At 68.6% G+C, this 56927-nt stretch carries 53 protein-coding genes and 1 other RNA gene (2 of these 54 cut by a window edge); 22 read left to right on the top strand and 32 right to left on the bottom strand.

Annotated features, from left to right (window positions below; translation table 11 throughout):
- Positions 1 to 160 carry the final stretch of a TonB-dependent receptor gene (locus WCE37_RS09540; RefSeq protein ID WP_343279132.1) on the top strand. 2228 nt of this gene lie to the left of the window's left edge, so only the last 160 of its 2388 coding nucleotides appear in the window; its start codon lies beyond the left edge, outside the window; the stop codon is at positions 158 to 160.
- 136 nt (positions 161 to 296) lie between these two features.
- The gene (gene ybaL / locus WCE37_RS09535; RefSeq protein WP_343279131.1) at positions 297 to 2003 is read left to right on the top strand and encodes a YbaL family putative K(+) efflux transporter; all 1707 of its coding nucleotides are present in this window, start codon (positions 297 to 299) and stop codon (positions 2001 to 2003) included.
- 49 nt (positions 2004 to 2052) lie between these two features.
- Here ybaL and clpB read toward each other — a convergent pair whose 3' ends face one another.
- Positions 2053 to 4632: an ATP-dependent chaperone ClpB gene (gene clpB, locus WCE37_RS09530; RefSeq protein WP_343279130.1), complete on the bottom strand. Its 2580-nt coding sequence runs from the start codon at positions 4630 to 4632 to the stop codon at positions 2053 to 2055.
- A gap of 236 nt (positions 4633 to 4868) precedes the next feature.
- On the opposite strand from clpB, the gene otsB reads away from it, so the two are divergent.
- Positions 4869 to 5660 carry a trehalose-phosphatase gene (gene otsB, locus WCE37_RS09525; RefSeq protein WP_343279190.1) on the top strand — a complete coding sequence of 264 codons (792 nt, stop codon included), beginning with the start codon at positions 4869 to 4871 and terminating at the stop codon, positions 5658 to 5660.
- Positions 5661 to 5714: 54 nt separating this feature from the next.
- On the top strand, positions 5715 to 7514 hold the full coding sequence (locus WCE37_RS09520; protein ID WP_343279189.1) for a glycoside hydrolase family 15 protein: 1800 nt from the start codon (positions 5715 to 5717) through the stop codon (positions 7512 to 7514).
- Positions 7515 to 7533: 19 nt separating this feature from the next.
- On the opposite strand, the gene gloA is transcribed toward WCE37_RS09520, so the two are convergent.
- The 3 genes from gloA to rluD all read right to left on the bottom strand — a co-directional run bounded on the left by gloA (position 7534) and on the right by rluD (position 10003).
- Positions 7534 to 8058 carry a lactoylglutathione lyase gene (gloA, locus tag WCE37_RS09515; protein WP_343279129.1) on the bottom strand — a complete coding sequence of 175 codons (525 nt, stop codon included), beginning with the start codon at positions 8056 to 8058 and terminating at the stop codon, positions 7534 to 7536.
- Positions 8059 to 8150: 92 nt separating this feature from the next.
- On the bottom strand, positions 8151 to 8924 hold the full coding sequence (gene pgeF / locus WCE37_RS09510; protein WP_343279188.1) for a peptidoglycan editing factor PgeF: 774 nt from the start codon (positions 8922 to 8924) through the stop codon (positions 8151 to 8153).
- A 62-nt stretch (positions 8925 to 8986) separates the two neighbouring features.
- Complete coding sequence (gene rluD, locus WCE37_RS09505) at positions 8987 to 10003, bottom strand: 23S rRNA pseudouridine(1911/1915/1917) synthase RluD (RefSeq protein ID WP_343279128.1); 1017 nt, start codon at positions 10001 to 10003, stop codon at positions 8987 to 8989.
- A gap of 91 nt (positions 10004 to 10094) precedes the next feature.
- Between rluD and WCE37_RS09500 the strand changes: the two genes are divergently transcribed.
- The gene (locus tag WCE37_RS09500; protein ID WP_343279127.1) at positions 10095 to 10949 is read left to right on the top strand and encodes an outer membrane protein assembly factor BamD; all 855 of its coding nucleotides are present in this window, start codon (positions 10095 to 10097) and stop codon (positions 10947 to 10949) included.
- 38 nt (positions 10950 to 10987) lie between these two features.
- On the opposite strand, the gene WCE37_RS09495 is transcribed toward WCE37_RS09500, so the two are convergent.
- Complete coding sequence (locus WCE37_RS09495; RefSeq protein WP_343279126.1) at positions 10988 to 12625, bottom strand: NAD+ synthase; 1638 nt, start codon at positions 12623 to 12625, stop codon at positions 10988 to 10990.
- Positions 12622 to 13296, bottom strand: coding sequence for a hypothetical protein (locus tag WCE37_RS09490; protein WP_343279125.1), 675 nt, complete (start codon positions 13294 to 13296; stop codon positions 12622 to 12624). The genes WCE37_RS09495 and WCE37_RS09490 overlap by 4 nt, the downstream gene beginning before the upstream one ends.
- A 150-nt stretch (positions 13297 to 13446) precedes the next feature.
- Between WCE37_RS09490 and WCE37_RS09485 the strand changes: the two genes are divergently transcribed.
- From WCE37_RS09485 to WCE37_RS09475, 3 genes are all read left to right on the top strand, one after another.
- A complete protein-coding gene (locus WCE37_RS09485) occupies positions 13447 to 13734 on the top strand; it encodes a hypothetical protein (protein ID WP_343279124.1) in 288 nt (95 codons plus the stop codon).
- Entirely contained in the window at positions 13731 to 15002 is a 1272-nt protein-coding gene (locus WCE37_RS09480) for an N-acetylmuramoyl-L-alanine amidase (RefSeq protein ID WP_343279123.1), read from the top strand. The genes WCE37_RS09485 and WCE37_RS09480 overlap by 4 nt, the downstream gene beginning before the upstream one ends.
- Before the next feature lie 164 nt (positions 15003 to 15166).
- Entirely contained in the window at positions 15167 to 15772 is a 606-nt protein-coding gene (locus WCE37_RS09475; protein WP_343279122.1) for a hypothetical protein, read from the top strand.
- 70 nt (positions 15773 to 15842) lie between these two features.
- On the opposite strand, the gene sucD is transcribed toward WCE37_RS09475, so the two are convergent.
- Positions 15843 to 16721, bottom strand: coding sequence for a succinate--CoA ligase subunit alpha (gene sucD, locus WCE37_RS09470; protein WP_343279121.1), 879 nt, complete (start codon positions 16719 to 16721; stop codon positions 15843 to 15845).
- A 25-nt stretch (positions 16722 to 16746) separates the two neighbouring features.
- Positions 16747 to 17913 carry an ADP-forming succinate--CoA ligase subunit beta gene (gene sucC / locus WCE37_RS09465; RefSeq protein ID WP_343279120.1) on the bottom strand — a complete coding sequence of 389 codons (1167 nt, stop codon included), beginning with the start codon at positions 17911 to 17913 and terminating at the stop codon, positions 16747 to 16749.
- A gap of 80 nt (positions 17914 to 17993) precedes the next feature.
- Between sucC and WCE37_RS09460 the strand changes: the two genes are divergently transcribed.
- The 11 genes from WCE37_RS09460 to WCE37_RS09410 all read left to right on the top strand — a co-directional run bounded on the left by WCE37_RS09460 (position 17994) and on the right by WCE37_RS09410 (position 28798).
- On the top strand, positions 17994 to 19592 hold the full coding sequence (locus WCE37_RS09460; protein WP_343279119.1) for an ATP-binding protein: 1599 nt from the start codon (positions 17994 to 17996) through the stop codon (positions 19590 to 19592).
- 80 nt (positions 19593 to 19672) lie between these two features.
- Positions 19673 to 21061: a sigma-54 dependent transcriptional regulator gene (locus WCE37_RS09455; protein WP_343279118.1), complete on the top strand. Its 1389-nt coding sequence runs from the start codon at positions 19673 to 19675 to the stop codon at positions 21059 to 21061.
- A 114-nt stretch (positions 21062 to 21175) separates the two neighbouring features.
- Positions 21176 to 21532 carry a type II toxin-antitoxin system RelE/ParE family toxin gene (locus WCE37_RS09450; RefSeq protein WP_343279117.1) on the top strand — a complete coding sequence of 119 codons (357 nt, stop codon included), beginning with the start codon at positions 21176 to 21178 and terminating at the stop codon, positions 21530 to 21532.
- A 2-nt stretch (positions 21533 to 21534) separates the two neighbouring features.
- On the top strand, positions 21535 to 21873 hold the full coding sequence (locus WCE37_RS09445; protein WP_343279116.1) for a helix-turn-helix transcriptional regulator: 339 nt from the start codon (positions 21535 to 21537) through the stop codon (positions 21871 to 21873).
- Between the two features lie 147 nt (positions 21874 to 22020).
- Complete coding sequence (locus WCE37_RS09440) at positions 22021 to 22689, top strand: hypothetical protein (protein ID WP_343279115.1); 669 nt, start codon at positions 22021 to 22023, stop codon at positions 22687 to 22689.
- A 413-nt stretch (positions 22690 to 23102) separates the two neighbouring features.
- On the top strand, positions 23103 to 23558 hold the full coding sequence (locus WCE37_RS09435; protein ID WP_343279114.1) for a pilin: 456 nt from the start codon (positions 23103 to 23105) through the stop codon (positions 23556 to 23558).
- 152 nt (positions 23559 to 23710) lie between these two features.
- Complete coding sequence (gene pilB / locus WCE37_RS09430; RefSeq protein WP_343279113.1) at positions 23711 to 25435, top strand: type IV-A pilus assembly ATPase PilB; 1725 nt, start codon at positions 23711 to 23713, stop codon at positions 25433 to 25435.
- Between the two features lie 251 nt (positions 25436 to 25686).
- Complete coding sequence (locus tag WCE37_RS09425) at positions 25687 to 26841, top strand: type II secretion system F family protein (RefSeq protein ID WP_343279187.1); 1155 nt, start codon at positions 25687 to 25689, stop codon at positions 26839 to 26841.
- 3 nt (positions 26842 to 26844) lie between these two features.
- Positions 26845 to 27705: an A24 family peptidase gene (locus tag WCE37_RS09420; RefSeq protein ID WP_343279112.1), complete on the top strand. Its 861-nt coding sequence runs from the start codon at positions 26845 to 26847 to the stop codon at positions 27703 to 27705.
- 147 nt (positions 27706 to 27852) lie between these two features.
- The gene (coaE, locus tag WCE37_RS09415) at positions 27853 to 28488 is read left to right on the top strand and encodes a dephospho-CoA kinase (protein ID WP_343279111.1); all 636 of its coding nucleotides are present in this window, start codon (positions 27853 to 27855) and stop codon (positions 28486 to 28488) included.
- Positions 28489 to 28522: 34 nt separating this feature from the next.
- Positions 28523 to 28798 (top strand): hypothetical protein, encoded by a 276-nt coding sequence (locus WCE37_RS09410; RefSeq protein ID WP_343279110.1) that lies wholly within the window; start codon positions 28523 to 28525, stop codon positions 28796 to 28798.
- A gap of 43 nt (positions 28799 to 28841) precedes the next feature.
- Here the strand turns inward: WCE37_RS09410 and WCE37_RS09405 are convergent, their stop codons facing one another.
- The 3 genes from WCE37_RS09405 to WCE37_RS09395 all read right to left on the bottom strand — a co-directional run bounded on the left by WCE37_RS09405 (position 28842) and on the right by WCE37_RS09395 (position 33706).
- Positions 28842 to 29795: a Nudix family hydrolase gene (locus WCE37_RS09405; RefSeq protein WP_343279109.1), complete on the bottom strand. Its 954-nt coding sequence runs from the start codon at positions 29793 to 29795 to the stop codon at positions 28842 to 28844.
- Positions 29796 to 29989: 194 nt separating this feature from the next.
- Positions 29990 to 32719 carry a preprotein translocase subunit SecA gene (gene secA / locus WCE37_RS09400; protein WP_343254275.1) on the bottom strand — a complete coding sequence of 910 codons (2730 nt, stop codon included), beginning with the start codon at positions 32717 to 32719 and terminating at the stop codon, positions 29990 to 29992.
- Positions 32720 to 32830: 111 nt separating this feature from the next.
- Positions 32831 to 33706, bottom strand: a complete 876-nt coding sequence (locus WCE37_RS09395; RefSeq protein ID WP_343279108.1) for a M23 family metallopeptidase — start codon at positions 33704 to 33706, stop codon at positions 32831 to 32833.
- A 46-nt stretch (positions 33707 to 33752) separates the two neighbouring features.
- Between WCE37_RS09395 and WCE37_RS09390 the strand changes: the two genes are divergently transcribed.
- Positions 33753 to 34199 (top strand): DciA family protein, encoded by a 447-nt coding sequence (locus WCE37_RS09390; RefSeq protein WP_343279107.1) that lies wholly within the window; start codon positions 33753 to 33755, stop codon positions 34197 to 34199.
- Between the two features lie 236 nt (positions 34200 to 34435).
- Here WCE37_RS09390 and lpxC read toward each other — a convergent pair whose 3' ends face one another.
- From lpxC to rsmI, 16 genes are all read right to left on the bottom strand, one after another.
- A complete protein-coding gene (gene lpxC, locus WCE37_RS09385; protein ID WP_343279106.1) occupies positions 34436 to 35347 on the bottom strand; it encodes a UDP-3-O-acyl-N-acetylglucosamine deacetylase in 912 nt (303 codons plus the stop codon).
- A gap of 197 nt (positions 35348 to 35544) precedes the next feature.
- On the bottom strand, positions 35545 to 36810 hold the full coding sequence (gene ftsZ / locus WCE37_RS09380) for a cell division protein FtsZ (protein ID WP_343279105.1): 1266 nt from the start codon (positions 36808 to 36810) through the stop codon (positions 35545 to 35547).
- A gap of 161 nt (positions 36811 to 36971) precedes the next feature.
- Entirely contained in the window at positions 36972 to 38207 is a 1236-nt protein-coding gene (gene ftsA / locus WCE37_RS09375) for a cell division protein FtsA (RefSeq protein WP_343254280.1), read from the bottom strand.
- The gene (locus tag WCE37_RS09370; protein ID WP_343279104.1) at positions 38204 to 38911 is read right to left on the bottom strand and encodes a cell division protein FtsQ/DivIB; all 708 of its coding nucleotides are present in this window, start codon (positions 38909 to 38911) and stop codon (positions 38204 to 38206) included. Before WCE37_RS09370 ends, ftsA begins: the two co-directional genes overlap by 4 nt.
- Positions 38908 to 39861, bottom strand: coding sequence for a D-alanine--D-alanine ligase (locus tag WCE37_RS09365; RefSeq protein WP_343279103.1), 954 nt, complete (start codon positions 39859 to 39861; stop codon positions 38908 to 38910). The genes WCE37_RS09370 and WCE37_RS09365 overlap by 4 nt, the downstream gene beginning before the upstream one ends.
- The gene (gene murC, locus WCE37_RS09360) at positions 39858 to 41276 is read right to left on the bottom strand and encodes a UDP-N-acetylmuramate--L-alanine ligase (protein WP_343279186.1); all 1419 of its coding nucleotides are present in this window, start codon (positions 41274 to 41276) and stop codon (positions 39858 to 39860) included. Before murC ends, WCE37_RS09365 begins: the two co-directional genes overlap by 4 nt.
- Positions 41277 to 41308: 32 nt before the next feature.
- On the bottom strand, positions 41309 to 42613 hold the full coding sequence (gene ftsW / locus WCE37_RS09355) for a putative lipid II flippase FtsW (protein WP_343279102.1): 1305 nt from the start codon (positions 42611 to 42613) through the stop codon (positions 41309 to 41311).
- Positions 42613 to 43698 carry a phospho-N-acetylmuramoyl-pentapeptide-transferase gene (gene mraY, locus WCE37_RS09350; RefSeq protein ID WP_343254284.1) on the bottom strand — a complete coding sequence of 362 codons (1086 nt, stop codon included), beginning with the start codon at positions 43696 to 43698 and terminating at the stop codon, positions 42613 to 42615. The genes ftsW and mraY overlap by 1 nt, the downstream gene beginning before the upstream one ends.
- Entirely contained in the window at positions 43688 to 45079 is a 1392-nt protein-coding gene (murF, locus tag WCE37_RS09345) for a UDP-N-acetylmuramoyl-tripeptide--D-alanyl-D-alanine ligase (protein WP_343279101.1), read from the bottom strand. Before murF ends, mraY begins: the two co-directional genes overlap by 11 nt.
- Positions 45076 to 46551, bottom strand: a complete 1476-nt coding sequence (locus tag WCE37_RS09340) for a UDP-N-acetylmuramoyl-L-alanyl-D-glutamate--2,6-diaminopimelate ligase (protein WP_343279100.1) — start codon at positions 46549 to 46551, stop codon at positions 45076 to 45078. The genes murF and WCE37_RS09340 overlap by 4 nt, the downstream gene beginning before the upstream one ends.
- Positions 46548 to 48371 carry a penicillin-binding protein 2 gene (locus WCE37_RS09335; protein WP_343279099.1) on the bottom strand — a complete coding sequence of 608 codons (1824 nt, stop codon included), beginning with the start codon at positions 48369 to 48371 and terminating at the stop codon, positions 46548 to 46550. Before WCE37_RS09335 ends, WCE37_RS09340 begins: the two co-directional genes overlap by 4 nt.
- A complete protein-coding gene (ftsL, locus tag WCE37_RS09330) occupies positions 48368 to 48631 on the bottom strand; it encodes a cell division protein FtsL (protein WP_343276806.1) in 264 nt (87 codons plus the stop codon). The genes WCE37_RS09335 and ftsL overlap by 4 nt, the downstream gene beginning before the upstream one ends.
- Entirely contained in the window at positions 48628 to 49584 is a 957-nt protein-coding gene (rsmH, locus tag WCE37_RS09325) for a 16S rRNA (cytosine(1402)-N(4))-methyltransferase RsmH (RefSeq protein WP_343279098.1), read from the bottom strand. Before rsmH ends, ftsL begins: the two co-directional genes overlap by 4 nt.
- Positions 49581 to 50027, bottom strand: coding sequence for a division/cell wall cluster transcriptional repressor MraZ (locus WCE37_RS09320; protein ID WP_343254290.1), 447 nt, complete (start codon positions 50025 to 50027; stop codon positions 49581 to 49583). The genes rsmH and WCE37_RS09320 overlap by 4 nt, the downstream gene beginning before the upstream one ends.
- Positions 50028 to 50644: 617 nt before the next feature.
- Positions 50645 to 51010, bottom strand: an RNA gene (gene rnpB / locus WCE37_RS09315) — RNase P RNA component class A.
- Between the two features lie 67 nt (positions 51011 to 51077).
- Complete coding sequence (gene rsmI / locus WCE37_RS09310) at positions 51078 to 51902, bottom strand: 16S rRNA (cytidine(1402)-2'-O)-methyltransferase (protein WP_343279185.1); 825 nt, start codon at positions 51900 to 51902, stop codon at positions 51078 to 51080.
- Positions 51903 to 51959: 57 nt separating this feature from the next.
- Between rsmI and WCE37_RS09305 the strand changes: the two genes are divergently transcribed.
- The gene (locus WCE37_RS09305) at positions 51960 to 53141 is read left to right on the top strand and encodes a penicillin-binding protein activator (RefSeq protein WP_343279097.1); all 1182 of its coding nucleotides are present in this window, start codon (positions 51960 to 51962) and stop codon (positions 53139 to 53141) included.
- Positions 53138 to 53509, top strand: coding sequence for a YraN family protein (locus tag WCE37_RS09300; RefSeq protein WP_343254292.1), 372 nt, complete (start codon positions 53138 to 53140; stop codon positions 53507 to 53509). Before WCE37_RS09305 ends, WCE37_RS09300 begins: the two co-directional genes overlap by 4 nt.
- 33 nt (positions 53510 to 53542) lie before the next feature.
- Here the strand turns inward: WCE37_RS09300 and thiL are convergent, their stop codons facing one another.
- The 5 genes from thiL to WCE37_RS09275 form a co-directional block, all read right to left on the bottom strand.
- Complete coding sequence (thiL, locus tag WCE37_RS09295) at positions 53543 to 54523, bottom strand: thiamine-phosphate kinase (RefSeq protein ID WP_343279096.1); 981 nt, start codon at positions 54521 to 54523, stop codon at positions 53543 to 53545.
- 16 nt (positions 54524 to 54539) lie between these two features.
- Positions 54540 to 55019 (bottom strand): transcription antitermination factor NusB, encoded by a 480-nt coding sequence (nusB, locus tag WCE37_RS09290; protein WP_343279095.1) that lies wholly within the window; start codon positions 55017 to 55019, stop codon positions 54540 to 54542.
- Positions 55016 to 55483 carry a 6,7-dimethyl-8-ribityllumazine synthase gene (gene ribH / locus WCE37_RS09285; RefSeq protein ID WP_343279094.1) on the bottom strand — a complete coding sequence of 156 codons (468 nt, stop codon included), beginning with the start codon at positions 55481 to 55483 and terminating at the stop codon, positions 55016 to 55018. The genes nusB and ribH overlap by 4 nt, the downstream gene beginning before the upstream one ends.
- A 117-nt stretch (positions 55484 to 55600) precedes the next feature.
- Positions 55601 to 56791 (bottom strand): 3,4-dihydroxy-2-butanone-4-phosphate synthase, encoded by a 1191-nt coding sequence (gene ribB / locus WCE37_RS09280; protein ID WP_343279093.1) that lies wholly within the window; start codon positions 56789 to 56791, stop codon positions 55601 to 55603.
- A gap of 129 nt (positions 56792 to 56920) precedes the next feature.
- Positions 56921 to 56927 carry the 3' end of a riboflavin synthase gene (locus tag WCE37_RS09275; protein WP_343279092.1) on the bottom strand. Its footprint extends 587 nt past the window's final position, so 7 of the gene's 594 nt are visible here — the last part of the coding sequence; its start codon lies off the right edge, out of view; its stop codon occupies positions 56921 to 56923.

The raw sequence follows: 56927 nt of genomic DNA, 5'->3' as shown, positions 1-56927 counted from the left end.
CGCCTGGACCTTCACCCTCGGCGCCGACAACCTGCTCAACGAGTACCCGGACCAGAACATCTTCGCCAACTCGACCAACGGCCAGTTCCCGTACAGCAACCTGTCGCCGTTCGGGTTCAACGGCGCCTACGTGTACGGCAAGATCGGCTACGCCTGGTAGCCGATGAAGGACCCCCACAAGGACGGTTCCCCGTCCTTGTGGGAGCGGCGACAGCCGCGATTGGATCTGCCGGACAGCGGCTGTAGCCGCTCCCCATATTGGCTCTATCCTGTCGCGACCCCCAGCGGACACGCGAATGCCGCACCACACCGAACTCATCGCGATCCTGACCGTCGGATTCGTGCTGGCCTATGTCCTGGGCATGGCCGCGCATCGGCTGCGCCTGTCGCCGCTGGTGGGCTACCTGGTCGCGGGCATCATCGCCGGGCCGTTCACGCCGGGCTTCGTCGGCGACCAGGAATTGGCGCCGCAGCTGGCCGAGGTCGGCGTGATCCTCTTGATGTTCGGCGTCGGCCTGCACTTCTCCATCCGCGACCTGATGGCGGTGAAGCACATCGCCATCCCCGGCGCGGTGGTGCAGATCAGCGTGGCCACCCTGCTCGGCTGGGGCCTGGCCGCGCTGATGGGCTGGCCGACGCTGCAGGGCATCGTGTTCGGGTTCTCGCTGGCAACCGCGAGCACGGTGGTGCTGCTGCGGGCCATGGAGCAGCGCCGGCTGCTGGAAACCACGCGCGGCCGGATCGCGGTGGGCTGGCTGATCGTCGAGGACCTGGCCTGCGTCATCGCCCTGGTGCTGATGCCGGTGATCGCGAGCGTCTACGGCAGTGCCGGCGGCGAACCGGTGGGCACCACCACCCTGCTGGTCGCCATCGGCAAGACCCTGATGCAGGTGGCGCTGTTCGTGGCGGTAATGCTGGTGGTCGGGCGGCGGGTGATCCCGTGGATGCTCGAGCGCACCGCGGGCACCGGCTCGCGCGAACTGTTCACGCTGGCGGTGCTGTCGATCGCGCTCGGCATCGCGCTGGGCTCGGCGGAGCTGTTCGGAGTGTCGTTCGCGCTCGGTGCGTTCTTCGCCGGCATGCTGCTCAACGAGTCCGAACTCAGCCACAAGGCGGCGCAGGATTCACTGCCGATGCGCGACGCGTTCGCGGTGCTGTTCTTCGTGTCGGTGGGCATGTTGTTCGACCCGATGATCCTGGTGCGCGAACCGCTGCTGGTGCTGGCCGCGACCTTCATCGTGATGTTCGGCAAGTCGGCGGCGGCGTACCTTATCGTGCGCGCCTTCGGGCATCCGAAATCCACCGCGCTGACCATTTCGGCGAGCCTGGCGCAGATCGGCGAGTTCGCCTTCATCATCGCGGCCCTGGGCGTCATCCTCGGAATCCTGCCGGAAGAAGGCCAGGACCTGGTCCTGGCCGCCGCGCTGATCTCGATCATGCTCAACCCGCTGTCGTTCGCCGTGGTCGACCGCTGGCTGGCACGGCACGACGCGACGGCGGACGCCGCGGCTGCGACCGCCACCGCGCGCGCCGTGGCCGCCGACGCCGCCAGCCATCACCTTCCGGAGTCGCTGTCGGGGCACGCCATCGTCGTCGGCTACGGCCGCGTCGGCCGGCAGCTGGCCGCCCTGCTGCACGCCCGCGGGGTGCCGCTGGTGGTGATCGAGGACGATGCCGACCTGGTCGACAAGGCCCGCGAGGAAGGACTGCACGCGGTCCGCGGCAACGTCGCATCGGAGGCGGTGATGCTGGAGTCGGCGCCCGGTCGCGCTGCGCTGGCGGTGTTCGCGATTCCGAACGCGCTGGAGGCCGGCGAGACGATCGCGCGGCTGAAAGCGGTGAACCCGGCGATCACGGTGCTGGCGCGCGCGCACAGCGACGCCGAGGTGAAGCATCTGCTGGCACACGGCGCCGATGGCGCGGTGCTCGCGGAGCGCGAGCTCGCCTATTCGCTGGCGGAGATGGTGATGGCCACGCCGCCATACCGGCCGGTCCGCGCATGATCCCGGCCGTCGCACCGCTTTTGCGGGAGCGGCTCGGCTGAGGGCCGGCTCAGCTGAAGGCGAGCTTCCCGCCTTCGGCATCCACCCGCACCGTATCGCCCTGTCCGAACTCGCCCGCCAGGATCTTCTGCGCCAGCGGGTTCTCCAGCTGCTGCTGGATCGCGCGCTTCAGCGGCCGTGCGCCGTACACCGGGTCGAAGCCGGCCGCACCCAGCAGCTCGAAGGCCGCATCGCTGACCTCGAGCCGGATGCCGCGCTCGCCCAGGCGTTTCTCCAGCCCGCGCATCTGGATGCGCGCGATCGCCTTGATCTGCACCTTGTCCAGCGAGTGGAAAACCACGATGTCGTCCAGCCGGTTGATGAACTCCGGCCGGAAGTGCGACTGCACCACCGCCATCACGCCCGCCTTCATCTGCATGTAGGCCTCGGGCGAATCGTCGCCGTCGAGCTCCTGGATCATCTGGCTGCCGAGGTTGGAGGTCATCACGATCACGGTGTTGCGGAAGTCCACCGTCCGTCCCTGGCCGTCGGTCAGGCGGCCGTCGTCGAGCACCTGCAGCAGGATGTTGAACACGTCCGGATGCGCCTTCTCGACCTCGTCGAGCAGGATCACGCTATACGGCCGCCGGCGCACGGCCTCGGTCAGATAGCCGCCTTCCTCGTAGCCCACGTAGCCCGGGGGTGCACCCACCAGGCGCGACACCGAGTGCTTCTCCATGAACTCGCTCATGTCGATGCGCACCATCGCCTCGCTGGAGTCGAACAGGAACTCGGCCAGCGCCTTGCACAGCTCGGTCTTGCCGACGCCGGTGGGACCCAGGAACAGGAACGACCCGCTGGGCCGGTCGGGATCGCTCAGGCCGGCGCGGGAACGGCGCACGGCGTCGGACACCACCTTCACCGCCTCATGCTGGCCGACCACGCGCGAGTGCAGCACCTCTTCCATGCGCAGCAGCTTGTCGCGCTCGCCTTCCAGCATCTTGCTGACCGGGATCCCGGTCCAGCGTGCGACCACCTCGGCGATCTCCTCCGCGGTCACCCTGTCCTGCAGCAGCGTGAAACCCTTGGTCTCGGCCTCCTGCGCGGCGCGCGCCTGCTTTTCAAGCTCCGGCAGCCGGCCGTACTGGATCTCGCTCATTTTCGCGAAGTCCTGGCGGCGCTGCGCGGCCTCGAGCTCGAGCTTGGCGGCCTCGATCTGCTCCTTGATCTTCGTCGCGCCCTGCAGCGTCGCCTTCTCGGCCTTCCAGACTTCCTCAAGGTCGTTGTAGTCCCGCTCCAGCACGGCGATCTCGCTTTCCAGATCCGCCAGGCGCTGCTTCGACTCGGCGTCCTTCTCCTTCTTCAACGCCTCGCGCTGGATCTTGAGCTGGATCAGGCGGCGCTCCTTGCGGTCCAGCTCCTCCGGCTTGGAATCGATCTCCATGCGGATGCGGCTCGCGGCCTCGTCCATCAGGTCGATGGCCTTGTCCGGCAGTTTGCGGTCGGCGATGTAGCGGTGCGACAGCGTCGCCGCGGCCACGATCGCCGGATCGGTGATCTCCACGCCGTGGTGCACCGCGTACTTCTCCTTCAGCCCGCGCAGGATCGCGATCGTGTCCTCGACCGACGGCTCGCCCACGAACACCTTCTGGAAGCGCCGCTCCAGCGCCGCGTCCTTTTCCACGTACTTGCGGTACTCGTCCAGCGTGGTGGCGCCGATGCAGTGCAGCTCGCCGCGCGCGAGCGCGGGCTTCAGCATGTTGCCCGCGTCCATCGAACCTTCCGCCTTGCCGGCGCCGACCATCGTGTGCAGCTCGTCGATGAACAGGATCACCTGCCCTTCCTGCTTGGACAGGTCGCTCAGCACCGCCTTCAGCCGCTCCTCGAACTCGCCGCGGTACTTGGCGCCGGCAATCAGCGCGCCCATGTCCAGCGACAGCACGCGCTTGCCGCGCAGGCCCTCGGGCACTTCGTTGTTGACGATGCGCTGCGCCAGGCCTTCGACGATGGCGGTCTTGCCGACGCCGGGTTCGCCGATCAGCACCGGGTTGTTCTTGGTGCGCCGCTGCAGCACCTGGATGGTGCGGCGGATCTCCTCGTCGCGCCCGATCACAGGATCGAGCTTGCCAATCTCGCTGCGCGCGGTCAGGTCGATGGTGTACTTCTCCAGCGCCTGCCGCGCCTCTTCGGCGCTGGCATCGTTGACGCTGTCGCCGCCGCGCATGGCGTCGATGGCGGCCTCCAGGCGCGCCTTGTCGGCGCCCGCCGCCTTGAGCGCGCGACCGGCGTCACCGCTGTCATCGAGCGCGGCCAGCAGGAACAGCTCGGAGGCGATGAAACCGTCACCGCGCTGCTGCGCCAGCTTGTCGGTGACGTTCAGCAGCCGCCCCAGATCGTTGCCCAGCGAAACCTGTCCCGCCTGGCCGGACACCCTGGGCAGCTTCTCCAGGATCTCGCCCAGGCGTTCGCGCAGCAGCGGCACGTTCACTCCCGACTGCGCCAGCAGTGGCCCGCTGCCGCCGCCGGACTCGTCAAGCAGCGCCACCAGCACGTGGGCGGGTTCGATCAGGTTGTGGTCGCGGCCCACGGCCAGCGACTGCGCGTCGGCCAGCGCCTGCTGGAAACGCGAGGTGAGTTTGTCCATGCGCATGGTGATGCCTCGGCTGTCGATGGCCGGCCACGCCGGCATTGCCCCGGAAATGCGGGCCCCGCACGAGCAATTCAAGCCGCAACCGACCGCCGCGCACCTGCAGTGGCAGCTACAGCTGCGACCCGACCTGTGCACAGCATGAGCAGCATGGTTGCATGAGCAGCATGGCTGCCCCTGCACACGGGCTGCGGTCCTCCTAGCGAAAATCTCACATGCTCCGGGACACAATGCCCGGCATGGCCGCAGAGACCTCCGCGCTCCCGCCACCGCCCGCCATCGACGACGGCTGCGCGCTGTTCCTCGATGTGGATGGCACCCTGCTCGATTTCGCGCCGCATCCGGACGCGGTCGAGGTGCCCACGCCGCTGCGCGAAGCGCTGGTCGCGCTGCACCGGCGCCTTGAAGGCGCCCTGGCCCTGGTCAGCGGACGCTCCATCGCCACGCTCGACGCGTTGCTGGCGCCGCCGGCCATGCCGGCCGCCGGCCTGCATGGCCTGGAACGCCGCCACGGCCGCCGCGGGCATCGCGCACCCGCCACGCCCGCCGCCCTGGCCCTGGTCCGCACCGAGGCCACCCGGGTCGCCGCCCGCTTCCCCGGTGCCGTGGTGGAAGACAAGGGCGCGGCGCTGGCCCTGCACTGGCGCGCGGCACCCGCGGCCAGCGGCGAACTGCTCGCCTTCGCCAGCGCCGCCCTGCCCCGCCTTCCCGGTTACCGCCTGCAGCCCGGCAACGACGTGGTTGAACTGCGACCCGCCGAACACCGGGGCGGTCGTGCAGACAAGGGCGCGGCCATCCTCGCCTTCCTCGGTGAGCCTCCCTTCGCCGGGCGCCGACCGGTGTTTGCCGGCGACGACATCACCGATGAAGCAGGCTTTGCCGCCGTCAACGCGCGCGACGGCGTCAGCGTGCTGGTGGGCCGACCGCGGGAAAGCGCGGCGCACTTCGGGTTGGCGGGGCCGGCAGAGGTGCATGCCTGGATTGGAGTGCGCACGGATCGGAACGCCGCAGTGAGCGGAGCGCGGCTTTGAGCAGGGCATCGCCATAAACAGGGCATCGCAGTGAACCGGGGGGAGGTCGCGGCTATAGCCGCTCCCACAACAGCAGGACACGCCAGTCTCGATCTCGGCCTGATCGGCAACGGCAGCGTCGCGGCCCTGGTCGATGCCCGTGCGCGCGTGACCTGGGGCTGCATCCCCGCCTTCGACGGCGACCCCGCCTTCTGCGCGCTGCTCTCGCCCAGGGCCGGCGGCGGCGATTACGCCATCGAACTCGAAGACTTCGAAAGCGCCGAACAGGCCTACATCAAGAACACCGCCGTGCTGCGCACCGTGCTGCGCGACCGCCACGGCGGCGCGGTCGAGATCACCGACTTCATGCCGCGCTGGCACCAGCACGACCGTTTCTACCGGCCGGTGATGCTGGTGCGGCGCCTGCGTCCGCTGTCCGGCCGGCCGCGCATCCGCGTCGTGCTGCGTCCACTGGCGGACTACGGCGCCGAGGTGCCGGAACAGACCTGGGGCAGCAACCACATCCGCTACCTGCTGCCCGGCTTCACCCTGCGCCTGACCAGCGACGTGCCGGTGCGGCAGGTGCGCGAATCGCTGCCCTTCGAACTCGACGGCGAACGCCACCTGGTGCTTGGCCCGGACGAAACCCTCACCGAATCGGTGCAGGGCTTTGCGCGCAGGGCCGAGCGCATGACTGTCGATTACTGGCGCGAGTGGGTGCGCTACCTGTCGATCCCGCTGGAGTGGCAGGAGGCGGTGATCCGCAGCGCGATCACGCTGAAACTCTGCCAGTACGAGGAAACCGGCGCGATCGTCGCCGCCATCACCACCTCGATTCCCGAAGCGCCGCACAGCGAGCGCAACTGGGACTACCGCTACTGCTGGCTGCGCGACTCGGCCTTCGTGGTGCGCGCGCTCAACCGCCTTGGCGCCACCCGCACCATGGAAGGTTATTTGCGCTACGTACTCAACCTCGCCACCGGCGACGACGGCACTCTGCAGCCGCTGTACGGCATCGCCTATGAGGACCGCCTGGAAGAGCACGCCATGCCCGCGCTTGCCGGCTACCGCGGCATGGGCCCGGTGCGCCGCGGCAACCTGGCCTGGATCCAGAAGCAGCACGATGTCTACGGCAGCGTGGTGCTGGCCGCCACCCAGCTGTTCTTCGACCAGCGCCTGGAGCGTCCCGGCGACGTCGCCGCCTTCGCCCGGCTCGAGCCACTGGGCGAACACGCCTGGGCGCTGCACGACCAGCCCGACGCCGGCATCTGGGAGTTCCGCGGCCGCGCCGAGGTGCACACCTATTCCAGCGTGATGTGCTGGGCCGCCTGCGACCGCCTGGCGCGCATCGCCGCGCACCTCGGCCTGGCCCAGCGCGCGGTGCACTGGCGCGAACGTGCCGACGCCATGCGCGAAGCCACGCTCGAACGCGCCTGGGACGAGGAACTCGGGCACTTCGTCGAATCCGCCGAGGGCCGGCGCCTGGACGCGAGCCTGCTGCTGCTCGCCGAACTCGGCTTCATCGACCCGCGCGACCCGCGCTTCGTGGCCACGGTCGAGGCCATCGGCACCCAGCTGCGCCGCGGCACCTCGCTGTTCCGCTACATCGCCGCCGACGACTTCGGCGAGCCCGAGACCAGCTTCACCATCTGCAGCTTCTGGTACATCGACGCGCTGGCCGCCATCGGCCGCGTGGACGAGGCGCGGCAGCAGTTCGAAAGCCTGCTCGCCCGCCGCAACCACCTCGGCCTGCTGTCCGAGGACCTCGCCTTCGACGACGGCGAGGCCTGGGGCAATTTCCCGCAGACGTATTCCCACGTCGGCGTGGTGATGACCGCGATGCGACTGTCGCGCCCGTGGTCGGACGCTGCCTGAGAAGCCGCCTTTGTGGACGCTACAGCGGCGTGGGCTGGATGATCTCGACCCAATAGCCGTCCGGATCCTTGATGAAGGCGATGTCCTTCATGCGTCCGTCGGTCAGGCGCTTCTGGAACGGCACGCCCAGGGCTTCGAAGCGTTCGCAGGCCGCGCGCACGTCCGGCACGCTCAGGCAGATGTGCCCGAAGCCGCGCGGCTCGCTGTTGCCGTCGTGGTACACCGCGCCGTCCTGCGCCTCGGTGCCGTGGTTGTGGGTCAGCTCAAGCACGCCCTGCAGGCCGGCGACCCAGGCCTTGCGCTCGCTTTCGTCGCCGGGAATGTCCGCCGGGTCGACGATGGCGAGGAAGTAGAGCGAGAACTCCGCTTCGGGGAAGTCGTTGTGCCGCACCAGGCTGAAGCCCAGCACGCGGGTATAGAAGTCGAGCGACGCCCGCGGATCCTTGATCCGCAGCATGGTGTGGTTGAACACGAAGCCGGTGGTGGCGGCGTCGCGCGCGGCGACGCCGGGAACGTTGGCCAAGGCGGCGATGGGATGGCTCATGGTCGGCATCCTTGTGGGGAGGGCGGCCATTATCGCTGGCGAATCGCGGCTGTAGCCGCTCCCACGAGGGCGAAGCGCAGCGCCGGGAAAACTCAGTCCAGCCAGGCCAGCGTCGCGATGCGCCCGCTGCGGCCGTCGCGCCGGTGGGAGAAGAAGCGCCGATCGGAGATCGTGCACAGGCCTCCGCCGTGGATGTCGGCGCTGGACAGGCCAGCGGCAAGCAAGCGGCGGCGGGCCAGGGCGTACAGATCGACATGCCAGTGCCCGGGCCGCGTGGAAGCGAACGCGGCCGCCGCGCCGGCGTCATCAGCCACGAACGCTTCGCGCACCTCTGCGCCGACTTCATACGCGGCCGGCCCCGCGGCGGGACCCAGCCAGGCCACGAGCTCCCCGGCCGCGGCATGCATCGCGGCCACCGTCTGCTCCAGCACGCCCGCGGCCAGGCCGCGCCAGCCCGCGTGCGCAACCGCGACCTCGCTGCCGTCACGGGCGGCGAACACCACCGGCAGGCAGTCGGCGGTGAGGATGGCCAGCACCGCGCCGGGAACGTCGGTGACCGCGGCATCGGCTTCCGCCTCGGCCGCCATGCGCCCGCGCTCGCTGGTCGCGTTGCCGTAGGGAAGCAGATGATCGACCCGCAGCACGCCGGTGCCGTGCACCTGGCGCAGCCAGTGCGGCGCCGAAGGCAGGTCCGCGCGGTCCACCAGCTCGGCGCGGTTCGCCGCCACGATGACCGGGTCGTCGCCGCCCACGCCGTGCACATTGCCCAGGTTGAAGCGGTCGAAGGGCACCATCGAGGCACCGGCGCCGTGGCGCAGCGTCACCAGTGCGTGCACGCGGTCCGGCGCCGGCCAGTCGGCCTCCAGCCACGCCCGGCGGCGCGATGCAGGTCCGGCATCACCCTCGCCCCGTCCCGCAGCGCCAGCGTTCACCGGCGCACGCCCGCCCCGGTGACCGCGTGCGCGGCGGCATCGGCGCGCAGTTCACGGATCAGCGCCTGCATGTCTTCCGGGACCGGCGCTTCGCAGCGCACGGACTCGCCGCTGGCCGGGTGCACGAACTCCAGCACCTGCGCGTGCAGGGCCTGGCGGCGGAAGCCGCGCAGCGCGGCGATCAGCTCATCCGAGGCCGCGCGCGGCAGCTTCACCGGGCCGCCGTACAGCTGGTCGCCCACGATCGGCGACTTCAGATGGGTCATGTGCACGCGGATCTGGTGGGTGCGCCCGGTTTCCAGCCGGCACTCCAGCGCGGTGTGGGCGCGAAAGCGCTCCTGCAGGCGGTAATGGGTGGTGGCCTCGCGGCCGTCCTCGCGCACGGCCATGCGCAGGCGGTCGCGCGGATGGCGGTCGATGGCCGCGTTCACGGTGCCACCGGACACCAGCGCGCCCACCACCACCGCCAGGTATTGCCGGTGCACGTCGCGCGCGGACAGCTGCGCCACCAGCGCCGCGTGCGCCTGCAGGGTGCGGGCGACCACCATCACCCCGGAGGTGTCCTTGTCCAGGCGATGGACGATGCCCGCCCGCGGCACCGCGGCGAATGCCGGGTCGCGGAACAGCAGGGCATTGACCAGGGTGCCGCTGTGGTTGCCGGCACCGGGGTGCACCACCAGGCCCGCGGGCTTGTCGATCACCAGGACCTCGGAGTCCTCGTACAGCACCGACAGCGGAATGTCCTCGGGCTCGGCGCTGACCTGGATCTCCAGGGTGGCGGTGAGCAGCACCTCCTGGCCGCCGCGGACCGCCTCGCGCGGGCGCACGGTGGCACCGTCGAGCAGCACATCGCCCGATTTCACCCAGCCCGCCAGGCGCGACCGCGAGAACTCCGGGAACAGCTCGGCCAGCACCGCGTCGAAGCGCCGCCCGGCCATGGCGTCGGGCACGCGGGCGGTCCGGGGGGCTTCGGAAGCGGCTTCCGGGATCTCAGCGTCGTGGTCGTCGGTCATGGGTGTCGGCTCGGGTTCAGTCGTGGCGGCTGGCGGGCCGGTGGTGGCTGCTATTATCCCCCGTTCAAGCCCTCGCCGCCCCGGACGTCCCATGACCCGACGCACCACCCTTATCCGCAGCGCCCTGCTGCTCCTGCTGCTGGCCATGTTCACCGTGTCGGGCTGCGCGCGGATGAAGGGCATGTTCAAGGACAAGGAGGTCGACGAGGGCGCGGCCGTCGAAACCCTGTACGACAAGGGCCATGGGCTGATGCGCCGCGGCAACTGGAACGCCGCCACCACCACCTATCGCCGCCTGGTCGCGCAGTACCCCTACGGCACGTACACCGAGCAGGCGCTGATGGAAATCGCCTATGCGCAGTACAAGATGGGCCGCCACGACGAGGCCGTGTCGTCGGTCGACCGCTTCATCCGCACCTATCCCACGCACCGCAACGTGGCCTATATGTACTACCTGCGCGGCCTGGTGAACTCCAGCCGCGACACCGTGTTCCTGCAGCGCGCCTGGAACCTCGATACCAGCCGCCGCGACCTGGCCACGCCCATGCAGGGCTACAACGACCTGCGCATCGTGTCCGAGCGCTATCCCAACAGCCGCTATGCCGCCGATGCCCGCAACCGCATGGCCGCGCTGCGCAATACCTTCGCCCGCCACGAGATCGAGACCGCGCTGTACTACATGCGCCGCGAGGCCTGGGTCGCCGCCACCGAGCGCGCCCGCTACCTGCTCGAGACCTACCCGCAGAGCGAATACCAGAACGACGCCGTGGCCGTGCTCGCCGCCGCCTATGCCGAACTGGGCAACGACACCCTGGCCACCGACGCCCGCCGCGTGCTCGAGCTGAACGAGCCCGACCACCCGTACCTGAGCGGCAAGTGGCCGGACTACCCGTGGACGATCCGCAAGCTCAACCCCTTCGCCACCGAAAAATCCGCCATCCAGTAGCCCAAGGCGCTGTAGGAGCAGCCATGGCTGCGATCCCGTCAGTGGGGGTAACGATTGGTGATCGGGTAGCGGCGCTCGCGACCGAAGGCGCGTCGCGAGATCTTCGGGCCCGGCGCGGCCTGCTGGCGCTTCCACTCGCCGCGGCGCACCAGGCCCACCACGCGGTCCACCACCGCGGCATCGAAGCCGGCCGCGCAGACCTCGTCGCGCGACTGCTCCTGGTCGACGAAGCGCAGCAGGATCGCGTCCAGAACGTCATAGGGCGGCAGTGAATCCTGGTCCAGCTGGTTCTCGCGCAGCTCCGCCGAAGGCGGCCTGGCGATCACCCCCGGCGGGATGACCGGCGCCCCGCCCACCGTATTGCGCCACTTCGAAAGCCCGTAGACCTCCGTCTTGTACAGGTCCTTGATCGGCGCGTAGGCACCGGCCATGTCGCCGTAGATGGTGGCGTAGCCCACGGCGTACTCGCTCTTGTTGCCGGTGGTCAGCACCAGGCCTCCGAGCTTGTTCGACAGCGCCATCAGGATCACGCCGCGCGCGCGCGACTGCAGGTTCTCCTCGGTCACGTCCACCTCGTGGCCTTCGAAGGCATCGCCCAGGCTGCCCAGCAGGCCGTCGAACGCCGGCCCGATCGGCACCGTCATCATCTCCACGCCCAGCGCGCGGCACTGCTCGGCGGCCAGGTCGTTGCTGAGGTCGGCGGTGTAGCGCGACGGCATGCGCACCGCGGTCACGTTCTCCGCGCCCAGCGCCTCCACCGCCATCGCCAGCACGATCGACGAATCCAGGCCGCCCGACAGCCCCAGCCATGCGCGGCGGAAACCGTTCTTGCCGAAATAGTCGCGGATGCCGCGCACCACCGCGCGCCAGGCCAGCGCGTCCATGCTCTCGTCGCCGTCGTCCATCCACACGATGGGCGTGAACGCGCGACGCGCGACGTCGTAGTCCACCACCAGCCACTGGTCGGTGAACGCGGCCGCGGCCGGATGCACCGTACCGTCGCCGTCGGCGACCACCGATGAGCCGTCGAACACCAGCGCATCCTGCCCGCCAACCACGTTGAGATACGCCAGCGCCGAGCCGGTATCGCGCGTGTGGGCCGCGATCATCGCGTCGCGCTGCGCGTGCTTGCCGCGCTCGAAGGGCGAGGCATTGGGCACCAGCACCAGCTGCGCGCCCTGTGCCACGGTGTCGGCGATGGGCTCGACGAACCACAGGTCCTCGCAGACCAGCAGGCCCACCGGCACGCCCTTGACCTCGAACACGCAGCTGCCGCCGTCGGGATCGACGTGGAAGTAGCGGCGCTCGTCGAACACGTTGTAGTTGGGCAGCTCGCGCTTGCGATAGGTGCGCTCGACCTTGCCCTCGCGCAGCACGCTGGCCGAGTTGAAGAGGATGCTGCCGGCCGACTCCGGCCAGCCGACGATGGCGACGATGCCGGTCGCCGCGTCCGCGATGGTGCGCAGCGCCTGCTCGCAGTCGGCCAGGAACTGCGGCCGCATCAGCAGGTCTTCCGGCGGGTAGCCGCTGACCGCGAGCTCCGGGAACACCACGATGTCGGCGCCGTACTCGTCGCGGGCCTCGCCGATCATGGCGGCGATGCGCGTCGTGTTGCCGGCGACGTCGCCCACCGGGAAGTCGAACTGGGCGAGTGCGATGCGGAGCGTTTCGGTCATGTCGGATCCCGGAAATCGGCAGGTCTGGAGTGGCCACGATGGTCGCATGCCGCCTTCGGAAGCGCGCGATCGGCTGCAGGCCACGGGGCGTCCGTGCCAGCGCCCGGCTCGAGGAGCAGCAGCTGCTTCGGCCCCTCGGACACCTGCCAGAACAGCCCGGCCCCCGTCCGCTTCTCGAGGATGCACGCATCGAACGAGGCCGTCACCCGATCATCGACGGCGCTCTGGCTGGCAAAGAATCCCGCCAGCAGATCCAGGTGATGGCGCTGGAATTCGGCAGCATCCGGATAGAAGAACGACGGCCGGAGACTGCTGTTGAATGCTTCGTACGCGGACGCCTGCGGCGCATCTTTGTGCATCGCGAAGCGCGTGCTGATGGGCTCGATGACCTCGTACTCGATGCTGTGCGCGCGTACGGACACCCCGTACAGCTCGAAGCCTTCGCGGCCCGGCAGCGTGAAGAAGATGCTCCCCACGGACCGGTCGGACGGAACCCCGCTGCGGGTGCGCGCCTGTTTCGCCTCCCTCGCGACCCGCAGCAGGTCCACGGGCCGTCCCGTTTGCTCGTGCTGCACGAACAGGCGGCAGAAAAGCACCATCAGGAACACATCGCCCGAAGCGGCCACCACGCCGTACTTCCACGGATAGACCTTGCGGTAACTGTCGAGCACCAGCTCGGGTACGCCCCGGTTTGACTCCCCGGAAAGGACCGCGCAATGATCACCGGCCAGATCAGGTGGTCCTGCACATCGGCGGCGATGATCAGCGACATTGCTGGCCAGGCTCCATGAATTCGCACCGAAGATAAAGGAGCTATCTACGTGCCTGGCAACTTCATCGTCAAGGCAAGCCAGTCGCCCTTCCTCGCCGGAGAGGCGAAGGCCGCCGGTCTTCCGACGCTGCCCGACTCCCGTGTGGAGCTGTTCGACGAAGGCTTCGTGCTCAAGGACAGGAACACCGGCAAGCCGCTTCCCAACGTCCCCTACCGCATCCTGCTCAAGGATGGCAGCTACCTGCATGGGGTGACCGACGCAGCCGGGCGCACACAGGTGGTGGCGGCGGCGGAGCCCGAAGGCCTGGTCCTGGAAGTAGGGGAGCAGACGCGATGACCGGCGCCGACTCCGGCCTGCTCTACAGGCGCATTGCCGACTCCGTCATGTCCACCACGAACAACCTGGTCCGCAGGGACGTGCTGCTCGAGACCCCGGACGAAGTGCTGCATGTCGAGGCCATCGAGCTTGCACCCGCCATCACCGACGAAGACGGGGACGAGGTCGACGGTTCGACCGAGCCGCAGGCGGCGCCCCACAAGCACCCGATGGTCAAGATCCAGCCTGCGACCAACCGGATCGCGCATCGCGAACTGAGGATCCGCGTGTGGAGCGAAGGCCGCCCCGATGGCCACCACGCGGGGAAAACCGTCACTTGGTCGATGGCCCCGCTGTTCGTGGCTCCCGTCGAAGAAGGCCAGCAGGAAGGCGATCCCGATTTCCGGGGCGACTGGGCCCGTGCCGCGGCCGGGCACCGCGACCGTTTCGAAGCGCCGGCGGACTTCACCGCGGAAGGCTTCACGCGCAGCAGCCAGCAGCAGGCCACCACCGTCGTAGACGACACCGGCCACACCGCCATCCGCATCAACCTGGCGCCCATCGCCTTCAACGCGGCGCGCATCAGTGCCCAGCTGGAAGGTGAAGACAGCGCGGTGGAGCTGATCGACCTGGAAGTCCCCGGCATCATCGTGATCGACCCGGGGCACGGAGGCGACAGGAACGAAACCAGCTCCACCGCCAACAACGCGACATCGCACACCAGCCGCATCCTTGAAAAAGAGCTGACGCTGGATTTCGGACTGCGCACCAGGACCGCACTGCGCACGCTGCGGGTCGATGACAACACCAACCTCCGGATCCACATGACGCGCGACGAGGACGTCAACCCGCCCGGCGCGAGCCGGGCGCACGTCGGGCGCGACAACGGCGCGGACATCCTGCTGAGCATTCACTTCAACGGCTTCAACGGCACCGCGCGCGGCACCGAAACCCTGGTCAGGCGAAGCAGCGACAACGTGAACCATGGCGAGGATGTCGCGCTGGCGGAGCGCGTCAACGAAGCCGTGTACCAGACCGTTCTTGCGCACGATCCCGGCGCCCTCGACCGCGGCGTCAAGGACCAGCAACTCGCCGTGCTGAGCGATACGTCGCTGGGCAATTCCGCCAACTACCATCCGCTGCGCGCGGCGCTTGTGGAAATCGAGTTCATCGACAACCTGGCAGTGGACGAACTGCTCAACACCCGCGATAACTACGAGCAGGTGCGGCAGGACATTGCCGATGCCATCGCCGACGCACTGATCGAAGATCTGAGGCGGAATCCATGAAGCACGCGCGCCCGCTCCCAACCATGCGATCGGGCCTGGCGGTACTGTTCGCGGCCGGGCTGCTACTTGCGTCCGGATGTTCCGCGGGCGCCCCGGGCCCCGCAACCGTGCAGGCGGCGACCACTGCCACCGTCACGGAGCCGGGCCACGTTGGCCAGGACCGGATGGAATACCAGTTGGTCCCCGGCGCCCCCGCTGAAGACACCGCCTCCCGTCCGGACACCGCACCGATCAGGCTGCTTGGACGCGGAACAAGCTCGCGGATCGTGGACCGCGACGGCACCGTCGTCCGCGACGGACGCAGCGGCGCATCCATCTACGGACTGGAGCTGAACCCCAGCCAGAACATGGCGCTCATCTACTTCGGGGATGCGGAGTACGCGATCGCGTCCGTCGGCACGCCCGACGATGCCTCCGCGCTGCCGACGATACCCCCGGGCCTGGAAGACGCCACCGGATTCACCTGGCATTGGCTGGATGATGCCCACCTGCTGGGCGAAGCACACCTGCCTCCGGCCGACGTGGCAGGACGCACCGCGTCCGAAATCGATGCACTGCCGCCCGCTGCCGTCCTGCTGTACGTCTACAGCGTCGAAGACAGACACCTGGCAAGCGTCGAGACCAGCGACGACCTGCCACGGCTGTTCCAGATCCATGCAACGTCAGGCTGGAACCTCACCCTGCTGACGCTGGGAGAAGACGCCGAGCGCAGCCTCGGAGCGACCATCGAGCGTACGCCGCGGCCCGCCCCGCCCCTTCCACATCACTGATGCGTTCGCGCAATGAAAAAGGCCGCCCGAAGGCGGCCTTTTTCTCTCGCTCCTGCACGACCGCTGGCGATCAGCCCGCCAGGCGCTTGGCGATGGCCGCACCCAGGTCACCCGGCGAACGCACGGTGGTGACACCGGCCTTCTCCATCGCGGCGAACTTGCCTTCCGCCGTGCCCGAGTCGCCCGAGGCGATCGCGCCAGCGTGGCCCATGCGCTTGCCCTTCGGGGCCGACGCACCGGCGATGAAGCCCACCACCGGCTTGGTCACGTACTCGGCGATGAACTCGGCCGCTTCTTCCTCGCCCGAACCGCCGATCTCGCCGACCATGATGATGCCCTCGGTCTGCGCATCGTCCTGGAACAGCTTCAGGCAGTCGATGAAGTTCAGGCCGTTGATCGGGTCGCCGCCGATGCCGATGACCGTCGACTGGCCGAGGCCGGCATCGGTGGTCTGTTTGACCGCTTCATAGGTCAGCGTGCCCGAGCGCGAGACGATCGCGATCTTGCCCGGCATGTGGATGTGGCCCGGCATGATGCCGATCTTGCACTCGCCGGGGGTGATCACGCCGGGGCAGTTCGGGCCCACCAGCACGGTGTCCGGATAGGTGGTGACCAGGGTCTTCTTGACGCGCAGCATGTCCAGCACCGGGATGCCCTCGGTGATGCACACGATGACCTTGATGCCGGCATCGGCGGCCTCGAGGATCGCGTCGGCCGCGAACGGTGGCGGCACGTAGATCACCGACGCATTGGCGCCGGTCTCGCCCACGGCATCGGCCACGGTGTTGAACACCGGCAGGCCCAGGTGCTCGGTGCCGCCCTTGCCGGGGGTCACGCCGCCGACGACCTTGGTGCCGTACTCGAGCATCTGCTCGGCGTGGAAGGTGCCCTGCGTGCCGGTGAAGCCCTGCACGATCACCTTGGTGTTCTTGTTGATCAGAACGCTCATTTCTTCAGGATCCTTGGAATGGGGCTCAGGCGGCCTTGGCGGCTTCAACGGCCTTGCGGGCGCCGTCGTTGATGTTGTCGGCGGCGGTGATGGCCAGGCCGGAGTTCTTCAGGAGCTCCTTGCCCGCGTCCACGTTCGTGCCCTCGAGGCGCACGATCACCGGCACCTTGACGTCGACTTCCTTGACCGCGGCGATGATGCCTTCGGCAATCATGTCGCAGCGCACGATGCCGCCGAAGATGTTGACGAAGATCGCCTTCACGTCGTCCGACGACAGGATCAGCTTGAACGCCTCGGTCACGCGCTCCTTGGTGGCGCCGCCGCCGACGTCGAGGAAGTTCGCGGGCGACCCGCCTTCCAGCTGGATCACGTCCATCGTCGCCATCGCCAGGCCCGCGCCGTTGACCATGCAGCCGATATTGCCGTCCATGGTCACGTAGTTCAGGTCGTGCTGGCTGGCCTTGACCTCGGTCTCGTCTTCCTGGCGGATGTCGCGCATGGCGACCAGCTCCGGGTGGCGGAAGCCGGCGTTGTCGTCGGAGTCGACCTTGCCGTCGAGCACCGCCAGGTTGCCGTCGGTGAGGATGGCCAGCGGGTTGAGCTCGACCAGCGCCAGGTCCTTCTCGTTGAACAGCTTGTACAGGCCCAGCATGATCTTCGACAGCTGGTTGACCTGCTTGCCGGTCAGACCCAGCGCGAAGCCCATGTCGCGGCACTGGTAGGGCTGCAGGCCCTGGATGAAGTTGACGTTGAGCGACTGGATCTTCTCCGGCGTCTCGGCGGCCACCTGTTCGATGTCCATGCCGCCTTCGCTGGAGGCGATGAAGGTCACGGTCTGGGTCGAACGGTCCACCAGCACCGACAGGTACAGCTCCTTGTCGATGTCGGTGGCCATGGTGACCAGCACCGAGTCGATCGGCAGTTCGATGCCGGCGGTCTGGTAGGTCGCCATCTTCTTGCCGAGCATGCCCTTGGCGTGCTCGCGCACCTCGTCGAGCGAGCGGCAGAGCTTGACGCCGCCGGCCTTGCCGCGGCCGCCGGCGTGGATCTGGGCCTTGACCACCCAGAAATCGCCGCCGATGGCCTTGGCGGCATCAACCGCCTCTTCAGGGGTCCGGGCGACGCGCCCGGCCGGGACGGCAATGCCGTAATCGGCGAAGAGCTGCTTCGCCTGGTACTCGTGGAAGTTCATGTGGGGTCCGTCGTGGGAAAGTGGGACACAGCGCCGACCATTATAGTGCGCCAACGCCCACGGAGCCCGCCCGAGTGCCCATGACCCCCACCGATCGCGCCATGAGGCGCGAGCTGTACCTCCTGGCCCTGTACCGGACGCTTGAGGCCGCGCTGCTGGCGCTGGCCGTTTTCGGCCCGCTGCAGGGCGTATTCGGCGGCGAAGCGCGGGACCCCGCCCTGGCCGTGGCGGTGGCCGCCACCTATCTGGTGGCCGCGGCCGTACTGCTGCTGCTGTCGGGCCGCGAATCGGTCCCGCTGCCGGCGCAGGTGATTTTCGGCGTGATCATCGACATCGCAGCCGCCACCCTGGCCACCCACGCCCTGCCCCATGCCGGCCCGGGCATCGCGATGATGCTGCTGTTCAACGTCGGCGCGGCCGCCCTGCTGCTGCCGCTGCACCTGGGCCTGGCCGCCGCCGCGCTGGCCTCGGGCGCCCTGGTGGCGCAGTACATGGTGGTGGTGATCGCCGGCAGCCCGATCCGCGAGCGCCCGCTGGCCGAAGTGCTGATGTTCTCGGTCAGCTACCTGGCGATGGCCTCGCTGACCAACTTCCTCGGCCGCGACATGCGCGAAACCCGCACCCTGGCCGACAAGCGCGGGGCCGAGGCCGCCAACCTCGCCGAAATCAACGAGCTGATCATCCGCCGCATGCGCGTGGGCGTGCTGATGGTCGACGGCAGTGGCCGCATCCGCATGGCCAACGAGGCCGCGCGCATCCTGCTGGGCGAATCCGGGCCCGAGCCGGAGGGCCCCGCGCGCACCCTGCCGAAGATCTCCCCTGCGCTTGCCATGCGCGTGGCCGAATGGCGCCGCAGCGGCGAGGCCGACGACACCCCGCTGACCATCGGCGAGGACGGCAACGAAGTGCTGCCGCGCTTCGCCCGCCTGCTGGCCACCGACGACACCACCCTGATCTTCCTCGACGACACCTCGCTGGTCTCGCGCCGCGCCGAGTCGCTCACCCTGGCCGCCATGGGCCGCTTCTCCGCGAGCCTCGCGCATGAGATCCGCAACCCGCTGGCCGCGATCAGCTACGCCACCCAGCTGCTGGAGGAATCGCGCGACATCGGCGACAGCGACCGCCGCCTGCTGCAGATCGTCCACCAGCAGTGCATGCGCACCAACGCCATCGTCGAAAGCGTGCTGAGCCTGGCCCGGCGCGAACGCGCCCAGCCCGAGCAGGTGGACCTGGTGGGCCAGGTGCGCGCCTTCATCGACGACTACCGCCAGACCTGCCCGGAAGAGAACGCCAGCCTGCGCCAGGCCGGCCAGCGCCCGGAGGTGCCGGCCATGGTCGACCCGCGCCACCTGCAGCAGGCGCTGACGTCGCTGACCAACAACGCCGTGCGTCACGGCCACCAGCCCGGCGAGGCCGCCCGCATCACCATCAACGCCGACATCCTCGATGGCAGCCCGGTGATCGAGATCACCGACCGCGGCCCCGGCATCCCCGACGCCGTGGCCCACCAGCTGTTCCGGCCCTTCTTCACCACCTCCGAGCACGGCACCGGCCTGGGCCTGTACATCGCCCACGAGCTCTGCCGCGCCAACGACGGCCGCCTGGAATACGTGTCCCTCCCCGGGGGCGGCGCCTGCTTCCGGATCACCCTGCGCAACGGCTCCGCCATGCTGGGCTGAGCCTTGTACCTTTGACACTCGTCACACTATGGTGAAAAGTGCCAAAATTGGTCACCACGGACAGGCACGCAAGAATTCCCATGACAGACGCCCGCAGCGCCCTCATCGTCGACGACGAGCACGACATCCGTGAACTCCTTGTCCTGACCCTGGGCCGCATGGGCCTGCGCACCGATACCGCCGCCACCCTTGCCGCCGCGCAGGAACTGCTGTCCCGCGGCAAGTACGACCTCTGCCTGACCGACATGCGCCTGCCCGACGGCTCCGGCCTGGAGCTGATCAGCGACATCACCACCCGCTTCCCCGAAACCCCCGTGGCCATGATCACCGCCTACGGCAACGTCGAGGCCGCAGTGGAAGCGCTGAAGGCCGGCGCCTTCGACTTCGTCTCCAAGCCGGTGGACATCAACGTGCTCCGCGGCCTGGTGCGCCAGGCGCTTGAGCTCAACGCCCGCCGCGCCGCCCAGCCCGAAGAGGCCGGTCGCCTGCTCGGCGGCTCGCCGGCAATGGTCGCCCTGCGCGAAACCATCGCCAAGGTCTCGCGCAGCCAGGCGCCGGTGCACATCAGCGGCGAGTCCGGCACCGGCAAGGAGCTGGTGGCGCGCACCATCCACGCCCAGGGCGCCCGCGCCGGCGGCCCCTTCGTGCCGGTCAACTGCGGCGCCATCCCCACCGAGCTGATGGAAAGCGAGTTCTTCGGCCACAGGAAGGGCAGCTTCACCGGCGCGCATGCCGACAAGCCCGGCCTGTTCCAGAGCGCCGACGGCGGCACCCTGTTCCTGGACGAAGTGGCCGAACTGCCGCTGGCGATGCAGGTCAAACTGCTGCGCGCGATCCAGGAGAAGAAGGTGCGCCCGGTCGGCGCCCAGACCGAAATCGACGTTGACGTGCGCATCCTCTCGGCCACGCACAAGGACCTCAACGCCCTGGTGAATGCCGGCAGCTTCCGCCACGACCTGTACTACCGCATCAACGTGATCGAACTGCACGTGCCCGCCCTGCGCGACCGCGACGGCGATCTGCCGCTGCTGTCCGACGCGATCTTCGCGCGCCTGGCGCAGGCCATGCACCGCAGCGCGCCGAAGCTTGGCCCCGAGGCGCTGGCCGCGCTGGACGGCTATGCCTTCCCCGGCAACGTGCGCGAGCTCGAGAACGTGCTCGAACGCGCCATGGCCCTGGCCGACAGCGACCACATCACCGCTGCCGACCTGCGGCTGCCGGGCGGCCACAACAACGTCCACTCGCCCGGCCGGCTGCCGCCGATGGCGGGCAGCGCCCAATCGCCGGGTGCGATGAACCCGCGCGAGACGGCCTCCAGCGCCCTGCCTTCATATATAGAAGAGATCGAACGCGCCGCCATCCAGCAGGCGCTGCAGGAAAGCCGTTACAACAAGACCAAGGCGGCGGCGGCGCTGGGGATCACGTTCCGGGCGTTGCGGTACAAGCTCAAGAAGCTCGGGATCGACTGACCCGAAACGCTGCAGGAACGGCTATGGCACCTGCGTCGGTGGGTATCTCAAAGCATCCAGCCACTGGCGCAGCATGCCATTGACAACATATGTCTTTGACAGCATAATCGCTGCATGACATGGACAGTCGAATTCATCAGCGAGTTTGAATTGGAGTTTGATCAGCTCACCGAAGCCGTCCAGGACGAACTCTTGGCCCAGGCAGCGGTGATCGAGCAATTCGGCCCAGCAGCCAGACGTCCGCGCGTTGACACTCTCAATGGCTCCCGTCACACCAACATGAAGGAGCTGCGCTTTGATGCCCATGACGGCACATGGCGCGTCGCATTCGCCTTCGACCCGCGCCGCCGAGCCATTTTGCTGGTTGCAGGTGACAAGTCCGGCGGAAGCGAAAAGCGCTTCTACAAGCAGCTCATTGCAACCGCGGACAAGCGCTTCGACGCCCACCTTGAACGAATAAAAGACAAGTAGACATGAAAAACCCGGTCACGACCCTGAATCAGAAACTGGCACAACTTCCGGCAGACAGGCGCGCGCGCGTGAATGCACGCGCAGCCGAACTCATCGCCGAAGAGTTGTCCCTGCAGGATCTCCGCAAGGCCATGAACTGCACCCAGAGCCAACTCGCCAAGACGCTCAACGTCGGCCAGGACACCGTTTCACGCTACGAGCGGCGCACCGACATGCTGCTGTCCACCTTGCAGGGCTACGTTCGCGCCATGGGTGGCGAACTGGATCTGGTCGCGAAGTTTCCGGATCGCCGCCCCGTGCGGATCAAGACGTTGCGCGACCTGGCTGGTTCAGCGAAGTAGGACCGACTGGCCCAGGCCGGCGCAGTAGCCAGCCCAACCCCATAGCCCGCTCGCGCCCGGCCTGCACGGTGGCCAGGACGTCGCCATCATGCGCATCCCCTTGCATACACTGCCGCGAGAAGGCGGTGGCTCGGGACGGAGGGGCGCATGGAAAACAACTGGGTGTGGCTGGTCGCCGGTGCCGTGATCGGCTGGGTGGGCACCCAGTTCGGGACGCTGGTCAAGGATGTACTCCGGCGCTACCTGCTGAAGCGGGCGATCGTGAGCGAGCTGCGGCAACTGCATGAGGAATCCAGGCGTGTCTGGACAAGCCTTGCCAGGACCCTGCAGATCCACTCGCTGGGCGGAGTGGACCCCTCGCTGCCGCTGCCGCTGTCGAACCGGGCGTATGCGGGCCACTATGACGACGCGCTGCTGGTGTTCACCCGCGTGCAGCGGACCGCGATGGCACTGGTCCACAAGTATGTGGACGAGGTCAACCTCGGTATCGAAGACCTGCGGGCTTCCATCAAGCAGTTGAACGACAGCCATCACCGGCAGGAGTACGACGGGCCGGGATTCGAGCGCTTCGGGCTCAGGCTGCAGGCGGTGATGGGCAATGCCGCCGAGGTCTTGTGGCTGACGAACTACTACATGACCAGGCCGGAGTTCCCCGTACTCGAGGCCGACAGCCCCGAGCTGGAGGCGTACCAGAAGTACGTCGACTCCTACCGTGACGAGTGCAAGAGCATCATTGCCTCCGTGACCGGCCTGACGCGCGAGGACTTCGAGCATGCGTACCGGCCGGCTCGGCCGCCGGGGCCGGGCTCCGGGTGACACACTGTGATCGCACTGCACGGGCCCGCGCGCTTGTAGGAGCAGCCACGGCTGCGACCTCCCGCGCCACAAATGCCCCGACTGCAGCCAACTTAGCCACCCGACATCTGCGCACCCCGAAAACCCCCTCCAGACACGAGCCGCAACGCGCGTCACAAATCAGGCCCGAAAGCTGACAACCAACGTCACTTTCCGGGGCAGCAAGTGACGCATCGCGTCGCGTAGTTACCGGCAACGGCAGCCCGGACCGTGAATTCGGTTGCACATCCATTCATCCACAGCCCGAAGCCCACACTTGGCACGGGTTCTGCATACACTCCTACCGCACGTGCAACGTTGCACGGCAAAGCGGTTCCGGAACCCAAGCCGGCATCGCGGCACGTGAAGTTCAATCCACTCCTAGGGGATACACCATGAAGATGCAGAAGGGCTTTACCCTCATCGAACTGATGATCGTTGTTGCGATCATCGCTATCCTGGCGGCGATTGCGATCCCGCAGTACCAGAACTACGTGACAAAATCGCAGTTCTCGGAATCGCAGACCATTGCCAGCGGTATCAAGATTGCCGTCGCTGAACATTACACGCAGGCTGGCGCTTGCCCGATTCTGGGCACCACCGCCGGCTTTCCTGCTGATCCCGACGAGTACGAGGGAAAGTACGTGGCTTCCGCCGCGATCGGCGACGGCACCGCTGCCGACAACCCGACTTGTGATATCACCCTGACGTTCAAGGATGCGGATGTCTCTGCTGGGCTTCAGGGTGAGGAAGTCCTGATTCAGGGCTCCGAAACCGGCGACGGCAACTTCAACTGGACCTGCACCGCGGCCACGATTGACGACAAGTACCTGCCGAATACGTGCCAGTAATCCCTTTGCACTGATCAATAAGAGGCCGCCGCAAGGCGGCCTCTTTGTTCCTCCGACGCCAATGCTCGCAGACTCGTGGGCTAACAAGTGGCGAGCATTGAAATCGTTGCCCATAACGGTTCATATGGGCTGACTATCCGTCGAGATCAATCATGAGCGCTATGTCCACTTCAAGTTTAGTTGGCATTACCGGTATTGCTCGTCGCTTGGTCATGGATGGGGCTCTGGACGAGTCCATCGCGCGTGAAGCTTTGGGCAAGGCCACCGACGAGCGCAAGCCGGTCGCCGTGTACCTGCGCGAACACAAGTTGATTACCTCGGCCCAGATGGCTGCTGCGAACTCGATGGAGTTCGGTGTACCTGTATTCGACCCCCTGACAATGGATGGCACCTTGAGTGCCATCAAGCTCGTCAGTGAGGAGCTTCTGGCGAAGCACACAGTGCTGCCGCTATTCAAACGTGGTGGCCGCTTGTTTGTAGGCACGTCGGACCCTACAAACACCCATGCACTAGATGAGGTCAAGTTCCACACTAATCTGACGGTTGAGCCCATCCTGATGGACGAGGACAAGCTCCGCCGATGCGTGGAGCTGTGGCAGGACGCCGGGGATACGTTTGGCGACGCACTGGGTGACAGCGATGGTCTGGAAAACCTCGACATCTCCGGCGGCGAGGACGAGGGTACCGACTCTGGCGTCGACGCCAAGGGCGACGACACCCCGGTAGTGAAGTTCATCAACAAGATCCTGATCGACGCGATCAAGAAGGGCGCTTCGGATATTCACTTCGAGCCGTACGAAGACGATTACCGGGTTCGCCTGCGCATCGACGGCATCCTCAAGCAGGCCGCTAAAATGCCGGTCAAGCTGAACCAGCGCGTCACGGCCCGACTGAAGGTCATGGCCCAGCTGGACATCGCCGAGAAGCGGGTGCCGCAGGACGGCCGCATCAAACTCAATCTCAGCAAGAGCAAGCAGATCGACTTCCGTGTCAGCACCCTGCCAACGCTGTTCGGCGAAAAGGTGGTGCTGCGTATCCTGGACGGCAGCGCCGCCAAGCTTGGTATCGAAAAGCTGGGCTACGAGCCGGACCAACAAAAGCTGTTCCTGGAGGCAATTCACAAGCCCTACGGGATGGTACTGGTCACAGGACCTACCGGCTCGGGCAAGACCGTGAGCCTGTATACGGCGTTGGGCATTCTGAACGACGAGACCCGGAACATCTCGACGGCAGAGGACCCCGTGGAAATCCGCCTGCCGGGCGTCAATCAGGTCCAGCAGAACGTGAAGCGGGGCATGACCTTTGCTGCGGCCCTGCGCAGCTTCCTGCGCCAAGACCCGGACATCATCATGGTTGGCGAGATCCGCGACCTGGAGACCGCTGAAATCGCCATCAAGGCAGCCCAGACGGGCCACATGGTGCTCTCCACCCTGCACACCAACGATGCTCCCCAGACCATCGCCCGCCTGATGAACATGGGCATTGCGCCCTACAACATCACCAGCTCCGTGACCCTGGTCATCGCCCAGCGCCTGGCCCGCCGGCTCTGCCCCAAGTGCAAGAAACAGCATGACCTGCCCGACAACGCCCTGTTGGCCGAAGGCTTCACCACCGAGGAGATCAATCAGGGCTTCACCGTCTACGAGCCCGTTGGTTGCGACGAATGCACTGGCGGCTACAAGGGCCGCGTGGGCGTTTATCAGGTGATGCCCATGAGCGAAGCGATCCAGGAAATCATCTTGGAGGGCGGCAACGCGCTCCAGATCGCCGAGGTCGCGGAGAAGTCCGGGGTCCAAGATTTGAGGCAGTCGGCGCTGCGAAAGGTCAAAAACGGGTGGACGAGTCTGGCTGAAATGAACCGCATCACGGTGGACTGACCGGCGGGACCCTCGGAACTTGCCCGAACCCTGAGCCACGTCACAAACGTAAATTTCACTTTTCCGCGCAAGGGTTTAGGATGCAGTCCTGCGTCCCGGTCGGGGTTCCGGGTCTTTTGGGGAGTCTGAAGATGGCTGTTACCGGTTCTGCTGCGCGTACGTCCGCGAAGGGCAAGGCTGCCGCACCTGTTCGCGCGGGCGTCGACTTGGCGCCATTTGTCTGGCAAGGCACCGACAAGCGCGGCAAGAAGATGAAGGGCGAGCAGTCGGCTAAGAACGCCAACCTGCTGCGCGCCGAGCTTCGGCGCCAGGGCATCACTCCAACCGTGGTCAAGCTCAAGCCCAAGCCGCTGTTCGGGAGCGCGGGAAAGACCATCTCCGCCAAGGAGATCGCGGTGTTCAGCCGTCAACTGGCCACGATGATCAAATCCGGCGTGCCAATTGTTCAGTCGCTGGAGATCATCGGCAACGGCAACAAGAACCCGCGCATGACGAAGATGGTCGACAGTCTGCGCCTTGATCTTGAAGGCGGCTCGTCGATCTACGAGGCCATGAGCAAGCACCCCGTGCAGTTCGACGCGCTGTACCGCAATTTGGTAAAGGCCGGAGAAGGCGCGGGAGTGTTGGAGACCGTGCTCGAGACGATCGCCACCTACAAGGAAAACATTGAATCGCTAAAAGGCAAGATCAAAAAAGCTCTCTTCTATCCCACTACGGTAGTGGCAGTGGCAATAATGGTCAGCGCCATTCTGCTAGTGTTTGTCGTGCCACAATTTGAAGCGGTGTTCCAAGGTTTCGGTGCGGATCTACCTGCATTCACAATGCTCATTGTGGCTGCCTCCGACTTCATGGTGGCCTACTGGTGGCTGATCCTCCTGGTCGTCAGCGCTGCGATCTTTGCGGCTATATTCTTCTTCAAGCGCTCGCCGGCGTTCCAGCACTTGTGCGATCGCCTGATCCTCAAAGTGCCGGTGATTGGGCAGCTCATGCACAACTCCTCAATCGCTCGCTTCGCTCGCACGCTCGCTACAACTTTCAAGGCCGGCGTACCGCTGGTTGAGGCGCTGGATATCGTGGCCGGCGCCACAGGCAACACCGTCTACGAGAAAGCCACTCACGATATCAAGGACGATGTTGCCGTCGGCTACCCCCTCAACATGTCGATGAAACAGGTCAACCTGTTCCCGCATATGGTTGTGCAGATGACCGCAATCGGCGAAGAGGCCGGTGCGCTCGATACTATGCTGTTCAAGGTCGCCGAGTTCTATGAGGAAGAGGTGAACAACGCGGTGGACGCGCTGTCGAGTCTGCTGGAGCCGATGATCATGATCTTCATCGGCGTCGTCGTCGGTGGCATGGTGATCGGCATGTACCTGCCGATCTTCAAGCTCGCCGCTGTCGTCTGACGGATGGCCTTCCTCGACCAGAACCCGGAGATCGGCTACCCGCTGGTCGCAGGCCTCGGCCTGCTCGTCGGCAGCTTCCTCAACGTGGTCATTCTGCGCCTGCCCAGGCGCATGGAGTGGCAGTGGAAGCGCGACAGCCGCGAGATGCTTGGCGAGCCGGAGCTCTACGATCCGCCGCCGCCGGGCATCGTGGTGGAGCGCTCGCACTGCCCGCACTGCGGCCACCAGCTGAGCTGGTACGAGAACATCCCGGTGCTGAGCTGGCTGGCGCTGCGCGGCAAGTGCCGCAGCTGCAAGGCGCCGATCTCGGCGCAGTATCCGGCCATCGAGCTGCTGACCATGCTGCTGCTGCTGGCCTGCGTGTGGACCTTCGGCTTCGGTTGGCAGGGCTTTGGCGCCTGCCTGCTGACCTGCTTCCTGATCGCGCTGTCGGGCATCGATCTGCGCACCCAGCTGCTGCCGGACTCGCTCACCTTGCCGCTGATGTGGCTGGGGCTGATCGCGGCGGTGGAGAACCTCTATCACGGGCCCAAGGAGGCCCTGCTGGGCGCGATCGCGGGCTATGTGAGCCTGTGGAGCGTGTGGTGGGTGTTCAAGCAGCTGACCGGCAAGGACGGCATGGGCCACGGCGACTTCAAGCTGCTGGCCGCGCTGGGCGCCTGGTGCGGGCTGGCGGGCGTGCTGCCGATCATCCTGGTGTCGTCGCTGGTGGGCGCGGTGGTGGGCGGCGCCTGGCTTGCAATCAAGGGCCGCGACAAGGCCACGCCTATCCCCTTCGGCCCGTTCCTGGCCATCGCCGGCTGGATCGTCTTCATGTGGGGCGATCACATCATCGGCGCGTACAAAGCCTACGCCGGCTTCTGACACTTGTAGGAGCGGCTATAGCCGCGATCAGCCGGAGCCGTAATCCTGACGGCCCTGCGCGCACCCATGACTGTGGTCGCAGCTATAGCTGCTTCTACAACACAGGATGCCGGCGTGCGAATGGCCCCTATCTGCCAAACTCCTTGAATGGCCCACTACACCATCGCCCTCACCGGCGGCATCGCCTCCGGAAAGTCCGAAGTCGAACGCCGCTTCCGCGCGCTCGGGGTCGCCGTGGCGGATGCCGACGTCGCGGCGCGCGAGGTGGTGGAACCCGGCACGCCCGGGCTGGCCGAGATCGTGGCGGCGTTTGGCCCCGAGGTGCTGGCGGCCGACGGCGCCATGGACCGCGCGGCCATGCGCCGGCGGGTCTTCGCCGACAGCGGCGCGCGCCTGCAGCTGGAAGCCATCATCCATCCCCGGGTGCGCAGCGCGCTGCGCTCAGCCTGTGAAGCCGCGCCTGGCCCCTACGCGATAGCCGCCATCCCCCTGTTCGCTGAAGCCGGCCGCGACGCCTACGCGGAGTGGATCGAACGCGTGCTGGTGGTGGACGTGCCGGTGGAGCTCCAGTTGCAGCGCCTGCTGCGGCGCGACGGCATCGACGAGGCACTGGCCTGGAACATGATCCGCGCCCAGGCCACCCGCGAGCAGCGGCTGGCGGTGGCGGACGACGTCATCGCCAACGACGGGCCGCTTGAGGCGCTGGATGCCGCCGTGGCGGCGCTGCATGAGCGCTACCTCACCCTGGCAGGCCCCGCCCCACCGCTGTGGAAGCCGCTATAGCGGCGAGTCCCACCACTCGCCGCATCCCCCCGCCATGTCCGCAATGCGCCTCCTCGCCGCCCTCGCCAGCCTCGCCGTCCTCGCCGGCTACCCGCTGCTGATGACCCGCTACCCGGGATTCACCCTTCTGTCGCCGCGCGGCGGAGTCGTGATGCAGGGCATTTCGCTGCTGATCGCGAACGCCGGCATTTGGCTGGCTGAATACAAAGGTCTCAGTCCGGCCATGCGCTTTCAGTGTGCGGCCGCCGGCTGGATCTGGATCCTGGTGCAGGCAGGAGGAGGGATCTATATGTACGTGGCGGCCGGGTAACGCACCGGGAAGCCCAGCCGCCGAGACCAGGGCCGAGCGGCCGCTATCGCCGTGTGCCACCCCAGAGGCTGCGGATGGCGGCGATGCCCTGTGCGCCGTGGCGACGGGCGTCTTCGAGGTCGGTGGGGGCCAAGCCACCGAGGGCGTAGATCGGGAGGCTGACGTCCTCACGCAGGCGGGCGAAGGCATTCCAGCCGATGCCCGGATCCCCGGGATGCGTTGCGGTGGGCTTCAACGCCCCGACAATTGCGAAGTCGCAGCCCAAGCGGGTGGCATGGGAGAGGTCGGTGGCGTTGTGGCATGAGGCGGCCAGCAGCGCGCCGTCCGCGAGCGCAGGCCGCGCGTCCAGGCCGGCAAGCTGGGCGGCGCGAAGGTGGAGGCCGATGCCGAGTTCGCGGGCGAGATCAGCGTCACCGTTGACCAGGATGTCTGCGCCGGCCGCGCGGCAGCGCTCGGTGGCGGCGATGCTGAGTTCGCGCTGCAGGCCGGGACCGAGGCCGGGAAGGCGGATCTGGATGCGGGCGATGCCGCTGTCGAGGGCCGCATCGAGGGCGGAAAGCCACTGCGCCACAGCGGCCTGTGTGGGAACGGCGCTGATGGCGTAAAGCGCCGGCTGCAGGAGTGCTGCGACGACGGGGATGTCCGCCGGCGGCATGGCGTAGCTGGGCAGCTTGTGCGGCGGCACCCAGGCCAGGGCCTGGCCTTCGCGGCCGCGGGGGATGCCGGTCCAGCGGGTCACGTGGCGCACGTCCAGGCGCAGGCGCTTGCCGGGATAGGCCTGGGGGACGGTGATCAGGTGCGCGCCGACCTGGGCCTGGATGCCGAGCTCTTCGTGCAGCTCGCGCACCAGGGCGGCCTCGGGCGTTTCGCCCGGCTCGCGCTTGCCGCCGGGAAATTCCCAGAGGCCGGCGAGGTCGCGGTTGGCGGTGCGGCGTGCCAGCAGGATGCGGCCGCTGGCGTCGGTGATGACGGCGGCGAGGACTTCGACCGGGTTCAACTTCGGCCCCGGCCTTCGTGGGGCCCGCTTTTGAGGGAGCTGCCTCTGTGGCAACTGCTTTTGTGGGAGCCGCTATAGCGGCGATTCGCGGCCATGGCTGAAGATTCCATCGCGGCTATAGCCGCTCCCACACAAGCGGCTGCTCCTGCAGCGCGGTCGCGGCTGTAGCCGCTCCCACAGGGGGGATCCCGGGGTCAGGTGATCTGCCCATGGCAGTGCTTGTACTTCTTGCCGCTGCCGCAGGGGCAAGGGTCGTTGCGGCCGACCTTGGGCATGCGCTCGGCGGGGTCGCCGTCAAGCTGGTAGTCGGGCTGGGCGGCCTCTTCGTCGGCGCTGTAGCCGCCGCTGTCGGCATGCTGGAACTGCATCTGGCCGGCCTGGGCGGCGGCCTGGGCGCGCTCCTGGGCTTCCATCGCGGCAACCTCTTCCTCGGTGCGCACGCGCACGCGGGCCAGCATCATCACCACTTCGCGCTTGACCTTCTCCAAGAGCTCGGAGAACAGCTCGTAGGCTTCCTTCTTGTATTCCTGCTTGGGCTGCTTCTGGGCATAGCCGCGCAGGTGGATGCCCTGGCGCAGGTAGTCCATGCGCGCGAGGTGCTGCTTCCAGTTGTCGTCAAGCACGCTGAGCATGATGTGCTTTTCGAGCATGCGCATGGTCTCGGGGCCGGTGCTGGCCTCCTTCTCGGCATAGCTCTGCTCGACCAGCTCCTGCACGTGGCGCAGGATGCCTTCGGCGTCCAGCTCGGGCTGGGCGGCGGCCCACTCCACCAGCCCGCTCTGCAGGCTGAAGTCGGCCTCGAGCGTGGCCTGCAGGCCCGGGAGGTCCCACTGGTCGTCGACCGAATCCGGCGGCACGAAGCGGTCCACCGTCTCGGCCACGACGTCGCCGCGGATGCCGGCGATGTTGTCGGCGATGTCGTCGGACTCGAGCAGTTCGTTGCGCTGGCCGTAGATCACCTTGCGCTGGTCGTTGTTGACGTCGTCGAAGTCGAGCAGGTTCTTGCGGATGTCGAAGTTGTGCGATTCGACCTTGCGCTGCGCGTTGGCGATCTGCTTGGAGACCAGCGGCGACTCGATGATGTCGTCTTCCTTCAGCCCCATGCGCGCCATCACCTTCTGCACCCAGTCGGCGGCGAAGATGCGCATCAGGTTGTCTTCAAGCGACAGGTAGAAGCGGCTGGAACCCGGGTCGCCCTGGCGGCCGGAGCGGCCGCGGAGCTGGTTGTCGATGCGGCGCGATTCGTGGCGTTCGGTGCCGACGATATGCAGGCCGCCGGCGGCCTTGACCGCGTCGTGGCGCTGCTGCCATTCGGCCTTGACGCGTTCGCGGGTGGCGTCGTCGACTTCGCCCGCGGCCTCGAGTGCGGCCATCTCGACCTCGAGCGAACCGCCAAGCACGATGTCGGTGCCGCGGCCGGCCATGTTGGTGGCGATGGTGACCGCGCCGGGCGTGCCGGCGTTGGCCACGATCTGCGCCTCGCGCTCGTGCTGCTTGGCGTTGAGCACTTCGTGGTGGATGCCGGCTTCGCGCAGCTGCTCGCTGAGCAGCTCCGAGACCTCGATCGAGGTGGTGCCGACCAGCACCGGCTGCTTGCGCGCGTGCGCTTCCTTCAGTTCGTTGACCACGGCGCGGTACTTGCCGGCGCGGTTGAGGAACACCGCATCCGGGTGGTCGACGCGGACCATCTCGCGGTTGGTGGGAATCACCACCACTTCCAGGCTGTAGATCGACTGGAACTCGAAGGCTTCGGTGTCGGCGGTGCCGGTCATGCCCGCAAGCTTGTTGTACATGCGGAACAGGTTCTGGAAGGTGATGCTGGCCAGCGTCTGGTTCTCGCGCTGCACCGGCACGCCTTCCTTGGCCTCGACCGCCTGGTGCAGGCCGTCGGACCAGCGGCGCCCGGTCAGGGTGCGGCCGGTGAACTCGTCGACAATGATCACTTCGCCGTCGCGGACGATGTAATCGACGTCGCGCTGGTAGATCGCGTGCGCGCGCATGGCGGCGTTGAGGTGGTGCACGACGTGGATGTTCTGCGGGTCGTACAGGCCGTCGTCTTCCTCGAGGATGCCGGCGCGGCGCAGCAGGGTCTCGGCAAGTTCCTGGCCGGACTCCGACAGGTGCACCTGCTTGCCCTTCTCGTCCACCCAGTAGTCGCCCTCGGCCTCTTCGTTGGCCTGGCGGGTGAACTCGGGGACGATGCGGTTGACCTTGATGTAGAGGTCGGGGGTTTCGTCGGCGGGGCCGGAGATGATCAGCGGCGTGCGCGCCTCGTCGATCAGGATCGAGTCGACCTCGTCGATGATCGCGTAGTTCAGGCCGCGCTGGTAGCGCTGCTCCTTCGACAGCGCCATGTTGTCGCGCAGGTAGTCGAAGCCGAACTCGTTGTTGGTGCCGTAGGTGATGTCGGCGTTGTAGGCGGCGTTCTTGTCGCCGTGCGGCATGCCCGGATAGACCACGCCCACCGACAGGCCCAGCCAGTTGTAGAGCTTGCCCATCCACGCCGAGTCGCGCCGGGCCAGGTAGTCGTTGACGGTGACCACGTGCACGCCCTTGCCGTCGAGCGCGTTGAGGTAGGTGGGCAGCGTGCCGACCAGGGTCTTGCCCTCGCCGGTGCGCATCTCGGCGATCTTGCCGGTGTGCAGCACCATGCCGCCGACCAGCTGCACGTCGTAGTGGCGCATGCCGAGCACGCGCACCGAGGCCTCGCGGCAGACGGCGAAGGCTTCGGGCAGGAGCTTGTCGAGCGATTCGCCGTTGGCGATGCGCTGCCTGAATTCGGGGGTCTTGGCCTGGAGTTCGGCGTCGGAAAGCGCCTGCATCTGCGGTTCGAACGCGTTGACCTTGGCGACGATCTTCGTGTACTGACCGACGATGCGTTCGTTGCGGCTGCCGAAGACGCTGGTGAGCAGGCGATTGAGCATTGGATGACCGGTTGGTGGAAGGGGGGCAAAAACGGGAAAAGGGCGCAAGGCGCCCTTTCCAGCTGGCTGCGACATTGTAGCGTGGGGTCCGGGACCCCGCCTATCAAGCGGTCAGGCCTTCTTCTGCTCGCCCAGGAACTTGCGCGGGTTGGCGACGCGGCCGTTCTCCCACACTTCGAAGTGCACGTGGGCGCCGGTGCTGCGGCCGGTGCTGCCGGCGCGGGCGATCTGCTGGCCCACGCGCACCAGGTCGCCGACCTGCACCACGTTGGCCGAGTTGTGGGCGTAACGGGTGACGTAGCCGTTGCCGTGGTCGATCTCGACCACCTTGCCGTAGCCGGAGCGCACGCCTGAGTAGCTCACCACGCCGTCGGCCACGGCCATGACCGTGTCGCCGGTGCGGGCGTCGAAATCGATGCCCTTGTGGTACGCGGAGCCGCCGCCGAAGGGGTCGGCGCGGCGGCCGAAGCCGGAGGTGATGTAGCTGGCGGCCACCGGCGAGCGCGAAGGAACCGAGTTGCGGTCGATTTCGCGGTTGAACAGCAGCATTTCGAGCACCGAGAGCTGGTCGCCGGCGATGCCGAACTCGCCGTCGACGCCGGCGATGCCTTCGCGCAGCTCGCCGGCCGGCATGTCGCGGACCGGACCGTGGCCACCGACGCCCACCGGGCTGTTGAAGTCGAATTCGCCGTCGCCAAGCTGGGCGACGCGGGTCAGCCGGTCGCCGAGGGCGTTGAGGCGGTTGGCCTGGGCCTGCAGCTCGCCCAGGCGGGCGGCCAGTGCGTTGACCTCGCGCTGCGCGGCGCGGCGGGTGTCATCGAGCTGCGCGTCCTGGCTGGCGATCTCGGCGCGCAGGGCGTTGACTTCGCCCGACTGCACGGCGGCGCCGATCGCGGCGCCCAGCACCAGGGTCGCGCCCAGCAGGGCCATCGGCTGCTTGCCGCCGGCCTGCGCCAGGCGGCGCCCGCCCCGGCGGACGTAATGCATGAGCCAGTCGTGTGAGTGTTGAAGCGTACGGTGTAGAGTCATCTGGATGTCTTCTGGCAATGCCAATTCGGTCTCCCCAAAAGGTCCGCGCGCCGTCTTCGACGCGCTGGCGGCCGATGTCTCCGGCCGTTCCCCGATCCAGCGCGCCATGTGGCTCGATGCACTGGACCGCACCCTGCGTCCCCACCTCCCACCTTCACTGTCCGCGCACGCGCGACTTGCAAATGTGGATGGCGCAAGGTTGGTGTACCTGGTGGATTCGCCGCTGTGGAACGCCAGCCTGAGGCTTGCCGCTCCAGCGCTCCTGGATGCCGCCCGTTCGCACGGGCTGAAGGTCCGGGAGCTCAGGGTCAAGACGACCACCCAACCGCTCTTCCCGCCTGCGCGGGTCGAAGCGACTGCACGTCCGTTGTCGGCGTCCGCACCGGAAGGGCTGCGGGCCGCCTTGGCGTCCCTGCGCGAAGCCATTGGCAACGGCAAGGACGCGTCCTGAAATCAGACCGCGCTTCTGGCGCGGACGGGGCATCCTAACGGCCATTGCCCGCCGAAACGTTAACCGAACGCGGTGTTCTGGTCCCGATTTCGTTAAATTTCCGTAAATATGTGACCTGAGCGGCAAGAACGCGTGAACGACCGACAGCCCCAGACAGGTCCGGACCCGGTTGTTGCAGGAGCCGCGATAGCGGCGATCGCTGGCCTGCGGAGCTCGGGCGGTCGCGCTGCAACCCCTCAGGCGACCGGCTGCAGTTCGCCGTAGGCGACCGGTCCGACCTCGGCCTCGGGGAAGGTCACTTCTTCCCAGGCATCCACGTCCGCAAGCAGGGCGCGCACCAGCGTGTTGTTCAGCGCATGCCCCGATTTGTAGCCCTCGAAGGCGCCGATGATCGGCCGGCCGGCCAGGTACAGGTCGCCCACGGCGTCGAGGATCTTGTGGCGCACGAATTCGTCGGCGTAGCGCAGGCCGTCGTCGTTGAGCACTCTGAAGTCGTCGAGCACGATGGCATTGTCCATCGAGCCGCCGAGGCCGAGGTTGCGGTCGCGCATGTACTCCAGGTCGCGCATGAAGCCGAAGGTGCGGGCGCGGCTGACTTCGCGGATGTAGTTCTCGGTGGTGAATTCCACCTCGGCCCGCGACCTTGCGGTCGGGATGGCGGGGTGGTTGAAGTCGATGGTGAAGCCCAGGCGGAAGCCGTCGAAGGGCTCGAAGCGGGCGATCTTGTCGCCATCGCGGACCTCGACCGGGCGCTTGATGCGGATGAAGCGCTTGGGCGCGTCCTGCTCGACGACGCCCGCGGACTGCAGCAGGAACACGAACGGGCCGGACGAGCCGTCCATGATCGGCACTTCGGCGGCCGACAGCTCGACCATGATGTTGTCGATGCCCAGGCCTGCCAGCGCCGACATCAGGTGTTCGACGGTCTGCACGTTGGCGCCATCCACGGACAGGCCGGTGCACAGCGTGGTCTCGGTCACCAGCGTCGCCGCGGCCGGGATCTCGACCGCAGGCTCGACGTCGACGCGCCGGAAGACGATGCCCGAGTCCGGCGGTGCCGGGCGCAGGGTCATATAGACCTTCTCACCGCTGTGCAGCCCCACGCCGGTGGCGCGGGTGATGTTCTTGATGGTGCGCTGCTGGACCATTCACGGACTCTGGGGGAAGCGCCGGCGGCAGACAAGGCGGCCGGCAAACGGAAGCGGTTCGCAATTTAGCACGCGAGCCGCTGAACCTGAACGGAGCGCAGGCGCCCTCATGCTGTGGGAGCAGCTCCAGCTGCTCCCACAGGTAATCCGGCGTCCCTGACGGTCTGAATCGCAGCTATAGCTGCTCCCACAAGGGCTCAGTCGGCCTGGCGGCGGAGGAAGGCGGGAATGTCGAGGTAGCCGCCGTCGCTGCTGCTGCCGAAATCGGCCACGGCGGGGGTGCTCGGGGCGGCGGGTTCGGCGGAGCCGCGGCGCAGGCCCATGCCCATGCCACCGCTGGCGGCCATCGGCTGTGCCACCTCTTCTTCGTCGATCAGCATGCCGGTGGTGCCGTCGCGGCGGCCGCCGGTGTTGATCAGCTGCACGTGCGGGCGGCGCGGGGCTTCGTTGAAGCCGGCGTCGCGGCCGTAGCCGCTGTCGCGCACCACGCCGCGCGCCTGGGCGCGGTTGAGGCCGGTGGCGACCACGGTCACGCGCACGTCGTCCTGCATGTCGGGGTCGAGCACGGTGCCGATCACGATGGTCGCGTCTTCGCTGGCGAAGTTCTCCACGGTGCGGCCCACCTCGTCGAACTCGGCCATGGTGAAGTCCGGGCCGGCGGTGATGTTGACCAGGATGCCGTTGGCGCCGGCCAGGTTGACGTCGTCGAGCAGCGGGTTCTGGATCGCGGACTCGGCGGCGGCCTGGGCGCGGTCGTCGCCGCGGGCATGCCCGGTGCCCATCATCGCCAGGCCCATTTCGGACATGACGGTGCGGACGTCGGCGAAGTCGACGTTGATCAGGCCCGGGCGCACGATCAGGTCGGCGATGCCCTGCACGGCCCCGAGCAGCACGTCATTGGCCGCGCGGAATGCCTGCACCATGGTGGCGTTGCGGCCCAGCACGGTGATCAGCTTCTCGTTGGGGATGGTGATCAGCGAGTCGCAGTGCGCCGACAGCTCTTCGATGCCCTTCAGCGCCACCTGCATGCGGCGGCGGCCTTCGAACGGGAACGGCTTGGTGACCACGGCGACGGTCAGGATGCCCATCTCCTTGGCCAGCTGCGCGACCACGGGTGCGGCGCCGGTGCCGGTGCCGCCGCCCATGCCGGCGGTGATGAACACCATGTCCGCGCCCTGCAGCGCTTCCATGATCTGGTCGCGGTCCTCGAGCGCGGCCTGGCGGCCGACTTCCGGGTTCGCGCCCGCGCCCAGGCCCTTGGTGACGCCGGTGCCGAGCTGCAGCTGCAGCTTGGAACCGCAGTTCTTGATTGCCTGCGAGTCGGTGTTGGCGGTGATGAACTCCACGCCGTCCACGCTGCTGCTGACCATGTGGTTGACCGCGTTGCCGCCGCCGCCACCCACGCCGATGACCTTGATGATGGCGTTGGGGGCCATCTTTTCAACCAGTTCGAAATGCGCCATGTCCGTAGTCCTTTTGATGTCGTTATGTAGTGCTGGTGTTTTCTAGTTGTTGTTTGTTGCTGTCGCGTGCGGTTTTCGTCGTCGCCTTGCCTTTCGCGGCCATGGCCGCTCCCACAAATGCGGTCGGGGTCGATCCAGCTGCGGCATGGATGCGTGCATGGTCAGAACTCCCCGTTGAACCAGGTCTTGAGCTTCTTCAGCAGGCTGCCGGCGCGCCCGGTGGGCAGCACCGGGCGGCGCGGGTTCTCGATCTGGCTGCCCATCAGCAGCAGGCCGACGCCGGTGGCATGCACCGGGTTGTTGACCACTTCGCCCAGGCCGGTGACGTGCTGGGGAATGCCCACGCGCACCGGCATCTGCAGCATCTCTTCGGCCAGCTCGACCACGCCTTCCATCTTCGCGGCGCCGCCGGTGAGCACCATGCCGGCGCGCACGTGCTGTTCGAAGCCGGAGCGGCGCAGTTCGGCCTGCACCATCTCGAAGATCTCCTCGTAGCGCGCCTGCACCGCCTGCGCCAGCGACTGCCGCGGCAGGCGCCGCGGCGGGCGGTCGCCGACGCTCGGCACTTGGATCGACTCCTCGCTGGTGGCCAGCTGCGCCAGCGCGCAGGCGTAGCGGACCTTGATCTGCTCGGCCTCGGGCGTGGGCGTGCGCAGCATGTGCGCGATGTCCTCGGTGACCTTGTCGCCGGCGATCGGCAGTGACGAGGTGTGGCAGATCGCGCCCTGCACGAACACCGCCAGATCCGTGGTGCCGGCGCCGATGTCGACCATCACCACGCCCAGCTCGCGCTCGTCGCTGGTCAGCACCGCGGTGCTGGACGCCAGCGACGACAGCACCAGGTCATCGATCTGCAGGTCGCAGCGCTGCACGCACTTGGAGATGTTGGCCGCGGCCGACTGCGCGCACACCACCAGGTGCGCATGCACCTCGAGGCGCACGCCGGTCATGCCGACCGGATTGCGGATGCCTTCCTGCGAATCGTCCAGCACGTACTCGCGCGGGATCGCGTGCAGGATCTTCTGGTCGGCCGGGATCGCGACCGCCTTGGCGGCGTCGAGCACGCGGTCGAGGTCGGACCAGGTCACTTCGCCATCGCGGATCGGGACGATGCCCGGCGAGTTCTTGCACTGCACATGGCTGCCCGAGATCGAGGCGTAGACCGAGCGGATGTCGCAGCCGGCCATGAGCTCGGCCTCTTCGATCGCACGCTGGATCGACTGCACGGTGGATTCGATGTCGACCACCACGCCGCGCTTCAGCCCGCGTGACTCGTGGCTGCCGATGCCGATCACCTCGATGGGGTTGCCCGGCGAGTACTCGCCGACCAGGGCCACCACCTTGGAGGTGCCGATGTCGAGGCCGACGATCAGGGCCTTGTCGCCTTTGCGGTTCATGCGGTGTGTTCCTCGGCCCATGTCAGGGCGAATCCATTGGTGTAGCGGAGATCGGCGCGTTCCAGCGGCTGGTGCCGCTGCGTCAAAAGCTGCGGAAGCAGGCGGGCGAAGCGGGCCAGGCGGGTGCGCACCTGGTGGCTGCCGATGGCCACCCGGGTGCCGTTGGACAGGACCATGGTCCAGCTGCCGCGGCTGTCGAGCAGCAGCGCGCGGACGCCATAGCCCGCCGGCGCGAACAGTTCGCGCGCGGCGTGATAGAGCTCGACGACGTCCTCGGCGCGGGCGTCCGGACCGTGCAGCAGCGGCAGGCCCTGCGGCATGTCGATGCCTTCGGCCGGGAACAGCTTGCCCTGCAGTGAAAGCAGGCGGTCATCGCCCCAGCGCGCGAACGGGCGGTGCTCCTGCACGCGCACTTCAAGCACGTCCGGCCAGCGTTTGCCGACGTCGGCCTGCTCCACCCACGGCAGGCGGGCGACCGACTCGCGGGCCTCGTCCAGGCGCACGGCGAAGAAGCCCTGCTGCGCATAGGGCAGCACCACTTCGCGCACCCGCGCGGGATCGACCTGCTGCAGGTTGTCGTTGATGCGCAGGGTGCGCAGCGGCCAGCGCTCGGCGCCGATCCAGCCCTGGACCACGGCCACCACCGGCAGCGCGATCAGCGCCACCGCGAGCGTCCAGGCCAGGATGCGGGCGAGCGCGTTCACAGCGTCTGCTCCAGCACGCGCCAGCACAGCCCGGCGTAGTCGCAGCCCAGCTGCGCGGCGGCCTTGGGCACCAGCGAATGGCTGGTCATGCCCGGCGCGGTATTGATTTCGATCAGCTGCATGCCGCGCTCGCGGTCGCGCATGATGTCCACCCGGCCCCAGCCGCTGCAGCCGGCGGCGCGGAACGCGCGCAGGGCGAGGTCGCGGATGGCGGCCTCGTCATCGCCTTCAAGCCCGGGGCACAGGTACTGCGTGTCTTCGGCGACGTACTTGGCGTGGTAGTCGTACCATTCGCCGGCGGGCACGATCCGGATCGATGGCAGGGCGACGTCGCCAAGGATGCCGACGGTGAGCTCGTCGCCGCGCACCATCTGCTCCATCAGCAGCTCGCCGTCGTAGCCGGCGGCGAATTCGATCGCGGGCGCGAGGTCGGCCTCGGCAAGCACGCGGAACACGCCGACGCTGGAGCCTTCCGACGACGGCTTCACGAACACCGGATAGCCCAGGCGTGCGGCGGCGGCGCGCAGGTCGGAGCCCTGCGCCAGGCGCTCGTAGCGCGGCGTGGGCAGGCCTTCGGACTGCCACACCTGCTTGGTGCGGATCTTGTCGAGGGTCAGCGCGCAGCCGAGCACGTCGGAGCCGGTGAACGGCACGCCGAGCGCCTGCAGCAGCCCCTGCAGCACGCCGTTCTCGCCGACGCCGCCGTGGAGGATGTTGAACACGCGGTCGAAGCGACCGCCCTGCAGCGCGGCGAGGAGCGCCGGCACGCCATCGACCGCCTCGGCATCGACGCCGCGCGCGCGCAGCGCAGCAAGCACGCTGCTGCCGGAATCCAGCGACACCTCGCGCTCGCTGGTGTCGCCACCCATGAGCACCGCGACGCGGCCGAAGGCGGCCGGGTCGGTCACGCTCATCGGCGGCAGGCGCGGCGGCGGCAGACGCTCGCTCATGCGCCCTCCCCCGCCTTGGGGAATCCTTCGGCCACCAGGTGCTGTGCCACCTGGCCGATGTCGCCGGCGCCCATCACCAGCAGCAGGTCGCCGTCTTCAAGGATGTCGGGCAGCACGTCGCGCAGCTCGCCGGGGCCGTTGACCACCACCGGGTCGATGCGGCCGCGGGCGCGGATCGCACGCGCGAGCGCACGCGCGTCGGCGTTGGCCAGCGGCTGTTCGCCCGCGGGATAGACCTCGGTCAACACCAGCGCGTCGACCTCGGACAGCACGCCGGCGAAATCGTCGAGCAGGTCGCGGGTGCGGCTGTAGCGGTGCGGCTGGAATGCCACCACCAGGCGGTGATCCGGCCAGCCGCCGCGGGCGGCCTCGAACACCGCAGCGAGTTCGCGCGGATGATGGCCGTAGTCGTCGACCAGCTGCACCCTGGCGCCGCGCGCGGTGGTCAGTTCGGCCAGGCGGTTGAAGCGGCGGCCGATGCCCTCGAACTTCGCCAGCGCGTCGCGGATGGCCTCGGGCTGCACGCCCAGCTGCCAGGCCACTGCCGCCGCGGCCAGCGCGTTCTGCACGTTGTGGCGGCCGGGCAGCGCAAGCTCCATGGGCGTTGCCGAAGCGTCGGGCAGGACCAGGTCGAAGTACATGGTCGGGCCTTCCTGGCGCACGTTTTCGGCGCGGACGTCGGCATCGGCATGGAAGCCGTAGGTCATGACGTGGCGCGACACGGCGCCGGCCAGGGCGGCGACTTCCGGATCGTCGATGCACAGCACGGCCAGGCCGTAGAACGGCAGCCGGTGCAGGAACTCGGAGAACGCCTGCTGCACGCGCGCGAAGTCGCCGCCGTAGTTCTCGAGATGATCGACGTCGATGTTGGTGACGATCGCCACCAGCGGGTTCAGGCGCAGGAAGCTGCCGTCGCTCTCGTCGGCTTCGGCCACCAGCCAGTCACCGCCGCCGAGGCGCGCGTTGGCGTCGGCGGCCAGCAGCTTGCCGCCGATCACGAAGGTCGGGTCGAGCCCGCCTTCGGCGAGCACGCTGGCAAGCAGCGAGGTGGTGGTGGTCTTGCCGTGGGTGCCGGCCACGGCCACGCCGCGGCGGAAGCGCATCAGTTCGGCCAGCATTTCCGCGCGTGGCACCACCGGGATGCGCTGGGCGCGCGCCTCCATCAGCTCCGGGTTGTCCGGCTTGATTGCGCTGGACACCACCACGCAGTCGCTGGCGAGCACATTGGCCGCGGCATGCCCGCGATGCACGGTGGCGCCGAGGCTGGCGAGGCGCCGGGTGACCGCGCTGTCGGCGGTATCGGATCCCGACACCTGGTAGCCGAGCGTGCACAGCACCTCGGCGATGCCGCTCATGCCGGTGCCGCCGATGCCGATGAAATGCACGCGCGAATGCCGCCGCGCGAAGTCGGCCATGGCCACGCCGTGGGTGTCGTGGAGGCGGCGGGTCATGCGTTCACTCCGGGGGCGATCCTGGGTTCGATGCGCTGGCGCAGGCGGCTGGTGCCGCGCGCGGCCAGCGACGGTACCGGCTGTGCGGTGGGCGGCGGCGCCGTGGTGGGCGCTGCGGCAGCCTCGCCGCGCAGGCGCGCGACCTGGCGCTGGGTGCGGTCGAGCTCATAGGACACGCGCAGCAGCAGGCCCACCGCGACGCAGGTCATCATCACGCTGGAGCCGCCCGACGACACCAGCGGCAGGGTCAGGCCCTTGGTCGGCAGCAGGCCGAGGTTGACGCCGATCGAAACCAGCGCCTGCAGGCTCATCCACAGCGCGATGCCGAAGGCGACGTAGCCGGCGAAGTGGCGGCGGGTCTCCACGCAGCGCAGGCCGATCAGGAACGCGCGGCCGACCAGCAGCGCGTAAAGGCCGATCACCAGGCACACGCCGACAAAGCCCAGCTCTTCCGCGATCACCGCCAGGATGAAGTCGGTATGCGCCTCGGGCAGGTAGTTGAGCTTCTGGATCGACGCGCCCAGGCCCACGCCCCAGAACTCGCCGCGGCCGACCGCCATCAGCGCGTTGGCCAGCTGGTAGCCGCTGTTGAAGGGGTCTGCGAAGGGATCCATGAACGAGGTCAGGCGCCGCATGCGGTAGGGCTCGGCGATCGCCACGATCGCCAGGATCGGCAGCAGCAGCAGCACCGGCGCGGCCATGCGCGGCAGGTGCACACCGCCCAGGACCAGCATGCCGGCGGTGATCGCCAGCAGCAGCGCAAGCGAACCGAAGTCGGGCTGCAGTGCCAGCAGGATCATCAGCACGATGGCGACGCCGATGGGCTTGAGCATCGCGCCCCAGGTGGCGTTGACCTCGTCGCGAAAACGCACCAGGTAGCTGGCGAGCCAGACGATGTACATCACCTTGACCGCCTCGACCGCCTGGAACTTCGACACGCCGAGGTTGATCCAGCGCTGCGCGCCGTTGACGCTGCTGCCGATGCCGGGCACGAACACCAGCAGCAGCGCCAGGAAGCAGCCGACCAGCAGCAGGCGGTCGAAGCGCTCGATGGTCTTGAGCTCGGTGCGCATCGCCCAGAACGCGAGCGCCGCGCCGAGGCCCATGAAGACCACGTGCCGGATCAGGAAGTAGTACGGGCCGACGCCGAGCTCTTCGCCCACGGCGATCGAGCTCGACCCCACCATCACGATGCCCAGCGCGCCCAGGCCAAGCACGGCGCCGAGCATCCACGGGTCGAAGCGGCCGCCGATCGATTCGAGGCGGACGGCCTGGCTGCCGCGGTCGTGGGTCCTGTCCATCAGCGCACCTTCAACGTGGCCAGGCCGACCAGCACCAGGATCACCGAGATGATCCAGAAGCGCACGATCACGCGCGGCTCCGGCCAGCCCTTGAGTTCGAAGTGGTGGTGGATCGGCGCCATCCGGAACACGCGCTTGCCGGTGAGCTTGAACGACGCCACCTGGATGATCACCGACAGCGTCTCGATCACGAAGATGCCGCCCATCACCACCAGCACCAGCTCCTGGCGCACGATCACGGCGATGCTGCCGAGCACCGCGCCCAGGGCAAGCGCGCCGATGTCGCCCATGAACACCATTGCCGGATAGGTGTTGAACCAGAGGAAGCCCAAGCCTGCCCCGGCGATGGCCGCGCAGATGATCACCAGCTCGCCGGCGCCGGGCACGCGCGGGATCTGCAGGTATTCGGCGAACTGCGCGTGTCCCGAGGCGTAGGCGAACACGCCCAGCGCGCAGGCCACCAGCACGGTCGGCATGATCGCAAGGCCGTCGAGGCCATCGGTGAGGTTGACGGCATTGGAGAAGCCGACGATCCAGAAGTAGGCGATGGTCACGAACGAGACGCCGGCAAGCGGCAGCGCCACCGCCTTGAAGAAGGGGATGTAGAAGGTGGTCGCGACCGGGGTATCGGCGCTGAACCACAGGAACAGGCCCGCCGCCAGGCCGAAGATCGACTGCAGCAGGTACTTGGTGCGCGAGCGCATGCCGTTGGGATCGCGCCTGACGATCTTGATCCAGTCGTCCCACCAGCCGATGGCACCGAAGGCGACCATGATCAGCAACACCAGCCACACATACTTGTTGCGCAGGTCGCCCCAGAGCAGCACCGAAGCCAGCACGGTGAGCAGGATCAGCCCGCCGCCCATGGTTGGCGTGCCGGCCTTGGAGAAGTGCGTCTTCGGGCCGTCCTGGCGGATCGGCTGGCCGCCCTTGTACTGGGCAAGCTTGCGGATCACCGCCGGGCCCCACCACAGCGACAGGAAGAGCGCGGTCAGCGCGGCGAGGATGCCGCGGAAGGTCAGGTAGCCGAAGAGGCCGAACAGGCCCTCGAGCTGCTCGAGCCAGCGGGTGAGTTCAAGCAGCATCGGTATCGACTCCTTCCAGCAGCGCGCGGACCACGCGATCCATCGCGCTGCCGCGCGAGCCCTTGACGAGAATGGTGGGAGCGGTACCGGCTGTTCTAGGAGCGGCTATAGCCGCGAACAGGCCGGCGACCAGTGCCTCGTGCGAAGCGAACACCTCGCCGCCCTCACCAAACGCCTCGGCGGCAGTCGCCGCCAGCTCGCCAAGCGCGAACACCCGCTCGACGCCGGCCTCGCGCGCGCGGCGCCCGGCGGCCTCGTGCAGCGCCACCGCGTCGACGCCCAGTTCGCGCATGTCGCCCAACACCAGCCAACCGCCGCCACTGGCCACGGCCAGGGTGTCGATGGCCGCGGCAAGCGAGCCGGGGTTGGCGTTGTAGCTGTCGTCCACCAGCCACGCGCCGCCCGGCAGCTGCCGGCGCACTTGCCGCCCTGCGACCGGCTGCGCATGCGTCAGGCCTTCTGCGATTGCCGGCAGCGGCGCGCCGCAGGCCAGCGCCAGCGACGCCGCCGCCATCGCGTTGGCAACGCTGTGCCGGCCGGGCAGCGACAGCGACACGGCGGCCTCGCCTTGCGGCGTCACCAGCACGAAATCACTGCCGCCTTCGTGCAGCAGCACGTCGCGCACGTGCACGTCCGCGCGCGCGCCGAAACCGAAGCGCAGCACGCGGCGGCCATGGGCACGCTCGGCGAAGAACGATTCGAAGGCATCGTCGGCATTGATCACCGCGGTGCCGTCGGTCGGCAGCGCGTCGTAGATCGCGGCCTTGGTATCGGCCACGCCCTGCAGGCTGCCCATGCGCTCGAGGTGCGCGGGCGCGATGTTGTTCACCAGCGCGACGCGCGGGCGCGCGATCGCCGCCAGGTAGGCGATGTCGCCTGGCTTGCCGGCACCCATTTCGTACACGGCGAAGGCGGCGTCGCCGTCGGCGTCGATGATCGCCAGCGGCAGGCCGATCTCGTTGTTGCGGTTGCCTGGACTTGCGGTGACGCTGCCGCAGCGGCCAAGAATCGACAGCAGCAGCTCCTTGACGCTGGTCTTGCCGTTGCTGCCGGTGATCGCGACCACGGCCTGCGCCGGGCGCGTGGCCTGCAGCGCGGCGGCAAGCGAACCCAGGGCTTCGACGGTGTCGCCCACCACGACCTGCGGCAGGGCCACGTCCAGCGGGCGCGACACCAGCGCGGCCGTGGCGCCGGCAGCGGCGATCGCGGCCACATGCTCGTGGCCGTCGAAGTTCTCGCCGGCGATGGCGACGAACAGTGTGCTTGTCGCATGCGCAACGAAGGTGCGGCTGTCGGTCGCGACCGCATCGACGGTGGCGTCCTCGCCCTGCAGGCGGCCGTTGCACGCCCGGGCGATGCGCGAGAGCGCGATCGGAATCATGTCCGGGCCTCCAGCGCGCGGCGCGCGACATCGCGGTCGTCAAAGGGATGGCGCACGCCGTTGATTTCCTGGCAGGGCTCGTGGCCCTTGCCGGCGACGAGCACGATGTCGCCGGGGCCGGCGACGCCGATCGCGCGGGTGATGGCGGCGGCGCGATCGCGCTCGACCACTACCACCGCGGTATCGGGGATGCCGGCCATGATGTCGACGACGATGGCGTTGCCGTCCTCGCCGCGCGGATTGTCGTCGGTGACCACCACGAAATCGGCGCCGGCAACGGCAGCCGCGGCCATCTCCGGACGCTTGCCGCGATCACGCTCTCCGCCGCAGCCGAAGACGCAGGTGATGCGCCCGGCGGCGTGGGCGCGCACCGCGGCCAGGGCCTGCTCGAGCGCGTCGGGCGTGTGCGCATAGTCGACCACCACCAGCGGCAGGCCGCCGTGGCCACCGAAGCGGTTCATGCGCCCGGCGATGGGCTCGAGCCGGCCAAGCACGCGCGCTATGTCCGCCGCGGCCACACCCTGCGCGTGCAGCACGCCGGCCACCGCCAGCAGGTTCTCGACGTTGAAGCGCCCGAGCAGCGGCGAGCGCACCGGCAGCAGTTGTCTGTCGATGCGCAGCTGGAAGGCGATGCCCGCGACATCGAGCACGATGTCGGTGGCGGCCACCAGCGCTTCGGCATCACCGCGCGCGCTGGTGCCGATCCGGCGCAGCGCCGAGGGCAGCCGGGCAAACAGGCCGCGGCCGAAGCCGTCATCGATGTTCACCACCGCGGCCGACAGTCCGGCCACGCCGAACAGGCGCTCCTTGGCCGCGCCATAGGTGGCCATGTCGCCGTGGTAGTCGAGGTGGTCGCGGGTGAGGTTGGTGAACACGCCGACTTCGAAATGCACCGCGTCCACGCGGCCCTGGTCGAGCGCGTGCGAGCTGGTTTCCATCGCCACCGCCTGCGCACCGGCGTCGCGCAGCCCGGCCAGCAGCTCGTGCACCTGCAGCACCAGCGGCGTGGTGAAACCTGTCGGCTGCACGTTGCCGTGCAGGCCCGCGCCCAGCGTGCCGATGGTGGCCGCGCGGCGGCCGAGCAGTTCCCAGGCCTGGGCCAACAGCTGCACGGTGGAGGTCTTGCCGTTGGTTCCGGTGACCGCGACGGTCGACATCGCCGCCGACGGCCGGCCGTGGAATTGATCGGCCATCGCGCCCATGCGCGCGCGCAGGCCGGGCACCGCGATCGCATTCGCGGGCGGCGCAGGCACGTCGGCCGGCACCGGCGGTTCGTACATCACCACCGCGGCGCCGTCGGCCAGCGCCTGTCCGGCAAAGTGCAGGCCATGGGTGCCGAAGCCGCCGATGGCGACAAAGCCGTCGCCGGCGCGCAGCGAACGGCTATCCAGCACCAGGCCGGACACCTCCAGCGTCGCAGGGATACCGGCCACGTCGGGCAGCAGTTCGCGCAGGGCCATGCGGCGGCTCACTGGCCACCTCCGGACGCGGGCGGCGCGGCGGCGGCGCGCGCGGTCGCGGCCGCGGCGACGCGCGGCGCATTGCGCGCGCGCTCCTTGGCCTGCTGCTTGGCCTGCTCCGCCAGCCAGGTCTCGATGTCATCCGGCGGCACGTCCATCAGCCGCAGCGCGCCATCCATGACGCTCTGGAACACCGGCGCCGAAACCTGGCCGCCGTAGATGCCCTTGGCCGGATCGGGATCGTCGATCACCACCACCATCGAGAAGCGCGGGTTCTCCACCGGCACCACGCCGGCGAAGAAGGACACGTAGCGGCGCGAGTAGCCGCCACCGGAGGCCTTGCGCGCGGTGCCGGTCTTGCCCGCGACGTGGTAGCCCGGGATCGCCGCCTGGATGGCGGTGCCGCCGGGCTCGGTGACCGTCTGCATCATCGCCAGCACGGTGTCGGCGACCGCGGCGTCCATCACCTGCTCGGACACGCCGTGCTGGCCCTTGACCAGGGTCGGCTGCACCGCGCGCCCGTGGTTGGCGATGGTCGCGTAGGCGCGCGCGATCTGCAGCGGCGTGGCCGACAGTCCGTAGCCGTAGCTCATGGTCTGCTTGCTGGTGCCGCTCCAGCTGGCCGCGGGCGGCAGCACGCCGGACGCCTCGCCCGGGAAGCCCGATCCGGTGCTGTGGCCGAAGCCCAGGCGCGCGATGTAGTCGTGGTAGTAGTTGTCGTCCAGGCGCTGCACGATGCGCGCGACGCCGATGTTGGAGCTCTTGGTGATCACGCCCGTGGTGTCGAGCACGCCCAGGTTGCGATGGTCGGTGGTGCGGTAGCGGCCGTTCGGCATCCAGCCCGGGTTGGTGTCGAAGACGGTCTCCGGCGTGATCACGCCCGCGGTCAGGCCCGCGGCCACGGTGATCGGCTTGATGGTGGAGCCGGGCTCGATCAGGTCGGTGACCGAGCGGTTGCGGCGCGCATCGCGGTGCTCGCCGGTGACCGCGTTCGGGTTGTAGGTCGGCAGGTTGGCCATGGCGAGGATCTCGCCGGTGGCGATGTCGAGCACCACCGCCGACCCCGCGACCGCACCGGTGCGTTCAAGCGTCGAGCGCAGCTCGCGGTGCACCAGGTACTGGATGCGGCGGTCGATGCTGAGGGTGAGGTCCTTGCCCGGCTGCGCGGCGCGCACCAGGTCGACGTTCTCGACGGTGCGGCCGCGGCGGTCGCGGATCACCTTCTGCGCGCCCGGTTCGCCGCTGAGCCATTCGTCGAAGGCAAGCTCCACGCCTTCCTGCCCGGCATCGTCGATATTGGTGAAGCCGAGCACGTGGGCCAGCGCCTCGCCCTGCGGGTAGAAGCGGCGGAACTCGCGCTGCGAGAACACGCCCGGCACCTTGTGCGCCAGGATCTGCTGCGCCTCGGCCGGGTTGATGCGGCGCTTGAGGTAGACGAATTCCTTGTCGGCGCGCTGCGCCACGCGACGCTCGAGGTGATCGAGGGGCACGCCCAGGGCCTCGGCCAGCTCCGGCAGGCGCTCGGGATGCTTGAGCATCTCCTGCGGATTGCCCCACACGCTGTCCACCGGCGACGACACCGCCAGCGGCTCACCGTTGCGGTCGGTGATCATGCCGCGCGAGGTCGGGATCGGGATCTCGCGCAGGAAGCGCGAATCGGCCTTCTGCTGGTAGTAGGCGTTGTCGACCAGCTGCAGGTCGACCGCGCGCGCCACCAGCACCACGCCGCACAGGCCGAGCGCGCCCACCACCAGCTTCAGCCGCCCGCGCAGGTCGAACTGCGCGCGGCCGCGGGGGCGGACGGTGCCATTGCGGTCGCGGCGGAACTTCATGGCCGCACCACCACGATGTCGCCGGCTTCCGGGAACTTCATGCCCAGCCGGGTGCGCGCGACATGGTCGATGCGGTTGGCCTCGGCCCAGGTGGCCTGCTCCAGCTGCAAGCGGCCGAAATCGATATTGAGCTCGTCGCGCTCGTCCACCAGCCGCGTCAGCTCCACGAACAGCTGGCGGTGCTCGTGGCGCGCATGCACCACACCGATGGCCGCGACCACGTTGGCCGCCAGCAGCACGATGACCAGGAAGCGGGTCACGCCGCCACCTCCAGCTTTTCAGCCACGCGCAGCACCGCGCTGCGCGCGCGCGGGTTGCCGGCGAGTTCGGCGCCATCGGCCTTCTGCGCGCCGCCGATCGCGCGCAGGCTCGGCGCGAAATCCGTGGCTTCCGGCAGGCGGCGGTTGCCCGGAGGCGCCTTCGACTGCGCGGCGATGAAGCGCTTGGCGATGCGATCCTCGAGCGAGTGGAAGCTGATCACGGCCAGCCGGCCGCCGGGCTTCAGCGCCGCCAGCGCGGCGTCGAGGCCGGCTTCAAGGTCGGCCAGCTCGCGGTTGATGTGGATGCGGATGGCCTGGAAGGAGCGCGTGGCCGGATGGATCTCGTGGCGGCCGGGCTTCGGCCGCGGCATCACCGAGGCGATCAGCGCGGCGAGCTGCGCGGTGCGGGTCAGCGGTGCTTCGGCGCGGCGCTCGACGATCGTGCGCGCGATGCGCCGGCTCATGCGCTCCTCGCCATAGGTCCAGAGCACGTCGGCGATGTCGTCCGCGCTGGCGCGCGCAAGCCACTGCGCAGCGCTCTCGCCGGCATCGGGATCCATGCGCATGTCCAGCGGGCCGTCACGGCCGAAGCTGAAGCCGCGCTCGGCGACATCGAGCTGCGGCGAAGACACGCCGAGATCGAACAGCACGCCGTCGAGTCCGCCGGCGGTGGCGTCCCAGCGGGCCAGGTCGGCGAAGCTGCCGCGGAAGATCGAGACGCGCGGATCCGCGCCGAACTCGCGTTCTGCCACGGTGATCGCGTCGGGATCCTTGTCCATCAGCAGCAGCCGGCCTCCAGCCCCGAGCGCCTGCAGCACGCCGCGGGCATGTCCGCCGCGGCCGAAGGTGCCATCCAGGTACGTTCCGTCCTCGCGCACGCGCAGCCCTTCCATGACCTGCACAAACAAGACCGGAAGGTGCGCGGAGCGGGTATCCGCGGCACCCGCGGTCACAACTGCAGCCCGACCAGGTCGTCGCCGAAATCGTCGTCGCCCAGGGGCGTCTCGATCTGCGTGCGATGCGCCTGCTCGCTCCAGAGCTCGAACTTGTCGCCCATGCCCAGCAGGACGGCCTTTTTTTCGATGCCGAGCGCGTTGCGCATGCTGGCCGGAATCGGGATCCGGCCGTTGCCGTCGGGCTCGACGATCGCCGCCGCGCCCACCAGCTTCAGCTGCAGGCGGCGGTTGGCTTCCTTCACCCGGGGCAGCGCGTTGACGCCGTCGCGGACCTGGCCCCAGGCCGCATAGGGATAGATGTAGAGCGAACCCTTCTCGAACGGGTTGTAGGTGATGACCAGGCGATTGCCGAATTCGGACGCGACGATCTCCCGGTAGCCGGTCGGAATCGCCAGCCGTCCCTTGTCGTCGATCGTGATGGCGGTTTCGCCCTGCAACACCTTCTGCCACTCCGGTACCCGTCTGCGGCGGGTTTCATGCCTGGGAAAACCACGATATTCCCGGTCTCCCCACACATGGCCACATTAGGAGCGCTCCCCACCCTTGTCAACAGCTGGGGGATGAATTTTCATCAGGCAGGTCAATGACTTGCAGCGAACTTCAGAGACTTGTTCAAGCTTTATCCACAAGCTGCTGTTTAGTCTCAGATTCCGAGAATATGTGATGATCTTCACATGTTTTTCACATCTTGGCTTGGCGATGCCGGCCGTGGCTGCCCGTGGGTACGAATGTCCTCCGGCGGCATGATTGCCGTGGCACATACCATCACCCTGCCCGCCTCCTCCTTTACTACGCCCCCAAGGGCAGCCACGCCCGGCCCCGACGCCGGGTTGGGCGGCGGAGCACCTGACGCCTGCTGCGCAATGGCATGAAGTGGCGGCGTGGAGAGCTTGGACCGCGGGGAGAAGCAGCCCCGGCGTGGGTGGGAGCCCCTTGTGGCGGAATTCAAGGAGGAGGCGGCCCGCCAGCCCCGGAAGTGCGACGACAACCGTGCCGCCAGAGGACATTCGCCACAAGGGCCTCCCGCCCACGCCGGGGCGGCCGGAAAAGAAGAAAGTGGCGGAGTCGGCCGATAAGCCGGGTTCTGTCGTGGACAGTCATTCCTCTAGGCGCATCGTCGCCGATACGCTCGAGCAGCCTACCCGGACCCGACGCGGGCAGCGCCATTAGGTCCCTATTTGGCCTTGCTCCCGGTGGGGTTTGCCATGCCGGTCTGTTGCCAGACTCGCGGTGCGCTCTTACCGCACCGTTTCACCCTTGCCACGCATTCCGAAGAACCGTTCGGCGGTCTGCTCTCTGTTGCACTTTCCGTCGGCTCGCGCCGCCCAGGCGTTACCTGGCACCGTGCCCTGTGGAGCCCGGACTTTCCTCGGCACCGATCCCGTCGAAACAGGATCGATGACGCGACTGTCTGGCCGACTCCGCCGCGTGCATTCTCGCATGCATGACGGCGGTTCTGTGGGGCGGCCATGGCCGCGACCGGGTTCGCCTCAGCCCCCGTACAACTCTTTCCTCGGCGCCCCGCTGATTTCCGCGGCCAGCTTCGCCGCGGTCGACGGCGGCAGGTGCGCGGCAAGCTTCGAGTACAGCAGACGGCCCTGCACCACCTTCGCTTCCGCGTCGTCACCGACGCCGCCCACCAGCAGCACGAACTCGCCCTTGCGCTGGTTGGCATCGGCTTCGACGGCGGCCTGCAGTTCGCCCAGGCGGCCGTCGAGCACGGTTTCGAACAGCTTGGTCAGCTCGCGCGCGAGCACCGCGGGGCGTTCGGCGCCGAAGGCCGCGACGCAGTCGACCAGGGCGTCGGCGATGCGGTGCGAGGACTCGTAGAACACCAGGGTGCGCGTTTCTCCGGCCAGCGATGCCAGCCGCTCGCGGCGCGCGGAGGCCTTCGCCGGCAGGAAGCCTTCGAAGGTGAAGCGGTCGCTCGGCAGCCCGGCCACGCTCAGCGCGGCGATGATCGCGCTCGGGCCGGGCACGGGGCTGACGCGGATGCCGGCCTCGCGCGCGGCGCTCACCAGGCGGAAGCCGGGGTCGCTGACCAGCGGGGTACCGGCATCGGAGACCAAGGCCAGCGATTCGCCGGCGGCCAGCCGCGCGACCAGTCGCGCCGCGACCTCGGCTTCGTTGTGCTCGTGCAGGGCCAGCAGCGGGCGGTCGACGCCGAAATGCGCGAGCAGGCGGCGGGTATGGCGCGTGTCTTCGGCGCAGATCGCGTCCACCGCGCGCAGCGTGTCCAGCGCGCGCGGCGACAGGTCGGCGAGGTTTCCGATCGGCGTGGCGACGACGTGGAGGGTTCCGGCGGCGGGCTGCATCGTGTCCCTGCTGGGGTGGCGGTAGAATCCGGGCATTCTCGCAGCCGGAACGCCTTGATGCGCCATCCCTGGAAGCAGGCCCTCGCCGCCACCTTCGCCGCGCTCGTGGTCGCGGGCTGTTCGACCGTGCAGGTCACGCGCCCCACCGATGCCCCTGACGCCGCGCCGGCACCGGTGGCAACGGGCCACTGGCAGTTCGATGCCGGCGACCGCCCGCCGGCCGAGCGCGACGGCTACCGCCCGCCGCGCAGGCTCGCGGTGCTGCTGCCGCTGACCGGCAGCCTGGCCACCGCCGCGGGCCCCGTACGCGACGGCCTGCTGGCCGGCTATTACGGCGAGCACCGGCGGCGCCCGGACCTGGAGTTCTACGACACCATGGGCACGGCTTATGGTGCCGTCTCCGCCTACCAGCGTGCGGTCGCTGAGGGCGCCGACCAGGTGGTCGGGCCGCTGGGCCGCGACGAGGTCGATGCGGTCTTCGCCCAGACCACGGCCACCGTGCCGGTGCTGGCGCTGAACCGCGCCGGCGCACCGCCGCTCAACAGCGCCAGCTATGCACTCGCGCCGGAAGACGAGGGCGTGGCCGCGGCCAATTTCCTTGCCGCGCGCAATGCGCTGCGGGTGCTGGTGCTGAGCTCCGGCGATGACAACGCGCGCCGCAGCATCGATGCGCTCAACGCGCGCCTGCAGGAACTGGGCGGTGGCATGGTGCAGCTGCTGACCGTGGTCGGCGACTCGCCGCCCGAGCTGATCGGCCCGATGCAGGCAGCGCTGCAGCGCGAGGGCGGCGTGGACGCGATCTTCCTCGCCCTGCGCGGGCCGCAGGCGCGGCTGGCCGCAGCCCAGGTGTCGGCCGCCGGTCTCGCCGGGCGCCCGCGCGTGGCGACCTCGCAGCTGCTGTCGGGCACCGGCAAGCCCGACGAGGACGCGGCGCTGGACGGCATCGCCTTCCCGAGCGATGCCTGGAGCGTGTCGGGGGTCCCTGGCCTGCCGCCGGCGCGCACCGTGGCCGACGCCCTGCCAACGGCGCGTGGCCCGGCCGCGCGCCTGTTCGCATTCGGCTACGACGCCTGGCTGCTGTCGGCCTACCTGGGCCACCTGGCAACCGGCTCCGAGGCCTCGGTTTCCAGCGCCAGCGGCGTGCTGCGGATGAGCGCCGAAGGCCACGTGCAGCGCGTGCCTGCCTGGTCGACCTTCAACGGCGGTCATGTGGTGCCGCTGGCGGGCGCTTCGAATTGAGCGAGACCCGGCGCCGCGGCGCCGGAGTCGAGGCCGCCGCGCGCACGCATCTGCTGCGCGCCGGCCTGCACGCGATCGCGGCCAATGCCGGCTACCGGCTGGGCGAGCTCGACCTGGTGATGCGCGACGGCGACACCGTGGTCTTCGTGGAGGTGCGCTATCGCGCCAGCGCCGACTACGGCGGCGGCGCGGAATCGGTTGACCGCGGCAAGCGCCGGCGCATCGCGCGCGCGGCGCAGCTGTTCCTGCTGCAGCACCCGGCGCTGGCCGAGGACTTTTGTCGCTTCGACGTGATGGATGCCAGCGGCGATCCGGAAGCGCCGGACTTCACCTGGCACCGCGACGCGTTCCGCCTGGACGACGCCTGACGTCGCACGCCGCCCGCAATCTGTGGGGGCGCCCTACAGTGGCCGGGCGGCGGGGGGCGCCGGGGTGGAGAAGTGTTCGTGGCCGGCCTGTGCGGGCTGCCAGATGCGGCCTTCACTGTCGAAGGCCTGCACGCCCTGCCCGGCCACCCCCGTGCCGATGCGGGTGACCGTGACGCCGGTGGCTGCGGCGGCTGCGGCTACGGTCGCGTCCTTTGTCGCAGGGACGGTGAAGCAGAGTTCGTAGTCGTCGCCGCCCGAAGCCTGCAGCGCGCGCAGCGCGTCGCCATCGAAATGCGGACGCAGCAGGTCAGCGCCCGGCAATGCATCAAGCTCCAGCCGCGCGCCGACGCCGCTGGCGGCGCAGACGTGGCCAAGGTCGGCCAGCACGCCGTCGGAGACATCGATGCACGCACTGGCCACGCCGGCAAGCGCACGCCCCAGCGCGATCCGGGGCAGCGGCCGCTCCAGGCGCTCGCGCAGCGCGGGGCTGATCGCCCGGCCCTCGCGCCACTGCGCCAGCGCACCGGCTGCGCCGCCAAGGGTGCCGCTCACCCACACCGAATCCCCGACGCGCGCGCCGTCGCGGCACAGCGCGCGGCCCGGGTCGGCGAATCCGTGCACGGTGACCGACACCGACAGGGGCCCGCGCGTGGTGTCGCCGCCGACCAGCGCGACGCGATGCAGTGCCGCCAGCGCCAGGAAACCGTCCAGGAAGCCGGCGACCCACGCCGGATCGCCATCCGGAAGCGACAGCGACAGCGTGCACCAGGCGGGCTCGGCGCCCATCGCCGCAAGGTCGGACAGGTTCACCGCCAGCGCCTTCCAGCCGACCTGCGCGGCCTCCGTGCCAGGCGGGAAATGCACTCCGTCGTTGAGCGTATCCATCGCCACCACCAGCTGCATGCCCGGTGGCGGCTGCAGCAGGGCGGCGTCGTCGCCGATGCCCAGGACCACGTCGTCGCGCCCATGCGTGGCGCGCGCGCGGATGAGGTCGATCAGCGTGAACTCGGCCATCGCGGTGGCCGCGGGCTCAGCCGCGGCTCGCCTTGACCTCGGCCGCGCGCCATTCGGCCGCGGCGTGGTCGAGCACGCCGTTGACATAGGTGTGGCCGTGCTCGGAGCCGAAGCGCTTGACCGTCTTCAGGGCCTCGTCGATCACCACCCGGTAGGGCACGTCGATGCGGTGGCGCAGCTCGTAGGCGGAAATCCGCAGCATCGCGCGCTCGATCGGATCGACTTCGCCGATGGCACGGTCGAGGAAGGGTTCCAGGGCCGCGTCAAGGTCGCGGCGATGGGTCTCCACCCCGCGCACCAGGTCTTCGAAATACTCGAGGTCGGCGACTTCGTGCGCCTGCTCGTGCGCGAACTGGGCGATCGCGTTGCGCGCGTCCACGCCCGACAGCTGCATCGCGTACACCGCCTGCAGGGCGCGCCGGCGCGAGCGCGAACGCCCGACCGTGTCGATGCCGGCGTTGCGGCCACCCGCACCAGCGCCACGCTGCGGCCTCATGGCAGCACCTCCAGCAGGCTGGCCATTTCCAGCGCGACCAGGGCGCATTCCTCGCCCTTGTTGCCGTGGCTGCCGCCGGCGCGGTTCTCGGCGTCGACCATGTCGTCGACGGCCAGCACGCCGTTGGCCACCGGAACGCCGTGGTCGAGCTGGACGCGCGCCAGGCCCTCGGCGCAGGTGTCGGCGACGTGCTCGAAGTGGCGGGTGTCGCCGCGCACCACGCAGCCCAGGGCGACCACCGCGGCGTGGCGACCGTCGCGCGCGAGCCGCGCGGCGAGCATCGGGATTTCCCAGGCGCCGGGCACGCGGATGACATCGACCGCGTCGGCGGCCACGCCGTTGCCCTCGAAGGTGGCGCGCGCGGCGGTCACCAGCGCGTCGACGATGCGCGGGTTCCAGCGGCTGGCGATGATCGCGAAGCGCGCGCCTTCGGGCGCGTGCAGGTCGCCTTCGTGATGGGTCATGGCGTGTTCCTTGGACGGATGCGCATTCTAAGGCCTGCGCCGCGGCGCTGCCGGGAGTGGCACCAGATCGCCGCGTAAGCGTAGCTGTAGGAGCAGCTATCGCTGCTCCTACTGGAGTCAGGCGGGATCGAGGTATTCGACAACTTCGAGACCGAAGCCGGCCAGGCCGACCTGCTTGCGGGCGGTGCCCAGCACGCGCAGCTTGCCCAGGCCAAGATCGGCCAGGATCTGGCTGCCGGCGCCGTTGCGGCGCCATTCGACCAGGGCGCCGCCGCGCGGCGGCGTGGGCGCTGCCTGCGCACCGCCAGCCGGGGCGTTCATGGCATTGGCATCGCCACCGCCACCAGCGCCGACCTCACTATCGGCGGCCGCGGACGCGTCATCCGCAGCCCGAAGGCGCTCCAGCAGCGCATCCGGCGTCTGGCCGCCGTCCAGCAGCACCAGCGCGCCGCGGCCCTCGTCGGCGATCATCGCCAGCACCTCGCCCACCGCGGGACCGAAGTCCGGCCGGCACCAGCGCAGCACGTCGGCCAGGGCGTTGCGCACCTGCACGCGCACCAGGGTCGGGATGTCCGCGTCGGGCTCGCCGCGGACCAGGGCGAAGTGCAGCGCGTGGCCGAGGCGGTCGTGATAGGTGTGCAGCCGGAACGGCCCGTGCTCGGTCTCGATGTCACGGCTGTCCACGCGCTCGACCGTGTGCTCGGTCTCGAGCCGGTGGCGGATCAGCGCCTCGATCGAGCCCATCTTCAGGCCGTGCTCGCGCGCGAACACTTCAAGCTCGGGCCGGCGCGCCATGGTGCCGTCGGGATTGAGGATCTCGACCAGCACGCCCGCGGGCTCCAGGCCGGCCAGCAGCGCCAGGTCGGCAGCCGCTTCGGTATGCCCCGCGCGCGCAAGCACGCCGCCGGGCTGCGCGGTGAGCGGGAAGATGTGGCCCGGCTGCGCCAGGTCGGACGGCGCCGCGTTCGGCCGCACCGCGGTGCGCACGGTGTGTGCGCGGTCGTAGGCCGAGATGCCCGTGGTGACGCCCTCGGCGGCCTCGATCGAGACGGTGAAGTTGGTGTGGTGCGACGAGGTGTTGGACTGCACCATCGGCGGCAGGCCCAGCTGCGCGCAGCGCTCGCGGGTCAGCGACAGGCAGACCAGGCCGCGCGCGTGGGTGACCATGAAATTGATGTCGGCGGGCCGCACGAGCTCGGCGGCCATGATCAGGTCGCCTTCGTTCTCGCGGTCCTCGTCGTCGACGATGACGACCATGCGGCCGGCGCGGAGTTCTTCAAGCAGTTCGGGGATGGGGGCGAAAGGCATGGGACTGCGACCTGGGTTGGAATTTTGCGGGGGACTGCGGGAACTGCGGGATGCGGGAATTGCGGGACTTGCAGGGGTTGCGCGGCCTCGGGGACCGGAGCGTGCCGCGAACCGGCGCCTGCAGGCGTTTCAGGGG

It is taken from the genome of Luteimonas sp. MJ250 (assembly GCF_039548455.1).
Classification (GTDB): domain Bacteria; phylum Pseudomonadota; class Gammaproteobacteria; order Xanthomonadales; family Xanthomonadaceae; genus Luteimonas.
Note: the sequence above shows the minus strand (reverse complement) of the source record. Positions and strands in the feature narration are given on the sequence as shown.

Bases quoted from the DNA above. Each gene is read 5' to 3' on its own strand.
- mraY (WP_343254284.1), bottom strand. From the start codon at position 43,698: ATGCTGCTTGAACTCACCCGCTGGCTCGAGCAGCTCGAGGGCCTGTTC.
- WCE37_RS09435 (WP_343279114.1), top strand. From the start codon at position 23,103: ATGAAGATGCAGAAGGGCTTTACCCTCATCGAACTGATGATCGTTGTT.
- murC (WP_343279186.1), bottom strand. From the start codon at position 41,276: ATGGCCGACTTCGCGCGGCGGCATTCGCGCGTGCATTTCATCGGCATC.
- thiL (WP_343279096.1), bottom strand. From the start codon at position 54,523: ATGGCCGAGTTCACGCTGATCGACCTCATCCGCGCGCGCGCCACGCAT.
- WCE37_RS09445 (WP_343279116.1), top strand. From the start codon at position 21,535: ATGAAAAACCCGGTCACGACCCTGAATCAGAAACTGGCACAACTTCCG.
- WCE37_RS09335 (WP_343279099.1), bottom strand. From the start codon at position 48,371: ATGAAGTTCCGCCGCGACCGCAATGGCACCGTCCGCCCCCGCGGCCGC.
- rluD (WP_343279128.1), bottom strand. From the start codon at position 10,003: ATGACCGACGACCACGACGCTGAGATCCCGGAAGCCGCTTCCGAAGCC.
- WCE37_RS09365 (WP_343279103.1), bottom strand. From the start codon at position 39,861: ATGAGCGAGCGTCTGCCGCCGCCGCGCCTGCCGCCGATGAGCGTGACC.
- WCE37_RS09500 (WP_343279127.1), top strand. From the start codon at position 10,095: ATGACCCGACGCACCACCCTTATCCGCAGCGCCCTGCTGCTCCTGCTG.
- ribB (WP_343279093.1), bottom strand. From the start codon at position 56,791: ATGCCTTTCGCCCCCATCCCCGAACTGCTTGAAGAACTCCGCGCCGGC.
- WCE37_RS09305 (WP_343279097.1), top strand. From the start codon at position 51,960: ATGCGCCATCCCTGGAAGCAGGCCCTCGCCGCCACCTTCGCCGCGCTC.
- pilB (WP_343279113.1), top strand. From the start codon at position 23,711: ATGAGCGCTATGTCCACTTCAAGTTTAGTTGGCATTACCGGTATTGCT.
- ftsZ (WP_343279105.1), bottom strand. From the start codon at position 36,810: ATGGCGCATTTCGAACTGGTTGAAAAGATGGCCCCCAACGCCATCATC.
- WCE37_RS09450 (WP_343279117.1), top strand. From the start codon at position 21,176: ATGACATGGACAGTCGAATTCATCAGCGAGTTTGAATTGGAGTTTGAT.
- sucD (WP_343279121.1), bottom strand. From the start codon at position 16,721: ATGAGCGTTCTGATCAACAAGAACACCAAGGTGATCGTGCAGGGCTTC.
- WCE37_RS09425 (WP_343279187.1), top strand. From the start codon at position 25,687: ATGAAGGGCGAGCAGTCGGCTAAGAACGCCAACCTGCTGCGCGCCGAG.
- WCE37_RS09420 (WP_343279112.1), top strand. From the start codon at position 26,845: ATGGCCTTCCTCGACCAGAACCCGGAGATCGGCTACCCGCTGGTCGCA.
- WCE37_RS09390 (WP_343279107.1), top strand. From the start codon at position 33,753: ATGTCTTCTGGCAATGCCAATTCGGTCTCCCCAAAAGGTCCGCGCGCC.
- WCE37_RS09410 (WP_343279110.1), top strand. From the start codon at position 28,523: ATGTCCGCAATGCGCCTCCTCGCCGCCCTCGCCAGCCTCGCCGTCCTC.
- rsmI (WP_343279185.1), bottom strand. From the start codon at position 51,902: ATGCAGCCCGCCGCCGGAACCCTCCACGTCGTCGCCACGCCGATCGGA.
- WCE37_RS09480 (WP_343279123.1), top strand. From the start codon at position 13,731: ATGACCGGCGCCGACTCCGGCCTGCTCTACAGGCGCATTGCCGACTCC.
- WCE37_RS09460 (WP_343279119.1), top strand. From the start codon at position 17,994: ATGACCCCCACCGATCGCGCCATGAGGCGCGAGCTGTACCTCCTGGCC.
- gloA (WP_343279129.1), bottom strand. From the start codon at position 8,058: ATGAGCCATCCCATCGCCGCCTTGGCCAACGTTCCCGGCGTCGCCGCG.
- clpB (WP_343279130.1), bottom strand. From the start codon at position 4,632: ATGCGCATGGACAAACTCACCTCGCGTTTCCAGCAGGCGCTGGCCGAC.
- ribH (WP_343279094.1), bottom strand. From the start codon at position 55,483: ATGACCCATCACGAAGGCGACCTGCACGCGCCCGAAGGCGCGCGCTTC.
- otsB (WP_343279190.1), top strand. From the start codon at position 4,869: ATGGCCGCAGAGACCTCCGCGCTCCCGCCACCGCCCGCCATCGACGAC.
- sucC (WP_343279120.1), bottom strand. From the start codon at position 17,913: ATGAACTTCCACGAGTACCAGGCGAAGCAGCTCTTCGCCGATTACGGC.
- WCE37_RS09440 (WP_343279115.1), top strand. From the start codon at position 22,021: ATGGAAAACAACTGGGTGTGGCTGGTCGCCGGTGCCGTGATCGGCTGG.
- lpxC (WP_343279106.1), bottom strand. From the start codon at position 35,347: ATGGTCCAGCAGCGCACCATCAAGAACATCACCCGCGCCACCGGCGTG.
- coaE (WP_343279111.1), top strand. From the start codon at position 27,853: ATGGCCCACTACACCATCGCCCTCACCGGCGGCATCGCCTCCGGAAAG.
- murF (WP_343279101.1), bottom strand. From the start codon at position 45,079: ATGATTCCGATCGCGCTCTCGCGCATCGCCCGGGCGTGCAACGGCCGC.
- WCE37_RS09495 (WP_343279126.1), bottom strand. From the start codon at position 12,625: ATGACCGAAACGCTCCGCATCGCACTCGCCCAGTTCGACTTCCCGGTG.
- WCE37_RS09455 (WP_343279118.1), top strand. From the start codon at position 19,673: ATGACAGACGCCCGCAGCGCCCTCATCGTCGACGACGAGCACGACATC.
- secA (WP_343254275.1), bottom strand. From the start codon at position 32,719: ATGCTCAATCGCCTGCTCACCAGCGTCTTCGGCAGCCGCAACGAACGC.
- ybaL (WP_343279131.1), top strand. From the start codon at position 297: ATGCCGCACCACACCGAACTCATCGCGATCCTGACCGTCGGATTCGTG.
- ftsA (WP_343254280.1), bottom strand. From the start codon at position 38,207: ATGAACCGCAAAGGCGACAAGGCCCTGATCGTCGGCCTCGACATCGGC.
- ftsW (WP_343279102.1), bottom strand. From the start codon at position 42,613: ATGGACAGGACCCACGACCGCGGCAGCCAGGCCGTCCGCCTCGAATCG.
- nusB (WP_343279095.1), bottom strand. From the start codon at position 55,019: ATGAGGCCGCAGCGTGGCGCTGGTGCGGGTGGCCGCAACGCCGGCATC.
- WCE37_RS09395 (WP_343279108.1), bottom strand. From the start codon at position 33,706: ATGCATTACGTCCGCCGGGGCGGGCGCCGCCTGGCGCAGGCCGGCGGC.
- WCE37_RS09475 (WP_343279122.1), top strand. From the start codon at position 15,167: ATGGAATACCAGTTGGTCCCCGGCGCCCCCGCTGAAGACACCGCCTCC.